This window comes from Corynebacterium efficiens YS-314 (assembly GCF_000011305.1).
Lineage (GTDB): Bacteria > Actinomycetota > Actinomycetes > Mycobacteriales > Mycobacteriaceae > Corynebacterium > Corynebacterium efficiens.
This window is the reverse complement of the sequence record NC_004369.1, coordinates 861,461-915,540: the sequence shown is the minus strand read 5'-3', so window position 1 is coordinate 915,540 and position 54,080 is coordinate 861,461. Positions and strand designations below refer to the sequence as shown.

At 60.5% G+C, this 54,080-nt stretch carries 71 protein-coding genes, 1 tRNA gene and 1 other RNA gene (2 of these 73 running past the window's edge); 13 read left to right on the top strand and 60 right to left on the bottom strand.

The features are described 5' to 3' along the window. Both CE_RS04470 and CE_RS04465 read left to right on the top strand, forming a co-directional pair. Positions 1–18, top strand: partial view of an ABC transporter permease subunit gene (locus CE_RS04470; protein ID WP_006769442.1) — the 3' end only. 1,563 nt of this gene lie to the left of the window's left edge; only the last 18 of its 1,581 coding nucleotides appear in the window; its start codon lies off the left edge, out of view; its stop codon occupies positions 16–18. Next, the gene (locus tag CE_RS04465; protein WP_006769443.1) at positions 18–908 is read left to right on the top strand and encodes a sugar ABC transporter permease; all 891 of its coding nucleotides are present in this window, start codon (positions 18–20) and stop codon (positions 906–908) included. The genes CE_RS04470 and CE_RS04465 overlap by 1 nt, the downstream gene beginning before the upstream one ends. 176 nt (positions 909–1,084) lie before the next feature. Here the strand turns inward: CE_RS04465 and CE_RS15595 are convergent, their stop codons facing one another. Beyond that, positions 1,085–1,606, bottom strand: a complete 522-nt coding sequence (locus CE_RS15595) for a hypothetical protein (protein ID WP_006769444.1) — start codon at positions 1,604–1,606, stop codon at positions 1,085–1,087. Between CE_RS15595 and CE_RS04455 the strand changes: the two genes are divergently transcribed. Both CE_RS04455 and CE_RS15215 read left to right on the top strand, forming a co-directional pair. Then, positions 1,528–2,058, top strand: a complete 531-nt coding sequence (locus tag CE_RS04455) for a cytidine deaminase (protein WP_231295136.1) — start codon at positions 1,528–1,530, stop codon at positions 2,056–2,058. The two genes, CE_RS15595 and CE_RS04455, sit on opposite strands and share 79 nt — an antisense overlap. A 195-nt stretch (positions 2,059–2,253) precedes the next feature. After that, positions 2,254–2,697 (top strand): hypothetical protein, encoded by a 444-nt coding sequence (locus CE_RS15215; protein ID WP_143758418.1) that lies wholly within the window; start codon positions 2,254–2,256, stop codon positions 2,695–2,697. Positions 2,698–3,212: 515 nt separating this feature from the next. Here the strand turns inward: CE_RS15215 and CE_RS04445 are convergent. The 45 genes from CE_RS04445 to CE_RS04230 all read right to left on the bottom strand — a co-directional run bounded on the left by CE_RS04445 (position 3,213) and on the right by CE_RS04230 (position 36,941). Further along, positions 3,213–3,749 (bottom strand): hypothetical protein, encoded by a 537-nt coding sequence (locus tag CE_RS04445; RefSeq protein WP_006769447.1) that lies wholly within the window; start codon positions 3,747–3,749, stop codon positions 3,213–3,215. A 346-nt stretch (positions 3,750–4,095) separates the two neighbouring features. Then, positions 4,096–4,440 (bottom strand): hypothetical protein, encoded by a 345-nt coding sequence (locus CE_RS04440; protein WP_006769448.1) that lies wholly within the window; start codon positions 4,438–4,440, stop codon positions 4,096–4,098. Further along, a complete protein-coding gene (locus CE_RS04435) occupies positions 4,418–4,876 on the bottom strand; it encodes a hypothetical protein (RefSeq protein ID WP_011075175.1) in 459 nt (152 codons plus the stop codon). Before CE_RS04435 ends, CE_RS04440 begins: the two co-directional genes overlap by 23 nt. 3 nt (positions 4,877–4,879) lie before the next feature. Then, positions 4,880–5,143, bottom strand: a complete 264-nt coding sequence (locus CE_RS04430; RefSeq protein ID WP_006769450.1) for a holin — start codon at positions 5,141–5,143, stop codon at positions 4,880–4,882. Beyond that, positions 5,136–6,635, bottom strand: a complete 1,500-nt coding sequence (locus CE_RS04425) for a glycoside hydrolase domain-containing protein (protein ID WP_006769451.1) — start codon at positions 6,633–6,635, stop codon at positions 5,136–5,138. Before CE_RS04425 ends, CE_RS04430 begins: the two co-directional genes overlap by 8 nt. Positions 6,636–6,709: 74 nt before the next feature. After that, positions 6,710–6,904 (bottom strand): hypothetical protein, encoded by a 195-nt coding sequence (locus tag CE_RS04420; protein ID WP_143758417.1) that lies wholly within the window; start codon positions 6,902–6,904, stop codon positions 6,710–6,712. A gap of 14 nt (positions 6,905–6,918) precedes the next feature. Continuing rightward, a complete protein-coding gene (locus CE_RS04415; protein ID WP_006769453.1) occupies positions 6,919–9,195 on the bottom strand; it encodes a right-handed parallel beta-helix repeat-containing protein in 2,277 nt (758 codons plus the stop codon). Between the two features lie 44 nt (positions 9,196–9,239). Then, positions 9,240–10,058 (bottom strand): hypothetical protein, encoded by an 819-nt coding sequence (locus tag CE_RS04410; protein ID WP_011075172.1) that lies wholly within the window; start codon positions 10,056–10,058, stop codon positions 9,240–9,242. After that, positions 10,048–10,629, bottom strand: coding sequence for a hypothetical protein (locus tag CE_RS04405; protein ID WP_006769455.1), 582 nt, complete (start codon positions 10,627–10,629; stop codon positions 10,048–10,050). The genes CE_RS04410 and CE_RS04405 overlap by 11 nt, the downstream gene beginning before the upstream one ends. Then, the gene (locus CE_RS04400; protein WP_006769456.1) at positions 10,626–12,245 is read right to left on the bottom strand and encodes a hypothetical protein; all 1,620 of its coding nucleotides are present in this window, start codon (positions 12,243–12,245) and stop codon (positions 10,626–10,628) included. Before CE_RS04400 ends, CE_RS04405 begins: the two co-directional genes overlap by 4 nt. 9 nt (positions 12,246–12,254) lie before the next feature. Further along, a complete protein-coding gene (locus tag CE_RS04395) occupies positions 12,255–13,055 on the bottom strand; it encodes a hypothetical protein (protein ID WP_011075171.1) in 801 nt (266 codons plus the stop codon). 15 nt (positions 13,056–13,070) lie between these two features. Beyond that, positions 13,071–17,702: a hypothetical protein gene (locus CE_RS14515; RefSeq protein WP_006769458.1), complete on the bottom strand. Its 4,632-nt coding sequence runs from the start codon at positions 17,700–17,702 to the stop codon at positions 13,071–13,073. A 13-nt stretch (positions 17,703–17,715) separates the two neighbouring features. Continuing rightward, on the bottom strand, positions 17,716–17,946 hold the full coding sequence (locus CE_RS04385; protein ID WP_006769459.1) for a hypothetical protein: 231 nt from the start codon (positions 17,944–17,946) through the stop codon (positions 17,716–17,718). Between the two features lie 122 nt (positions 17,947–18,068). Beyond that, complete coding sequence (locus CE_RS04380) at positions 18,069–18,395, bottom strand: hypothetical protein (protein ID WP_006769460.1); 327 nt, start codon at positions 18,393–18,395, stop codon at positions 18,069–18,071. Positions 18,396–18,409: 14 nt separating this feature from the next. Further along, the gene (locus CE_RS04375; protein ID WP_006769461.1) at positions 18,410–18,697 is read right to left on the bottom strand and encodes a hypothetical protein; all 288 of its coding nucleotides are present in this window, start codon (positions 18,695–18,697) and stop codon (positions 18,410–18,412) included. After that, a complete protein-coding gene (locus tag CE_RS04370) occupies positions 18,697–19,419 on the bottom strand; it encodes a hypothetical protein (protein WP_006769462.1) in 723 nt (240 codons plus the stop codon). The genes CE_RS04375 and CE_RS04370 overlap by 1 nt, the downstream gene beginning before the upstream one ends. Beyond that, positions 19,419–19,829, bottom strand: coding sequence for a hypothetical protein (locus CE_RS04365; RefSeq protein ID WP_231295137.1), 411 nt, complete (start codon positions 19,827–19,829; stop codon positions 19,419–19,421). Before CE_RS04365 ends, CE_RS04370 begins: the two co-directional genes overlap by 1 nt. After that, positions 19,810–20,106, bottom strand: a complete 297-nt coding sequence (locus tag CE_RS04360; RefSeq protein ID WP_231295138.1) for a hypothetical protein — start codon at positions 20,104–20,106, stop codon at positions 19,810–19,812. The genes CE_RS04365 and CE_RS04360 overlap by 20 nt, the downstream gene beginning before the upstream one ends. Beyond that, positions 20,106–20,423: a hypothetical protein gene (locus tag CE_RS04355; RefSeq protein ID WP_006769465.1), complete on the bottom strand. Its 318-nt coding sequence runs from the start codon at positions 20,421–20,423 to the stop codon at positions 20,106–20,108. The genes CE_RS04360 and CE_RS04355 overlap by 1 nt, the downstream gene beginning before the upstream one ends. Continuing rightward, positions 20,423–20,854: a Gp19/Gp15/Gp42 family protein gene (locus tag CE_RS04350; RefSeq protein ID WP_231295139.1), complete on the bottom strand. Its 432-nt coding sequence runs from the start codon at positions 20,852–20,854 to the stop codon at positions 20,423–20,425. The genes CE_RS04355 and CE_RS04350 overlap by 1 nt, the downstream gene beginning before the upstream one ends. A gap of 14 nt (positions 20,855–20,868) precedes the next feature. Beyond that, entirely contained in the window at positions 20,869–21,255 is a 387-nt protein-coding gene (locus tag CE_RS04345) for a hypothetical protein (RefSeq protein ID WP_006769467.1), read from the bottom strand. Beyond that, complete coding sequence (locus tag CE_RS04340; protein ID WP_006769468.1) at positions 21,255–22,184, bottom strand: hypothetical protein; 930 nt, start codon at positions 22,182–22,184, stop codon at positions 21,255–21,257. Before CE_RS04340 ends, CE_RS04345 begins: the two co-directional genes overlap by 1 nt. Before the next feature lie 11 nt (positions 22,185–22,195). Next, the gene (locus tag CE_RS04335) at positions 22,196–22,588 is read right to left on the bottom strand and encodes a hypothetical protein (protein WP_006769469.1); all 393 of its coding nucleotides are present in this window, start codon (positions 22,586–22,588) and stop codon (positions 22,196–22,198) included. Between the two features lie 4 nt (positions 22,589–22,592). After that, positions 22,593–23,882 carry a hypothetical protein gene (locus CE_RS14510; protein ID WP_006769470.1) on the bottom strand — a complete coding sequence of 430 codons (1,290 nt, stop codon included), beginning with the start codon at positions 23,880–23,882 and terminating at the stop codon, positions 22,593–22,595. Next, positions 23,879–25,180, bottom strand: coding sequence for a phage portal protein family protein (locus CE_RS04325; RefSeq protein ID WP_006769471.1), 1,302 nt, complete (start codon positions 25,178–25,180; stop codon positions 23,879–23,881). Before CE_RS04325 ends, CE_RS14510 begins: the two co-directional genes overlap by 4 nt. A 14-nt stretch (positions 25,181–25,194) precedes the next feature. Next, complete coding sequence (locus CE_RS04320) at positions 25,195–26,820, bottom strand: hypothetical protein (RefSeq protein ID WP_231295140.1); 1,626 nt, start codon at positions 26,818–26,820, stop codon at positions 25,195–25,197. After that, a complete protein-coding gene (locus tag CE_RS04315) occupies positions 26,741–27,160 on the bottom strand; it encodes a hypothetical protein (RefSeq protein ID WP_231295141.1) in 420 nt (139 codons plus the stop codon). The genes CE_RS04320 and CE_RS04315 overlap by 80 nt, the downstream gene beginning before the upstream one ends. A gap of 106 nt (positions 27,161–27,266) precedes the next feature. After that, the gene (locus tag CE_RS04310; RefSeq protein WP_231295142.1) at positions 27,267–28,511 is read right to left on the bottom strand and encodes an AAA family ATPase; all 1,245 of its coding nucleotides are present in this window, start codon (positions 28,509–28,511) and stop codon (positions 27,267–27,269) included. 82 nt (positions 28,512–28,593) lie between these two features. Further along, a complete protein-coding gene (locus CE_RS04305; RefSeq protein ID WP_006769475.1) occupies positions 28,594–29,214 on the bottom strand; it encodes a hypothetical protein in 621 nt (206 codons plus the stop codon). Further along, positions 29,214–30,479, bottom strand: a complete 1,266-nt coding sequence (locus tag CE_RS14815; protein ID WP_006769476.1) for a hypothetical protein — start codon at positions 30,477–30,479, stop codon at positions 29,214–29,216. Before CE_RS14815 ends, CE_RS04305 begins: the two co-directional genes overlap by 1 nt. A 55-nt stretch (positions 30,480–30,534) precedes the next feature. Then, positions 30,535–30,717, bottom strand: coding sequence for a hypothetical protein (locus CE_RS04295; protein WP_006769477.1), 183 nt, complete (start codon positions 30,715–30,717; stop codon positions 30,535–30,537). After that, complete coding sequence (locus CE_RS15210) at positions 30,714–30,989, bottom strand: WXG100 family type VII secretion target (RefSeq protein ID WP_143758416.1); 276 nt, start codon at positions 30,987–30,989, stop codon at positions 30,714–30,716. The genes CE_RS04295 and CE_RS15210 overlap by 4 nt, the downstream gene beginning before the upstream one ends. 466 nt (positions 30,990–31,455) lie before the next feature. Next, positions 31,456–32,265, bottom strand: a complete 810-nt coding sequence (locus CE_RS04285) for a hypothetical protein (RefSeq protein ID WP_006769480.1) — start codon at positions 32,263–32,265, stop codon at positions 31,456–31,458. Continuing rightward, the gene (locus CE_RS15590) at positions 32,265–32,429 is read right to left on the bottom strand and encodes a hypothetical protein (protein WP_006769481.1); all 165 of its coding nucleotides are present in this window, start codon (positions 32,427–32,429) and stop codon (positions 32,265–32,267) included. Before CE_RS15590 ends, CE_RS04285 begins: the two co-directional genes overlap by 1 nt. Then, a complete protein-coding gene (locus CE_RS04280) occupies positions 32,426–32,752 on the bottom strand; it encodes a hypothetical protein (RefSeq protein ID WP_006769482.1) in 327 nt (108 codons plus the stop codon). The genes CE_RS15590 and CE_RS04280 overlap by 4 nt, the downstream gene beginning before the upstream one ends. 12 nt (positions 32,753–32,764) lie before the next feature. Beyond that, on the bottom strand, positions 32,765–33,064 hold the full coding sequence (locus CE_RS04275; protein ID WP_006769483.1) for a hypothetical protein: 300 nt from the start codon (positions 33,062–33,064) through the stop codon (positions 32,765–32,767). Further along, on the bottom strand, positions 33,064–33,291 hold the full coding sequence (locus CE_RS04270) for a hypothetical protein (RefSeq protein WP_143758415.1): 228 nt from the start codon (positions 33,289–33,291) through the stop codon (positions 33,064–33,066). The genes CE_RS04275 and CE_RS04270 overlap by 1 nt, the downstream gene beginning before the upstream one ends. Continuing rightward, positions 33,269–33,565 carry a hypothetical protein gene (locus tag CE_RS04265; protein WP_006769485.1) on the bottom strand — a complete coding sequence of 99 codons (297 nt, stop codon included), beginning with the start codon at positions 33,563–33,565 and terminating at the stop codon, positions 33,269–33,271. The genes CE_RS04270 and CE_RS04265 overlap by 23 nt, the downstream gene beginning before the upstream one ends. Continuing rightward, positions 33,562–34,395 (bottom strand): hypothetical protein, encoded by an 834-nt coding sequence (locus CE_RS04260; RefSeq protein WP_006769486.1) that lies wholly within the window; start codon positions 34,393–34,395, stop codon positions 33,562–33,564. The genes CE_RS04265 and CE_RS04260 overlap by 4 nt, the downstream gene beginning before the upstream one ends. Before the next feature lie 127 nt (positions 34,396–34,522). Further along, positions 34,523–35,311, bottom strand: a complete 789-nt coding sequence (locus CE_RS04255) for a phage antirepressor (protein WP_006769487.1) — start codon at positions 35,309–35,311, stop codon at positions 34,523–34,525. Further along, positions 35,308–35,526 (bottom strand): helix-turn-helix transcriptional regulator, encoded by a 219-nt coding sequence (locus tag CE_RS04250; protein WP_006769488.1) that lies wholly within the window; start codon positions 35,524–35,526, stop codon positions 35,308–35,310. The genes CE_RS04255 and CE_RS04250 overlap by 4 nt, the downstream gene beginning before the upstream one ends. Further along, a complete protein-coding gene (locus CE_RS15205) occupies positions 35,523–36,059 on the bottom strand; it encodes a hypothetical protein (protein WP_143758414.1) in 537 nt (178 codons plus the stop codon). The genes CE_RS04250 and CE_RS15205 overlap by 4 nt, the downstream gene beginning before the upstream one ends. Next, positions 36,059–36,298 (bottom strand): hypothetical protein, encoded by a 240-nt coding sequence (locus CE_RS04240; RefSeq protein ID WP_006769490.1) that lies wholly within the window; start codon positions 36,296–36,298, stop codon positions 36,059–36,061. The genes CE_RS15205 and CE_RS04240 overlap by 1 nt, the downstream gene beginning before the upstream one ends. 92 nt (positions 36,299–36,390) lie before the next feature. After that, positions 36,391–36,702: a hypothetical protein gene (locus CE_RS04235; protein ID WP_035109608.1), complete on the bottom strand. Its 312-nt coding sequence runs from the start codon at positions 36,700–36,702 to the stop codon at positions 36,391–36,393. 17 nt (positions 36,703–36,719) lie between these two features. Further along, the gene (locus tag CE_RS04230) at positions 36,720–36,941 is read right to left on the bottom strand and encodes a hypothetical protein (protein WP_006769492.1); all 222 of its coding nucleotides are present in this window, start codon (positions 36,939–36,941) and stop codon (positions 36,720–36,722) included. Between the two features lie 120 nt (positions 36,942–37,061). Between CE_RS04230 and CE_RS14810 the strand changes: the two genes are divergently transcribed. The 3 genes from CE_RS14810 to CE_RS04220 all read left to right on the top strand — a co-directional run bounded on the left by CE_RS14810 (position 37,062) and on the right by CE_RS04220 (position 38,702). Beyond that, positions 37,062–37,577, top strand: a complete 516-nt coding sequence (locus tag CE_RS14810) for a hypothetical protein (protein ID WP_011075159.1) — start codon at positions 37,062–37,064, stop codon at positions 37,575–37,577. A gap of 8 nt (positions 37,578–37,585) precedes the next feature. Continuing rightward, positions 37,586–37,999, top strand: coding sequence for an ImmA/IrrE family metallo-endopeptidase (locus CE_RS14805; RefSeq protein ID WP_011075158.1), 414 nt, complete (start codon positions 37,586–37,588; stop codon positions 37,997–37,999). Between the two features lie 91 nt (positions 38,000–38,090). Further along, a complete protein-coding gene (locus CE_RS04220) occupies positions 38,091–38,702 on the top strand; it encodes a hypothetical protein (protein WP_006769495.1) in 612 nt (203 codons plus the stop codon). Positions 38,703–39,253: 551 nt separating this feature from the next. Here the strand turns inward: CE_RS04220 and CE_RS04210 are convergent. After that, on the bottom strand, positions 39,254–39,478 hold the full coding sequence (locus CE_RS04210; protein ID WP_035109613.1) for a hypothetical protein: 225 nt from the start codon (positions 39,476–39,478) through the stop codon (positions 39,254–39,256). Positions 39,479–39,587: 109 nt separating this feature from the next. On the opposite strand from CE_RS04210, the gene CE_RS15200 reads away from it, so the two are divergent. From CE_RS15200 to CE_RS04200, 3 genes are all read left to right on the top strand, one after another. Continuing rightward, the gene (locus CE_RS15200; RefSeq protein ID WP_143758413.1) at positions 39,588–39,767 is read left to right on the top strand and encodes a hypothetical protein; all 180 of its coding nucleotides are present in this window, start codon (positions 39,588–39,590) and stop codon (positions 39,765–39,767) included. Between the two features lie 151 nt (positions 39,768–39,918). Continuing rightward, a complete protein-coding gene (locus tag CE_RS04205; RefSeq protein ID WP_006769499.1) occupies positions 39,919–40,554 on the top strand; it encodes a DUF433 domain-containing protein in 636 nt (211 codons plus the stop codon). Next, positions 40,542–40,994: a hypothetical protein gene (locus CE_RS04200; protein WP_006769500.1), complete on the top strand. Its 453-nt coding sequence runs from the start codon at positions 40,542–40,544 to the stop codon at positions 40,992–40,994. The genes CE_RS04205 and CE_RS04200 overlap by 13 nt, the downstream gene beginning before the upstream one ends. A 9-nt stretch (positions 40,995–41,003) precedes the next feature. Here CE_RS04200 and CE_RS04195 read toward each other — a convergent pair whose 3' ends face one another. From CE_RS04195 to prfB, 7 genes are all read right to left on the bottom strand, one after another. After that, positions 41,004–42,269: a tyrosine-type recombinase/integrase gene (locus tag CE_RS04195; RefSeq protein WP_006769501.1), complete on the bottom strand. Its 1,266-nt coding sequence runs from the start codon at positions 42,267–42,269 to the stop codon at positions 41,004–41,006. Positions 42,270–42,456: 187 nt separating this feature from the next. Further along, positions 42,457–42,832: a transfer-messenger RNA gene (gene ssrA / locus CE_RS14800) on the bottom strand. 63 nt (positions 42,833–42,895) lie between these two features. Then, positions 42,896–43,255, bottom strand: coding sequence for a DUF488 domain-containing protein (locus CE_RS04190; protein WP_006769502.1), 360 nt, complete (start codon positions 43,253–43,255; stop codon positions 42,896–42,898). Then, on the bottom strand, positions 43,255–43,749 hold the full coding sequence (gene smpB / locus CE_RS04185) for an SsrA-binding protein SmpB (protein WP_006769503.1): 495 nt from the start codon (positions 43,747–43,749) through the stop codon (positions 43,255–43,257). Before smpB ends, CE_RS04190 begins: the two co-directional genes overlap by 1 nt. 36 nt (positions 43,750–43,785) lie before the next feature. Beyond that, entirely contained in the window at positions 43,786–44,688 is a 903-nt protein-coding gene (gene ftsX, locus CE_RS04180; protein ID WP_006769504.1) for a permease-like cell division protein FtsX, read from the bottom strand. 15 nt (positions 44,689–44,703) lie between these two features. Next, on the bottom strand, positions 44,704–45,393 hold the full coding sequence (gene ftsE / locus CE_RS04175; RefSeq protein WP_006769505.1) for a cell division ATP-binding protein FtsE: 690 nt from the start codon (positions 45,391–45,393) through the stop codon (positions 44,704–44,706). A gap of 88 nt (positions 45,394–45,481) precedes the next feature. Then, positions 45,482–46,585 (bottom strand): peptide chain release factor 2, encoded by a 1,104-nt coding sequence (gene prfB / locus CE_RS04170; RefSeq protein WP_035109616.1) that lies wholly within the window; start codon positions 46,583–46,585, stop codon positions 45,482–45,484. Between the two features lie 74 nt (positions 46,586–46,659). Here prfB and CE_RS04165 point away from each other — a divergent pair, with 74 nt between their 5' ends. Then, positions 46,660–47,526 (top strand): inositol monophosphatase family protein, encoded by an 867-nt coding sequence (locus tag CE_RS04165; RefSeq protein ID WP_035109618.1) that lies wholly within the window; start codon positions 46,660–46,662, stop codon positions 47,524–47,526. A 6-nt stretch (positions 47,527–47,532) separates the two neighbouring features. After that, positions 47,533–48,318, top strand: coding sequence for a histidinol-phosphatase (gene hisN, locus CE_RS04160; RefSeq protein WP_006769508.1), 786 nt, complete (start codon positions 47,533–47,535; stop codon positions 48,316–48,318). Positions 48,319–48,425: 107 nt separating this feature from the next. On the opposite strand, the gene CE_RS04155 is transcribed toward hisN, so the two are convergent. The 6 genes from CE_RS04155 to CE_RS04130 all read right to left on the bottom strand — a co-directional run bounded on the left by CE_RS04155 (position 48,426) and on the right by CE_RS04130 (position 53,732). Next, complete coding sequence (locus CE_RS04155; protein ID WP_006769509.1) at positions 48,426–49,601, bottom strand: trypsin-like serine protease; 1,176 nt, start codon at positions 49,599–49,601, stop codon at positions 48,426–48,428. A 120-nt stretch (positions 49,602–49,721) separates the two neighbouring features. Further along, positions 49,722–50,084: a biotin/lipoyl-containing protein gene (locus tag CE_RS04150; RefSeq protein ID WP_006769510.1), complete on the bottom strand. Its 363-nt coding sequence runs from the start codon at positions 50,082–50,084 to the stop codon at positions 49,722–49,724. A gap of 17 nt (positions 50,085–50,101) precedes the next feature. Further along, positions 50,102–50,353 carry a hypothetical protein gene (locus tag CE_RS04145; RefSeq protein WP_006769511.1) on the bottom strand — a complete coding sequence of 84 codons (252 nt, stop codon included), beginning with the start codon at positions 50,351–50,353 and terminating at the stop codon, positions 50,102–50,104. A 12-nt stretch (positions 50,354–50,365) separates the two neighbouring features. Beyond that, positions 50,366–51,925, bottom strand: coding sequence for an acyl-CoA carboxylase subunit beta (locus tag CE_RS04140; RefSeq protein ID WP_006769512.1), 1,560 nt, complete (start codon positions 51,923–51,925; stop codon positions 50,366–50,368). A 6-nt stretch (positions 51,926–51,931) separates the two neighbouring features. Then, positions 51,932–53,431, bottom strand: coding sequence for a methylmalonyl-CoA carboxytransferase subunit 5S (locus CE_RS04135; protein ID WP_006769513.1), 1,500 nt, complete (start codon positions 53,429–53,431; stop codon positions 51,932–51,934). A gap of 227 nt (positions 53,432–53,658) precedes the next feature. Next, a tRNA-Met gene (locus CE_RS04130) sits at positions 53,659–53,732 on the bottom strand. Between the two features lie 226 nt (positions 53,733–53,958). Between CE_RS04130 and CE_RS15350 the strand changes: the two genes are divergently transcribed. Then, a protein-coding gene (locus CE_RS15350) for a hypothetical protein (protein WP_006769514.1) crosses the window boundary here: on the top strand, positions 53,959–54,080 show its 5' portion. Its footprint extends 25 nt past the window's final position; the window shows 122 of its 147 coding nt (coding positions 1–122); the start codon lies at positions 53,959–53,961; its stop codon lies beyond the right edge, outside the window.

Below are 54,080 nucleotides of genomic sequence, written 5' to 3'. Positions count from 1 at the left end.
CTGAAGGAGATCGACTGATGTCCCAACAAGTCACCGACTTCGAGGTCAACCGCCGCTCTCCCTGGCTGCAGTTCAAACGGGGCGGCTGGCGCCACATCGTGGCGTGGCTCATCATCGTCTACGCCCTGTTCCCCATCCTCTACGTGGTCTCCGCGTCCCTGTCCTCCGAGGGCACCCTGACCGGATCCAACCAGCTCTTCCAGTCCATCGGGCCGGAGAACTACCAGAACCTGCTCACCGACGAACAGCACCCCTACATGCGCTGGTTCATCAACTCGATGATCGTCTCCTCCGTGACGGCCGTCGGCACCGTCCTCATGGGTGCCGCGGCGGCGTTCGCCTTCTCGCGCTACCGCTTCAAGGCCCGCCGCCCGGGCCTCATCGCCCTGCTCATCGTGCAGATGTTCCCGCAGCTGCTCGCCTTCGTGGCGATCTTCCTGCTCATGTTCTCCATCAAGTCCGTCTACCCGGGGCTGGGCCTGAACTCACTGCCCGGCCTCATCCTCATCTACCTCGGCGGCTCCCTCGGCTCGAACACGTTCCTCATGTTCGGCTTCTTCAACACCGTGCCCACCGAGATCGACAAGGCCGCCGTCATCGACGGCGCCTCCCACGCCCAGGTCTACTGGCGCATCGTCCTGCCCCTGATCACCCCGTCCCTCGTGGTCGTCGGCATGCTCGCCTTCGTGGCCAGCTTCTCCGACTTCCTCATGGCGCAGATCGTCCTGCAGGATCCCCAGAAGTGGACCCTGGCCGTCGGCCTCTACCAGTTCGTCTCCGTCCAGTTCGGCGAGAACTGGGGCGTGTTCACCGCCGGCGCCGTCATCGCCGCCGCCCCCGTCGTGCTGCTGTTCATCATCCTGCAGCGCTACATCGTCTCCGGCATCACCGGTGCGGTGAAGGGATAGCCCGTCCGCTCCCGGTGCCGCACCCCTTGGGCACCGGGAGTAATGGCACCACCCGCCGCGTCCCTGAGTGATCAGGGGCGCGGACTGCGCAAGAGTAGTGAAGATGGTCCGAATTCGGGCCCCGTAAACCCTGATCTTTACTACTCTTGCGCAGTCCGTGTGCCCGGTGCCGGTAATTAGACGCCCGTCAGGCGCTCGAGCGCCCGGTAATCCGGATCCGCCTGGCGACCGGGGTTGAGCACGGGCAGCGATTCCCCATCCACCACACCTTCACCCGCCAGGAACAGGTACAGGAACGAGTCCCACCCGTTGCGAGTGAGTGCCTCCCGCACCGCCGGGGCACCGAGGGCCTCCACCAGAGCCTGGCGGAGCAGCGGGCCGAAGCTGGCCCAGCCCTCCTCCGGCCAGGCCGACGCGAGATCATTGGTGCTGTTGCTGGCAGCATCCAGGCGCTCGTTGCTGATCTCCTCCCCGGATTCCTCCGGGCTCCACTGGCCATAGACCTCTTCGATCGGGGCGTCCGGGTCATCCGTGTCCCCGGCGAACACCACACCCAGGTACGGCACCAGGTGGTCATCGGCGGGGCACAGCGCCAGTCCCGTGACCTTTTGCCCGTCGAATGTCCCGGCGTGGGCGTCCACCACCTCGGCGATGGACGCGGCAAACTCCCGGGACAGATCCTCGAAAGGCTTCTGCATGTCCAGAACTTAACACCGCAACCGACGTTGCGCCGGGGAAGCCCGAGCCCTCTGGGCCCGGGCTTTTTGATGAATGCCAGGCCTCCATCGAATCGGGTTTCCCCGCCGCTGGGGGCTTTCCGGGCGCCGCGGCGATGCTGCTTGCCGACGACACCGTGCTGGTCGGCACCGCCCCCGAGGTCCTCAACGCCGGTGTGGAGTTGTGCCATGAGACCGAGCCTTTCTGCGCCGCCTACCGCATGGGCCAGCGCCTCGTGGCGTCAATCTGCCTGGCTCGGCACCCTGACGGCCGGTACCTGGTTCTCAACCCCTGCGGGGTCTGCCGGGAGCGTCTCGCGATCCACGGTCCGGGCCTCATGGTCGCCGTGGCACACCCGGACGATCCCACGACCCCGACGTGGAAGAGGCTCAAGGACGTTCACCTCGACTACTGGGTGACACCGGCAGTGTAAAAGAGGAAAACCCCAGACCAGTGATGGTCTGGGGTCTCCCTCTTCGGTGGAGCTGCCGGGAATTGAACCTAATAGTGCATTCAAATGGTCATAAACATCCTGTTGTAAGGTTCATGACTAATTTATGACTTAAGCGATCATTAATAATATGGACTTTGAATCGCTGAACCTGTCCGGGGCAGTAGAGTATCCACTATGCAATTTGAAGACAGTCTCAAGCTTGAACAAGCCCACAAGGAAAACGGGTCTCCAGAACATAAGCATCACTATGTTCGAGAGCACCATCTAGGATCTGGGACAGGCGACGAAGCCTGCACAATCTGCGGAGATCAGCGTCCGCGCAGATTGAAATCTCAAACACCTGATCCCCTTAAGATGCGCGCCCAGAGCATCCTAGAAGAAGCAGAGTTCAACGGTGATCCTACTCATCTTGCAAACTGGGCAGCTCAAATTTCGGCACAAGGCGAGGACCCTCATAGCATCGCAGCTCTCGTTCTCGAAGATGGAAGTATATGGGCTGAAGTGGGCGCATCTAGAACACAAGGTCGGCGCGACCAATTCACATTTAGAAACAGTCCGCGAGATGCAGCTTTCAAGTACATCTTCGTGAATGCATACGAAATGCTCACCGACCATTAGCTGTGTCCTTATTTGAAGCGAGCTCTCCCCTCATATTATTTCGTTAAAGCGGGTGTCGGAGGTTCGATTCCTCTCCAGGGCACAACGCAGAAAACCCTGCCCACCAGCACGGATAGTGCCTGATGGGTGGGATTTTCTTCATCTATACATCCTGCCTTATCCTGCGGTTTCATGGGGCATGCTGCAAGTAGCTGAGCCAAAAATGAGCCAAAAAGGCCGGCCCGAAACCCCATAATCGCTACCCTGCCCTAAGAAGTCAAAGGACTTAGAGCTGCCGGGAATTGAACTCATTTGGGACTTCACCCGGAGCCGAAAGGTTCCCTGGGAACGGAAAATGCCCCCACCCGGCGCGATGGCCAGGTGGGGGCTTAGATTTCCTCTGTAACAGAAGGGGCATCATGTCGGGAAACAGGCTTGAAAACGAACTTATTACTAATCGACAAGTGTTACTTTATGGTCGGGATGTCACAAGGCTGCGTTTGGGTTACTGACAGCTGTGGGACGGACGTAAGCTGTCAGGTTTCCCAGTGCGGCTTATTCATTTCAGCTTCGGCACGCGGTAGCAATTCACTCACGGCTGTGGCGATCGCCTGTACGTTAAATCGTTCACTCCAGAACACGATATCGTGGGTAGTTGGGTCATAGACACGAAAACGATCGATGTCATTAAATCCGCTTACGCTATCGGGAGGCCCTAATAATCGGTCCAAGTAAAGGCGCTGAGGCGATTCTTGCCACCACTTGTCGAGTCGTTCATCGTAGTGCTCGAAGTTGTTCCGCATCCTCACGTCGCTAAGGGGGGAAGAATCCTCCACCTGCAACGAGCGCCGCAACGGCTCACGCTCCGCCGAAATTTTATCCCTTTCCCGTCCCCCTCCCCACAAGGCCTTGGAAGTATTCGCAGCCCCGGTAAGGAGCACCTGCACCCCGATCCAGACCGTATCGTCGTTATCGTTCTGAAGGCCATGGTTCAGGAGACTAACTCCGTGCAACGTGACCTTGCACTGATCAGCGACTTGTCGCTGGAACATGCGCATCAGCATTAATTCCATCGGTGAAATGACCTCCTGAGAACAATTGGGGCTGGTTGGTTCAACGATCCTCCTAGTAGTGCTTTGTTAGCTCTCGCCGGGCGGTGGGCTGCGTCCAACAACGTAGAAGTCACTTATGTGCCCTTCTGCAGCTCCTGACTGAATCGGGATCCAGACGCAGTTCACTGTTCTACGGCACTTCACCCTGAATGGTAGCAACTTTGCCAGCCACCGGGAGCAGATGAGGATGATCCACCCTAGCCTGCGAGACCATCCCCGGTTCTGCCAGCGCCGTGATCAACCACAAGCACCCCACATAAGGAAAGCAAAAAAGCCCCCACCTGGCACATGGCCAGGTGGGGGCGGTTTAGAGATCTTCTTGGATCTGGTGAGGAATGAACACCGTCGAGGACGGGTGAGCCTGTCGGAAACTTGCGATGGTGTTGAGCGCGAGCGGGTATTTGAACTTGGCGATTGGTCGATATTCAGCGAGCTCAGCCTCACATGCAACCACTCGCGCTGACAACGCATCCACCGCCGGTTGCAGATTGACGGCTTGTTCAACTTTCTCCAGGACAGGTTTGACGTCCTCGTCTTTTTTGTCCGATGAGGATTTCACCTTGACAGCCAGATACCCGAAGTAACTGGTGATCAGAAGCGCCCCCAGGGCGCCAGCAAGCGACCACCCATCACTGGCCTGCAGGGGGTCCATAGACTGCCTCCGTCCTCACCCTGACCTCACCGCGCCTACCACGCCACACTGACCACACGATCACGGTGGCCAGCGCGAGATAGACAATGCCTCGCTGTGCGAACGCCGCCGGCGGGGCGAAAAGAAACAAGCTGCCCCAGGCGGCGAGGGTGCCGATGCCGAGCATGAGGATCACCCTGGCGGGTGCGGTGGCCTGCCACTTTGATGCCACCACCAGGGCCACACCCACGCTGATCCACCACCCGCTCGTCATTGCACTGGGCAGGCTGGTGTCCAGCGGGTTAACTAGAACATGCGCACCGAGCGACCAATACGAGATGCCACGGATGATCATGGTGACACCGAGAATGAGCATCACCCCCGCATCCGTCATCATCACATTGCGGACCCTTTCAGCTGGGGACCGTAACCTCACGGGGAGGTGATCAATCGGCATGGCTTACTCTCCCGGTTCGGGGGCCCGGTGCTCACCCACATAATCCGGGCGTGGTGCCACCAACGACGCGGACTCCGGGTTCCGGACACCAGCGGACGCGATCGAGGTGAGCACCGAGACCAGAGCAGCGGTCGCACCGATGGCCAGGGTGTCGACCCAGTCGACGGACATGATGGTCACCCCGGCTACGAAGACCGCGAGGATGGCCTGCGCGGCGGTCTTGGTGGCGCGTTCGGCGGCATCCTTGATGAACTGGCTGCTAAACATCGGTGGCCTCCTTGCGAATCTGGGCGAAATTTTTACCCTCACGCAGCTTCTCCACGACCTGCTCTGGTGTCAGGCCGGTGTCCTTCGCCGCGCTGATCACGGCCTCCTCATGCTGGCGGCCATCGACGTTGAGGACGAAACCCGCGAACGTGTCGACCAGATCATCAGAGGTGCGGTAGGCGGAGCGGGACGGGAACTTCTTGGTCAGCTCAGCGTGGATTTCGTTGAGCTTCCTACGGTCTTCGTCGGTGAATGACATGGTTTCTCCTTCATTGATGAGTTCCTGGGCGCGGTTGAGTACCCAGTCGTGGGGGTAGTGATCGCCCGGGTCGGACCGGTATGCCGGGCCGCCCCTGCCGTGGAACCAGTTGCCGTGGGAGGTGAACCCTCGGCGTCCGGCGGCAACGTCGTGGGGTTCGAGCCACACGAGAGGGCGGCCGTACCGCAGGTGCTGGTCAGCGGCCCAGCGGGCGTTCTGCTCCAGCTGCTTTGGGTTGTTGAACCAGCCTTGGCGGGAGCGGGCGGCCCGCCCTACGTTGGAGAGGTGGATCGCGTCGGTGTTGCCGGGTTCACCGGCAGACCAGGATCGGCGGTCATCCGGGTTGGCGCGGATGGTTTTCGCACCGGTGGCATCCGCCCCGACCAGGACGTTGTAGGAGGACTGGTTCGCTGGGTTCTTCTGCCAGTTGGCGACATTCTCAGGCGGGGTGGTGTCACTGTTCTCGGTGGTGTGGATGACCGAGGCCTGCGTCTTGTGCGGGTCACGCCATCCGGAGTCCGGGGTGTCGATCGTAATGTCACAGGGGAACTCCACGCCGGTGATCTGCACAGGCGTGGTACCGGGGCGGGTGCGTTGGTCGGGTACACCGCGCCAGCCCCAGTGATCGTGGAACACCTCATTAATGTCGACCTGCACACCACCAGGCCCGGGTACGTCGTGAGTGTGCTGGTGCAGCGTGGCGTAGTCCCGGGCGATGACACCCTTGGACCAGGAGCGGGTCTGCCACCCGAGGACTCGCCCGAGGGCGACCTCGGCGACGACCTTGTCTTCCATCGCCCAGTGGATCACGCGGGAGTGACCGTAGATACCGACGCGGTTCAGGCCAAGCTTGGCAACCGCACCCTTGAAGTAGTTGACCACGCGGGTGTTCCACTCGGGCAGGGTGATGTCCCAGTCCACGGCGAAGTACACCGGGAATGCGGAGCACCGCAGCTCGTTGAGCTTGGCCAGGGCCTCGGCGGCGTCAGCGTATCCACCGTCGTAACCACGGCCGGCGTCACCAGCGTTGATGGATCCGCCCTTACGGAACTGCCAGACGAAGCCGTACTTGATGCCGGCATCGTCGAGGGAGTCGAGGTAGGCGCGTGATGGAGACTTGCCGGTCATCCACGGCTCACGCGGTGGTGAGACATAAAGCATGACACCGTCCACACCGTCAGCCTTGAGGGCTTGCGCGGTGGGTGGGCCTGCAGAGAAATCGAGGATCTTCACGGTTTCCTCCTTTCTGGAGGTATGAGAAAACCCCGCGACCAGGACGGCTGCGGGGTGATGTCAGTTAAGGATGCTTACTCGGGGTCAGGGGTGTCGGTGAGTACTTGGATCAGGTCAGCACGGTTACCACCGGATTCGGTATACGCATCAGCAAGCGCCCGCATATCGTGCGGAATCCGCTGTAAATCATCCCGCCTTTTCCGTTCAACCTCCACACCAACGCGGTAGTCTTCAAACTCTTCATCACTAAGCTCACTCAGATTGATCACAATAACCTCCCTTGTCACGACACAGCCCACATCACGTCAAGCTGGCCACCAGTGCTCTCCCTACTGATTCGCATTCGATTCGGCTCGCTTGATACCACCCACACTCGCGCATTACCCAGCGGTGTCAACGCGATCTCTGCCGGTGCCCGCCCACGATTGTGAGTGACCCACAGCAGCTGTGCACCCTCAGTGAATGTGGCAGTACCCCGAATCCTCGAAGAAGGGGAATTAGCCTCAAAGACTGTCTTCTCCGCCGGGTACTGATACGCATTAGCTAATGAATACCCCGGGGCGTTATTACCAGACATCACCACTCGATTAGCTGCGGTATCTACCTGGATTCCCACATCCTGGGTCTTTGTCTCCTGGTCATCAAAAACGGTGTTCCCTGTCAGCGTGACAATGTCATGCCCGCCGTTCAGGAAAAGCCCACGACGGTGTGCTGAAATTGTTGCTTTATGGCCATTGGAAAAAGCCCGGCAGTTCGCCACCGTCAGGTTGGAAATCGGACCGCCAGTTGCGATCCCAGACCACCCATTACGTGCTGTTTCACACCCGGTCACCGCAACATTTTTCATCCGATTAGTAGAACCACCCAGGTTAATGAGCATGCCGTAATTACCGTTCTCGTTCGCTTCAGTCGCATCAATCATGATGTCTCCTGTGTACGGAGCAGAAACAGCAATTCCGGTGTACCCATTCCTGCTGGCCACACACCCCAGCACCTTGTCTCCATAGGCACCCTGAAGCAGCTCGAACCCGTAGGTGGTGTTCTCGACCGCGGTGCATCCAATCCACTGCGTCGGACCCGAGCCTTTATTCCCAAACCCCCTATAGTTTCGCTCTGCATGACAATTGACAATCTTGGCGTACGCGGAGCGATACGGGTTATCCGGGTTGTTCTGTGTCTCCACGAAGATCCCGTAATTTCCGCAGTCATAGACAAAACAGTTCGAGACGACCAACGGCTCCTTTGACCGGGCCGCGGTGCCAATACCAATACCGGAGTTACCTCCGTAGCCGGTACGGGTATTGCGTCCAGCATTACGGACCACTATGGAATCGACCGTGGCGTCGATGAGGAAGTCACAGCCCAACCCGGTTCCAATAGTGTTGACGATCACCAGGTCGCGGAACACTGGTTGCTTCATATACAGCAGGAAAAATGCTTTGCCCGATACACTTGGATCGGGAGACGATAGGCCACGGTTGTCCACGGCGAAATCGGTAAATTTCACATTTTCCAGCCATTGGGTATTGGGATCATCACCACCGGCTCCTGACGATGGCAGTGACGTGTCGTAGGTAAACACGGAGAAAAGGACCCCTTCAGCGCAGACCCTGGTCACAACCTTGCCGGCCCCGCGCATCGACACCCCTGTTTTCCAGAGCACTGCCTTCCGTGTCACGATCTTGCCACGGGGCAGTTCGATGGTCCCACCACCGATATTGTGGGTGTAATCCACCAGGGCCTGCAGCGCTGGGGCGTTATCGGTTGCCGGGATTGTCATCTCCGCGTCCTGGAAATACTTAAACCGAGCGGGGTCGTAATAGTGTCCGTCTGCCACCACCGGGGTAAGCCCCGCCGGCGGGTTCGCTGCATTAATTATTCCCGGCGACGTGACAGAGAGAACTGCGTTGATAGCCTTTCTCGTCAAGCTTCCTACCTGGGACACCAGCGTGGCGGTCTGGCCATCAGCTGGCGTGCCAGGAGATAAGCTTGCCAGGGCTTCGATCGCTTCGACTCGGGTGCGGATCCCTGCATAGGCGCTCTCGGCTGCGGTTGCGCGGACGTTTGCACTCAAGGCAGCCCCGTGGGCAGCGCTCGCAGATGCTGAGGCTTCCTGGGCTGCGTCCTCCGCGGCGCGCACCAACCCACCGAACTGGCTTTCGACAGCCTGAGTAATTGCCTCGTTAACTGAGGAGTTAACCGCGATCAAGGCCGTGTTCATGGCGTCGATGATCATCTTCAGCCCAAAACTCAGCACCGGTGGAGTCCAGGTGTGTTTCAGCTCCAGGACATCGTCGAGGGTGACGACACCGGAATCGGGGACAATGCCACGCTTTTCGGTGGTGTCCGCGATGCCGAGGCACTCAAAGCGTACGATGATCGGCCCGGGTTCGACGTTCTCGACGGTGGCCTGACCGTCGACCAGCTCCACCTCCAGGGGAGCAGTGGAGACCAGTCCACCGCCAATACGGGCGCGGATCTCCGGGGCGTAGAGAATCACCCGATCATCAGGGTGCGCGCTCGCACCCATGTTCCGGATATCAATCTTGAGAGTGGTCACATCTAAAGTCCTTTCATCACAAGACCCCACACGTCTGTGTGGGGTTAAGGGTCCGGGGTCACCGGTGGATCAGGCTCAGGCGGGGCCGGCTCATCAGGTACCTCATCAGTGCCCCTGTGGTCTGTGCCCAGGGCAGACCGGACCACGGCCAGGCCGGAGTAGCGGGTACCGCCGGGCCACCACCGCCACCGTCCAGACCGACACACCACATCCACCCACATGCCAGGCTCGTCAATCACCACCGGTTTCGAGCACGTCAGTGATCCCTCTTCGTCACCCGGCGCGTCGCGGACTCGCCAGCGGGAGTAGAGGGTGCCGTCGGGATTTCGGACGAAGATGTCGATGTGGACGCGGGGGTCGCCGGTGAAGATGGTTCCGTTATAGGAGGTGAGGACGTGGATGGTCCAGGTGCCGGTGATGTCGAAGACGATGCGTTCGCGTTCTTCGTCGACGTGCGCGCCCTGGGCGGGGCCGAGCTGGGCGCGGAACGGCAGGCGTCTTTCCCCGCCGCTCCATTCGAGGTTGACGTTGCGGTCCATGTAGGCCGCGCAGTACCCGATCGGGATGAGATCGGTGCGGTTTTTCAGGTCGAGTTGCTGATCACGGAACGCATCCTGCACCGGGGTCCAAGGGGACCCACCGGGGAGGACACCTCGGATAGCGTCGGCGATGCCGCCGAGGAGGGAGGTGACACCGTCGACGATCCATGACAGCACCCCGACTCCGAGGTCCACCGCGCCGCCGAGGATCCTTCCGATGCCTTCGATCAGTCCGTGGAAGATCCCGCCGACGGCTGCCCCGAGATCCTGGAACCCGTGGGATGGCACGGGTGCGTAGGTTCTTCGTGTGGGATCAACGCTCATCGGGGGCCTCCTTATCGGCTTTAGCTGCGAGCGCCTGGGCGATGATGTCATCGAGCTCGGTGGGATTGAGCTCATCGAGGCGGATGCCGGCGGCCGCGCGGACGGGTGTCGAGATGGGTTCGTCAATGGGTTTCCACTCCCCCGGTTCCAGGGGTGCTCCCCCACTGCCGAGGGCGTCGTAGTGGATGGCCGGACCTACGATGATCTCGACTGGCCAGAACCCGGAGACGTTGCACACCCCGACAATGTGGCCATCCTCGATGGCCAAGCCGGGAGGTAAATCCCCGGCCACCCAGCAGTAGGACGTGTTCCCGTCGGGGATCTCCCACCGCACGGGTTCCCCGGGTTGTGCCAGGATGTGTGCCTCTCTGTCGGGCATCCCGATATTGATCAGTAGTTCTCGGCGGATCTCGGTGTCACCGTTGTGGATGAAGCCCACCTGCTCGATGTGTTCGCAGAGGACGTTGATGGCGTCAGCATCAAAAGTCATGCCACCGGCGTGGACCAGGAGCGGGGCCCACCGGTGTGCGGTGGGTGGTGCCCCGTACCCGTTGATTCTTGAGAAGGTCATGATGTAGCTCCTACATACGATTTCAGTCGGCCGAGGATCCCGGAGATGTTGTCCAGGTTCCGGTTGAGCATGGCGGTGGGGGATTCACGGGCCCGGGGATCCCCGATGCCGACGGTGACACCGAGTTCTCCACGGGCACCGATGCGGTGTGCTTCTGAGACATAGGAGGCCAGGATGATGCCGAGGACCTCCACGCCGACCTGGTCTCCGACGGCGTAGTCCCGGTCCAGCTTGTAGGGAGCATCGTCGACCACGGCGATCTCGAATGAGATGCCACCGCCGGTTTCCTCCATGGCGGCCACCCCTTGCTGTACAGCGGAGATGGAATAGGCCTCACCTGGTTTGGAGATCTCCCGGTAGCGCAGGCGCCCGTGGTGCGCGCGGCGCCGGTGGTGATCGAAGGACTGGAATGCCAGGATCCGGTCCTTGATCATCTCCGATCCAATGTCCCCCACGATGACGGCCAGCGCAGGACCAATGCCGGGAAAAAGGGAACCAATGCCCGCAGCCAGCGCCCGGATCCCCGTGCCCAGCACCGTGTTGAGTGCGGCCGGGGATTGACCGCCGATGGTGAATTTCGAGTCCGTGGACTTGGAGATCACAAAGCGCGAGATCGCCTGATACTCGGTTGGTTTCCACACCACCCACGGCTGCAACCCAGATTCGGTCGCCGCGGCACCAGGATCGAACTGGACGAGATCCGCCAGCTCGCCTTCCCCCGGGGACAGGAACATCCGTTTCAATGTGCGGAGGGGCTCACGGATATCACCGGTGGCACCACGGTGGATCGACCGATCCACCACATCCAGAACAATGGTTGGCTGGGTAAGCGTCCAGAAATCCGGGGCTGGTTGAGGCTGTCCGGGGAACCAATACTCAGCCTTCAAGATCAGACCGGCAGCGGTGGCTGTGGCATGCAGTGCATCCCAGGCATTGTCATACCTGGCCTCAATCACGGCCCACTCCGTGGCCTCCGGAGGGATCCGGGGATTCATAATCACCGGCCAACGGGAGGTATCCACACCCGACCAGGCTGATGGTTGCGATACATCCCACTGTCCCAACAGCACCAGGGGCTGCATCTCACGCTCAAGATTGCGGTGGATGTACTCCTTGATGATCTTCATCGACTGCCCCTGGCGGATATCCGACCACAGCAGCTGAAACTCATTGGGGGAATTCGGATTGCTTTTCAGCACCATATGCTTCCAATGTTCCAGCGGACGCAACCCGATAATCTCCACCGTGCCACCATGAGAACCACCGATCTCGATGGAGAGCTCATGGACCCGGTAACCCCACTGCGTGCCATCAGGCTCCTGGACCACCATGTGCACAGCCTCATGCAGCACAGCATCCATATCCGGGGCATCCCCACCAATGAGCCCCTGATCCCGACGGGCCAACAGCCACGTAACCACCTCATTGTCAGCGAAAATCGTCACCGACCCGGTAGCCACATCGAGCGCGGACTCACCGAAATCATGGGTAATCCACCCACGGACCTCAGAGTATGGAACCCCATCACGGTCAATCAGCCAGATCGCGCGACCAAACGCCAACGCCGACAGGCCAATATCGGACTGCCACTTCTGCCAATCAGCTTCACTCCACATCGCTACCTCCTACCACGGGGTCTCATACCTCGGAATGATCTCCAGCACCCCACCATCCGGCACCGTGGCCACCACCGACTCACCCGGCGCGACCTGCAGCGGGTTCCAGTGGTTGCGCCACGTGGACCAGAATTCAGGGGTGGCCACGCCGTCGACGTAGGTTTTCATCCGTTGGTCGGGGTCCAGGTCGACAGTGGTGCCTGGTGGCATGGCTGGGTGGGTGGCTGACCATGAGTGCGTGTCGACGCTCAGGCCGACGGTGCCCGGGGTGGTGCCGGGTTTGTAGGTGATCAGTGGGTAGAGATCACCGTCGTTGGTCCACTGGTCATTGTTGCCGAGGGTGATGGGTTCGCCGATCCATACCCCTCCCCAGGCGTCCAGGGAGAGGGTCTGTTCGACACCGCCGACCACCCCGGGGTCACCGGTGGGGCTGGCACGTCCGGCAGCGCGTAGGACCTCCAGGCGCTTGGGGTGGCGCCTGCGTGGGGATTGGCAGTACAGGGTGTTCTCGTACCCCAGGTGTTGGGACCATGCCTTCGTCCATTTCTCGAATGCCCCCGGTCGGTCCTCCTCCTGGATGTAGACGGAGAGCACGGGGCTGAGCTTGCCGTAGGTGCCACCACCGGGGCGTTGGCCCACCTGTGTGGCTGTGGCGGACGCAGCACGTTCCACGGTGGCTTCCACCTGATCGATCATGGTCATGTGCACGCCCTCCTGGCCCTGGACGTCGCCGTAGATATTCCACCTTTTCCCGGTGTGGTCGATGACCCACCAGTCATAGGTTGGGCGCCCATCAAGCATCCGTCCCATGCGGGTACCTCCTTTCTAAAGATTGCCGCCGCGTGAGGTTGCTCCCGGGCCGCGGCGTTCGCGGTTGATATCGGAGAGTTCCTCATTGTGGCGTTCGACCTTCTGTCCGATCTCTTCCAGAGCGGACTGAAGATCATCGTTGTTGGTGGCAGTGCCATACAGGTGGAAGGTGTTGCCACCGGTGGATGATTCCGTGGCTTGGGTGGCCACCGACTCAGGTTCCTTCGTGGCCACCGCTGTGGAGGTTCCACCTGTGTCCTTCTCGAACGGGGTCCGGAGGTCCTCACCCAGGAACCGAGGTAGGGACAACGACCCGCCCAGACCGATGAAGCCTAGGGCCTCGTTGCCGAGATCCTCCAGCATCATCGTTCCGGCATCACGGGCGATCTCCTCGGGAGTGCCGATTCGACCACGGGTCTGGACACGTTCACCCTGCTCGTTGATCTCAAACCCGGACACGTGATCCGCCAACCGGATCGTGGCCGCGTTTGCAGCCAAGGCCGCAACCGTGAGCGGGGAATCCTCGGAGAACCACTCATTAGCCAGGTAGTCGCCCGTCTGGGAAATGTGCGCCAGGTGCGCTGCGGTTTCCCGCCACGCCCTGGGGCCACCCCGGGCGATCTCCTGCAGAGACGCCCCAAGGTTCCACACATCACCAAACCGTGCGTGGGTGTACTCATCGAACTCACCGCGCTGGACAAACCCAGCAGCGGCCACGGAGTCCACAATCAGGTGAGCCAGATCTTCACTACCCACCCGGCTAGCCAGCTCACCGTAACCCCAGTCACCACCGCGGAAAGCCTCCGTGATTTCCTTGGCGATGACCGACGCGGATTCCGCCTGCGGGACACCCGACATCCAATCAATGAATGCCGCGGTGGCCGGCGGCGAGAGAACCATTTCTGGTTCAATCGCCGTCTTGTTGATGATCCCCTGGCCACGGCCAGCAAGGCCACCCTTGTGGTAGCCCTCCCCCGCGGCCCGGGCCACATCATCGCCGCCCTCAAGCGATTCACGGATCAGATCCGGGATGTTGCGCACCGCATTCCACACAGTTGCCAGACCATCAGTCAGACCAGCCACGCCATCAGCGATGCCCTCCACCATCTTGTCCCGACCGGTGTCGTAGACACCACGCGGGATGCCCATCCATTGTGGGGGTGGAGACGGCAGCAGAGACACCAATGGGTCCATGATCGTATCGACCACGCCACCCAATTTGTCCGAGATCCAGTTACGCATCGCCGAGGGATCGACGGACCCACCCGACTCGAAAGCGCCATCGGCACCAATCGCCAGATGGAACTGTCCAGGGTGCACGCCAACCCACTGAGGGGAATCAGCTCCGACAGCGGGGCCACCATAAGCGACGTATCCATGTGCACCACCGGATTCCACATTGGTGGTCATGTATGGCCCCACCCCGGTCAAGGTGCCGGAAGTGTGGCCACCGCCCGGGCCGCCGGGATTATCGTGAACGCCCACTGAGAAACCAGGCCCCAGGCCCGGCACCCACGGCTGCCCACCGGGGAACGAGCTCGTCGCCCAGCGTCTGACGCCGTCGCCGCCATTGATGATGGCGTCGGCAATCATCGACATATACCCTGAGCAGTCCTCGTGCGCCCACGTGTAGGCATTACCATCACGCATCTTTGCCGCTCTGTGCCCATTTTCCAGCTGGATTTCCCACATCGGGCGGATCTCGCCGCCATCCTTGTATCCCGGAATCATTAGTCCCGGTGCGGCACCAGCGAGATCTCCGGCGCGCTCGTCCGTCTGGGGCAGGATGGCCACGCCGCCCTTACCGTCAAATACGAACGGGCGGCCAGTAGTGACCGCATCACGCATGGAATACATGGCACCATGGCCACCCACCAGCTGCGTTTCGCGGGCGGTCCACATGTGCTCGCCATTGGAACCCCACATCAGGACATCATCTGAGGTGCCGGTGCCAGGGCCGGAGATCCGGCCACCGGTAGCATGCTCAGGGATACCAGAAAGTGGAGAACCCGTATTGAGGCCGGGGAGGATACCTGCGATCACATTCCAAGCTCGAAGGATGCCCTCGTTATAGACCGTGTTGATCATGAAATTTACCGGTTTTGCCAGCAGTGACTTCAGCCCAGACCATTTATCGCCCAGGGAGTCGACGAAACCGAAGAACCGGTCCTTCGCTGATCCGATGGTGTCCGTGAATTTCGAGAAGACGTTATCCCGGATCCAATCCCAACCAGCACCTAGGGTGTCTTTAAGCCAGGTCCAGGAGTTGGATAGGGCTGTGGTGACCTGGGAAAACTTATCCTGTGCGAATTGGATAGCCGAATTGAAAGCGTCAAATACAGATGAACGTATATTTTCGTAGATTGAAACGAAAGTATCTCGTGTCCACGACCACGCGGAAGATAAAGCGCCGGTGACCAGAGCCCAGTTTTCCTGTACCCGAGCAACGTAAGAGTTCCAGGCGTCAAATACCGCAGAGCGGATATTTTCATAGATTCCGGCCAGATGATCTTTGAAGCTTTGCCAAGCTGCCCCCATGGATGAGGTCGTGTCAGACCACCAGGAGCTTAACTCCCCGATCTTGGAACCGAAAGAATCAAAAATTCCGGTGATGGATGACCAGATCTCGGAGAATTTCGCAGATACCGATTCCCACGCAGATTTCAGGAAATCAGTGAATTTGCCCCAGATTTCCTGACCTGTCTCGGTCTCTGTGAAGAACCAGGTCAGAGCGGTGACCACACCGATGATCGCGGTGGCCACCAACCCCCAGATCGATGCCTTCGAGGCCTTATTGAAAGCATCGGTAGCCGTCTTTGCCAGGGTCGTGGCAGCGGTATAGCCTTTCGTCGCCAAGGTCCACAGCGTGATTGCTGTGGTCAATCCACCGATACCCACAGCCAGGGGCAGCAACCACGTCTTGTTTTCCTTGGCCCATTCAGATAGCTTCAGCGCGGCATCCCAGGCAGACATGAACCCCTCGGCGGCCAGGCTTGACACCGTGCCCTTAAGTGAGTTCATCCGCCCCTCAAGTGAATTAGCCATCTCGTCGGCAAGTGACTGAGAGGCCCCCTCGGTCTCACCGAGGGTATTACTCAGATCAGTCAGGCCCTCCAAGAATCCGGGAATCTCATGGATGCCCAGGTCCTCCATCGGGGTGCCGAAAAGCTCGATGGCCTTTGCCGCCCGCGCCCCGGGATCCTCCATCGCCAGGAGTCGCTGCGCGACCTCCTCGAGGCTTTCCCGTGCCTCGTCTCCACCAGATGCCACGGAGGCGGCCATCTGCTGGGCGTTGAAGCCTAGTTCCTCGAATGCTTCCGCTTTGCCTGGGTCAACGGCAATGTTGGCGAATTCTTTTAGACTGTCGCCAGTCTTATCCAGCGCAAACTTTCCTTTGTCTGCCTGGTTAACCAGAAGGGAGAAGGCTTCTTCCCCATCCAGGCCAAGGTTGGCAAAGTTGACGGAATACTCCTGGAGGATTTCAGGAAGTTCATCCTGCATGGCCACCGGGACCCGCTGGTATGCCGCGGTCATCAGGTCAACCGCAGACTCCATATCGCCAACCAGCCCGGTATGCAGCAGCTGGCCAGCGGTCTGGGTCACCTCCGACATATCAGCGTCGAAGGTCTTGGTGAACCCGAGGAAGTTATCGGCAAGCTCCGAGGCCGTCTGCTCCCCTTCAGAACCCAACCAGTCGATCTGGGAATTGAGGGCACGAACAGCCTCGATAGCCTCCTCTGCACCAGAGGCAACACCACCCGCCATCGTGGTGGCCACCTCGTCGGCATACTGCTCAGCCACAGGTCCGGTGGCACCGAGCTGACGATTCATCTTCGCCACAGCACCGGAGACATCCATGCCCTCCTCGATGAGAGAGCCAATCGATGCGGCACCACCCATCGCCAGAGCAAAGGCACCCAGCTTGCCGGGCATCCCATCCAGGACAGAACCCAGCCCCTGGGCGGAATCCTCCATCACACCCAGCTCAGATGCCAGGTCAGCAGCGCCCTTCTGGGACTTCTTGAACTCCTTCGTTGTCATCCCCTGCTGAGCTTCCAGACGGGACTGAGCAGCGGTCACATTATCGGTGGCATCCTTCGCCCGATCCTGTGCCCGGTCATACGCCTGAGAGGCATCAGTGAGCTTCTCCGTGGACTTGCGAAGCTTGATCTTCCCGGCATCCAGAGAGTTCTGGGCAGACTGCTCTTTCGCCGCGGCACCAGCACGGACTGACTCAAGGCGCTTTTCCAGCGTCTCGATTTCAGCCACGGTCTTCGTGCCATCCTGCCTGGCCTTCTCCACATCAGCTTCCGCCTTGGCCACCGCGGCCGCGGCGTCCAGACGGGCCTTCTTCAGCTTTTCCTCAAGAGGACCAATCGCCTGAGCTTTCAACCGCTGATCATCACGAGCATCCGTCAACCGCTTCTCAGCGGCAGTCGCATCCTCAATCGCGGCCTGCTCAGTCTTCTTCGCCTTCGACACCGCGGTTGCGGCACGCTCAGCGGCATTCGCCATTGCCGACTCAATAGCATCCCCGGCGCGCTTTGAGGCGGCCGCGGTGGGCTTTTCGAGTTGATCGGAGAGTTCCTTGGTGACGCCCCGGAGGCTGGGGACGATGGGGAGTGTGGCGTATCCGACGAGCGACATGAGTGCCTCCTATTTATTTGTTGCCGTAGCGTTTCGCGCGGGCGGCCATGCGTTGGCGGACCCGGTCAGCAGCCGGGGCGCGTTGCTTGGCGCGTTGCGCGTCGTGAGCCTGCTTGCGGATGGGATGGGGTTTGCCGGTCAGGGCCTCGGGGATGTCCATCAGGCGTTCTTCGACATCGGTGATGCGGTTTTCCTGGCGGACGGCGGCGCGGAAGGCCGATCCTTTGGGCAGCCACTGGACCATGCACAGCAGTTCCCAGGTGGAGATTTCCCGGGCCCACCACTGAGTGAGTGAGGTGCCCGGGAAGTAGTGGCGGAGGTCAGCTGCCAGCTCGTCCTCGTAGAGCAGGACGGCGGGCAGCCACTCTATTTCCCCTCGAGTTTGGTTGCCTTCGACCAGTCGTCGAGGATCTGGAGGAATTCGTACCCGCTGGGTTCGAGTGCCTCGAGCTTTGCGGACTGTTCTTCACCGAGCAGGAGGGTGATGAACACCATCTTGTCGTTGTTGGCTTTCGCGCCGATGAAGCGCACCAGCTGCCATGGCCCGTCGAGGGGGTCTCGGACGGCAGTTAGTTCGAGCTCCTCACCGGAGATGGTGGAGGTCCAGGTGACGTACTTTTCTTCGTCGGCCACTGCTTTCGCTGCGATCTCGACGTTGGACTTGCGGACGGCGGCTTTCTCGCTCACACCCATAGCTGTTACGTTCCTTACTTCTCGTTGATGTATTCCACGCCGGCTTGCGTGAGGTTGTGGACCAGGGCGCCGACGGCGGCGGCGCGGACGAATTTGTCCACCTTGCCGTCGTAGAGTTTCTGGTCGAATCGGATGACGACGTCGTGGAGATCTTCCACAGGCTCAGCCGGGGCCTCTGCCTGGCTCATGAGGGTTTTGGCGATGGCACTGCGGTGGGATTGCAGTGCCTTACCGTTCTTATCAGCCAGGCCGAGGGTGACTGCCTGTGCGTTGATCTCAGCGTCGGTGGGGACCCTGGCCATCAGTAGATGTCGTCATCGGGGGTGGACTCCACACCGTAGGAGGCGGGTGCCTCACCTGAATCCTCGGAGGAGATACTCATGGACTGGCCAGCGGCAGCACCTTCCACCGGGTCAGTGGTCATAGGGGTGCCATCTGGCCCCAGCGGGGTCTCAGGGGTGGAGAGATCCTTGATGCTGATCGGCGTGAGCTGCTGGAGGGTGCCATCGGACTGCGCCTCGTAGACGTCGTAAATAGCGCCACGGGCATCCGCGAAGACGGTGACCTGGAATTCCACGCCAGCGACTTCCTGGCTCTTGGGATCACCAGCAGCAAACACACGGGCTTTACGACGGGTGATCCAGATTTCCAGGTTGCCGTCCTGGTTGATGGTGGCCTGCGCCAGCTTCACCCGGACCGGCTTCGGTGCGACGATGACATGCTTGGTGGATCCTGGCCACTTCAGGTAGCGGGTGGCGGAGTTGTTTTCCAGGGAGGTGAAGCTGGTGGAGACCGCGACATCGCGGTCGGTCTGATCCACGATGCCCTTACCCCACGCGGAGACAGTCGCGGACTGCACCTCACGGTTGTTGCCGAAACCGGCAGCGCCATCGAGCAGGCCCACCAGGTTCCATTCAGGGCCGAAGATCTCGTCCAGGGTGGTGGCCTGGTTGATCTGTGCACTTTCGTTCAGGGAGTAGTAGCACTCAGCATCAACCCAGATATCGACTTGGGTGTTATCCATTAGATAAGTCCTTTCTTTTCTGCGGTGACGGAATACCCGGCACCAGCGACATAACCGCCGGCCTTAGAGTCGCGTTCGACAAGTAGGTTCTGGCCTTCGGAAATACGAAAGCCCACCCCGGAACGGGAATGGGCTAAGAGGAGAGCATCCAGGCGATCCATCAGCTCATACGCTGTGGGACGATCCAGTGCATGTACCCTCACTCGAATTATCTGCACCGTGTGTGACCTGGTGTTTATCGGGGTGCCGTCCGACTCCACCACGATGACGGGACCATCATCAACGGTCCACCTATCCGGCAGGGAGTCCGCAGCGTCGACGTCAGCCACGATCCGGCGGATGAGATCGACGATGTCATTGACCCGGTCCCCGGCAACCCGGGGGCCACGTCTAGACACGGAATCGGGCACGACGCACCTCCAATCCAGCCTTGGCAGCACCCTTGGTCATCACCCCGGACTTCAACTGCCGGGCAATACCGGACGGGTGGGTAAGCGTGAGCAGTGCCACCGCGCGTCCCTGCTGGTTGTTGAGGATGGTGATCTTCACCGGCAGCTGATCACCGATATGGCCACGGGTGACCACCGCTGCTTTCTCGAGCTGAGGTTTGACCCCCTCGGCCAGGAACTGACCGAAGGCTTTGTTCGGAGCGCCGATAGTGAGACTGGCCGGGATTGGCTTGGCCATCATCCCTCCGATCTCACCGCGGTGAACATCGTCCCGCAGTTGGAACGACGACGGCGGGCCGGTTGCCAGTCAAAGGAGTTCTTCTCCACCACGAACTTCTCGCCACGGATAATGACCGTGTCGCCTCGTTTGATGGGGAAAAACTGCCGGGAAATATGCACATCCCAGGAGGTGATCTGGCCGTCGCGGGACACCGAGGTGAGGTTCTCCACGGCAGTTTCAGAGACCAGGCACCCATCAATCAATTGATCAGGGAACACTTCCTTCTTCAGCCGACCGTGCGGGTCCTTGAATTCACGGGGGCGAGGTTTCCACACTATTGATTCCATGGCCGCTCCGGATACCTCAAGGGTGGTGGGAAAGACCACCTCGGGCCACCCCGGACAAGCCCGAGGTAATCCAGGTGAGACTCAGTCAGGTCGACTTCTCCCCACAGCTCCGGCAACGGGATATCACCGCGGTAACTTGCGCTATCGCTATACGGGCCCGTCCCGGTGCTCCAGGAGGACTTGCCGATGTCCTCGCCGATCAGGATGGCTTGGGCTACCATCGCCCGGGCCACCTTCACCGCCCGGCGGCGGTTTCGCCCAATCGCGATCCATACCGCGGGAACCCTCCCGGTGTCGGTGATGGCATCTTCAATCTCCGCCACCGCATCACCCAGGAGGGCGATTGCGCGATCCTTCTCGTCGGCATCCAACTGGCGTGGAAGGCGGACCTCCAGATCCTTGATATCAATCATCATCATGGCGGAGCCTCCCATCAGGCGAAGGCAGCGATCAGCTCAGCGCGATCCTTGGACTGAGCTTCTTCTTCCGACATGCCCTGTGTCACTGCATAGGCACGCCACTGGTCTTCCGTGGCGGTCTTCCGGGGCTTGTCCACCACCGGAGGAGTAACCACAGGGTCCTCATCGTCAGCGGTGATCACCACCGGCGGGTCGGCCGGTGGATCAGTTGGAGGAGCATCGTTGCCCTTCTGGTCTGCGACGTTGATTTTCTTGCGCACCGCTTTCGCGGCATTCACAGAGATCAGTCGCTTGGCGTCCGCATCGGAGGCGTCGAGGACGTCACCGGTGTAGCGGAGGATCCGCGATCCATCCTGCTGACGCTGCGCCCACATCTTGGCGGTGATTTCGATGATCGGCATTAGGAGATCACCCCTGTCAGCCAGCACGCGGAGTAGGGCTCATCGATGCCGATGAATCGGATCTGGGAGATGCGGGAGCTGTAGGACTCGTTGTCGCCACCCAGTGGATCGCCACCGTTCCCGCGCATCGGAGTGGCTTCGAGGCGACGAGGATCCTTGAAGAATCCCGGTGCGCCCTTCTGCAGGATCAGCACGCGGTTGCGGTTGAGGTAGCGAACGCCGAGAGCATCCAGGCCCATGGGCTTGGTGGGAAGCAGCCCGGTGTAGCGGATGGATTCGCTGGAGTTGTTACCGGTGTAAACATCGTTCCACTTCTCGGAGCCAACCAGCACGGGGGCCAGGGCCTTGTGCATGACGATCATGTTCGGATCCCACGGTTCGTTGAGATCCTCAATGCTCGTGGCGTTACCGGAGGCGACGGTCTCCATTGCCAGGGAGATGTCGTAGCGGGGGTCAGAGCCCTGCTGGTTCCAGGCCACAGAGACGGGAATCTCTGGGATGCCGGCATCCAGCAGAGCGTCCCACAGCTGGCGTTCGTTGTAGCGACGGAAGGTGTTGACTGCCTTATCCAGGCGCTTGTCAACTTCCTGTCGCTGGTTGTAGTCCTTCATCTCACGGGAGACTTCGATCTTATAGCCGGTCTTCTGCGCGCGGCCGATGACCTGCTCTCCGGAGGTGGGGGAGGCGGTGGGGAAGAAACCGAACTCAGCGATTACTTCGGGGTCGGAGTCCATGTAGGACTGAGTATTGCGCTCGAACTGGAATTCCAGGGAGTTTGAGGTTCCGCCATCGGTGAGGATGTCCTCGGCCGGGAACTCGTTCTTGAGGCGTTCGATTGCGCGGGTGGGGATAATCTCGGGGTTACCGAGAAGGTCCGAGACGGTGACTTCCCGGCGGTTGTCATCAATGGAAATGACTGTACGTGCCATGTGATGTCTCCTTAGACGTAAAGACGGATGCTGACGATGTTGTTGGACAGGACTTCAATGACCCGACCGACAATCTGGGATGCTGGCTCGGTGCCAGTGGCCGCGGTGACGGTGCCGCCAGCGGCTGCAATGACGAGATCACCCACACCGGCCGTGCCATCACCGGTGACCGGCACCTGGGCGGGGGCACACGCCACCGACGCATGGTTGGGCTTACCGGTGTACGGCTGTCCCTTGGGCACCGCATCGATGACGGCGACACCGAGAATGGTCTCCGAGGCGGCGCCTGCAGGTTTGATGCTGCGCGGGGTGGTACCAGCCTCGACGACCTGGCCGCCGACGACGGGGGCTTCGGCCTCAAAGGTGATGGGGCCCTGTGCGAACTTGATTGCGATAGCAGACATGTTCCTACTTCCAGTTCTTGTAGATCTCGGACTCACGGACATCGTCCGAGGTTCGGGTATCGGGGTTGTGGTTGTGGCCAACCTCAGCGCCGGCCATGGTGACCAGAGGCTTCATCGCATCCAGATCAGTGGCGGTCAGCAGGCCGCGCTCCATCTGCTCAAGCGCGCGACTGCGAGAGGCCGGCATCAGCTTCCCGGCGCGCACTGCATCATCGACCAAACGAGTATTCTCGCGGGTGGCCATCTCGCCGAGGCGCTTCTGGGTGGATTCCCAGGCGGCGGCGTCGATGAGCTTCATGCCGAGGTGCTCCGCGCGGGCTGCGATGGTGGCGGCGGGTTCGTCGTCCTGGGAGGTGGTGTCCTTGGACAGCTTCTCGACGGCGGTGACAATCGCTGCGGCGTCGGCATCAGCGGCCAGACCGAGGGCGGTGGTCAGTGCTGTGACCTGTTCGGTGGTCAGTTCCATATCGGTGTCCTCTTCTTCCGCTTCCGCGGCCTTGATGTTCTTGCGGGATTCGTTCTTGGTCCAGGACGCTGCTGCTACCTTCTTGGATGCCGCGACGTATTCCCGTTTGACGGCCTGGGGTTCCCCCCAGGTGATCGAGTCTTCGGAGATGGTCAGCGGGATTCGGTAGAGCTGGCCGTTCTCGTCGTCCATGGCAATGGCTTCGGGTGGGTCCAGGAACAACTCCTCGATCCACCAGTAGGTGTCCTTGCCTGGTCCCTGCTCGTAGAAGTTCATGCGCACGTCTTCGACAGAGGTGGATGCGTTAATGGTTTTCGGCATGATCCAAAATCCTTCCTGTTGGTTTCCCGACGCTGTGACCTCGTAGAGGGCGGCGACGTCGCGGAGTGATTCGAGCGGCCCAATCGCCGGGGGACTCACGCCGAGCAGGGCCACAGCAGTGAGGGCGAAATCGTGGCGGGCTCCAGATTGATCGGTGTAGTTGTATGCACCTTCGATGGAGCGATTGGGATACGCCGAGGGCATGATGTCGGCCAACCAGGCCGGCAGACCTTTAAGGTCACCGACCAGGGTGGACCCATCATCGGAGAGTCGGATGGCATCTACCCAGCCGACGGCGGGTTCCCCATCAAACCGGGGGTCTGTGTGCCCCAGCTTGATCACCGGTCGGGACAGCGACGGGGATTGAGCTGCACGCACTGCGGCAGCGAGATCCTCTGCGGTCACGTCCCAGGTGCCGGTCGATGCTGGCCACTGCCCCACCTTGATCAGCTCCACACCGGGGATGGTCCGGAGCTGTGGTCGCTCCGGTGCGATGATCTCGGTCATTGTTCGGCGCCTCCTTCCGTTTCGGTCTCGGGGGTCCACGGTTGCTCCGGTGGGGCGGTGTCCTTGGCAGGTGCACCGAGATCACGACGCAACCACTCCTCAATCGAGCGGTCGGGACGGATCAGACCAGCATCAGCCAGGGTGCGCAAAGAGTTCGCGATGGAGAGCGAATCAGACCGAAGATCGTCAAAGACGATACGAGGTGCTGGCTCGTCGGGGCCCCAGTTCCAATCCACGAGATCTTCCACGATGTGATGGTTCGCGGTTCCAGCGATCTCGGTGCCCAGCGAGTTCTCGGCGATGGTGTAGAGATCCTGGTGAGTAGTGGCCAGTGCATAACTGCCGCCCTTCCCGTCCAAGTTGAGGAAGTGCGCGAGCGCCACCCGGGCGATCTGAGAATCGTGGTATTCAATCACCGGGCGTGCCGACATGATCTGACCGGTTGTGCCCAGCAGCTGGAATTTAGATCCGCTTGGCCTGGACATTCCAGCAGAGGACCCGGCGCGGTAGGACTCGGCCATCTTCCGGCCCTTTTCGATCTGCTCAGGGGTTGCGCCTGGTGGGTTCTCGTAATCCGGAACGCCCACTCCGTTGCGCTCCACAGCCAAGGCCTCGATCTTGAGCAGGGGCTGTTTCAGTGCCCAGTGCGGGTAGGCGGGCCTGAGAATTGACCGACCTGCCCAGTTTCCTCCCTCGCGGCGGTAGGAGTACGCCACCAGGCGGTCAATGGGGATGGTGGTCTTCGTGGCATCCGATGCGCGGATCACTCCGATATCACCCGGTGGTTTCTGATCAATGCTGATCAGGCCACCGTCGCGGGCAACGTTGATGGCTTGGAGGGTGTCAGGCATACGCGGTGCGATCTTGCGGATTCCCCACATGCCTTCCGGGGTAGTCTCCACGACCTGCTCGAAGAACATCGCCCCGAAGGGGACCATCAGGAGTGCGTGGCGGAGGTGTTCTGCCCAGGAGAACCGGCGACGCCGCCGTTTCTTCTTGTGCTCGCCTTCCTTACCGATGATGGGGAGGTCAAGCTGCTGGGCGATGAACTCAGTGACCTCATCGGATGCACCGTTGGGGTCCAGACGCCAGGTGGTGGCCTCGATGGGCAGAGCGATTGCGGAGAGCACGGCAGAGATCTGACTGTCATTGCGCATCCGGTCGTAGACGCTCAGACACTGTGGCCACTGGAGCTCGGGGATGTTCTCGAGTTCGCGGCCATGCGTGTAAAAATTTTCCTGGCCACCATTGACGTACCCGACCTCTTGAGGTGTCGGTATTGCAATCTGGGTATCCACAGTGGAATCTCCTTTCACCAGGTGATCGACCTGAGGTCATCAGCGGGGGTAAGCATGGTGTCGGCCGGCATATTGCTGTCGATGAAACCGACATCAGCCGGAGGTGGCGCAGGCAGATCGAGATTGTCCAGCGCCCACACCGCATTGGTCAGCGAGACCAGCGTGGTGATGTCGCCGTCGGACTTCCTGCGTGTCCAGGCGATGCCACCGTCACCGATCTCACGCAGACGTGCCACCGCAATGGCGTCCGCCACCCGGGGATCGTTGTCATGGGAGAACGTTCCATCATCGATGTGCTGCAACAGGCCATTGGTTCCGGACACCACGCGGGAGGCGGTCATGAGTTCCGGCTCGATGCCCTTCTTCTGCAGCGGTCTGATCAACGCTTGCGCCGCCGACTTCGGGTCAATGACCACGGCGAGTGGGTCATTGTGTTCCACCGCCTGGACGATGAAGTCAACGAGTGTCGGGATGTGGGCTGGCCCGTGGTATCCCACCTGCCCATGGATCCGGTTCCCGGCGCGGACCGCGACGGCTACCGCGGCGGTGCGGTCAACCCGGTCGTTGGAGAAGTCCACCGCCAGGCAGGATTCACCAGTGGCCACGGCTTGGGGGTCACGTAGTTCTGCGAAGCGGTCAAGATCGATGACCAGGAGATCATCGTCAGTGAGCTGATTGAACTCGAAGTAGTCTCCGATGCCCAGGGCCTCGACGTCGAAAGACTTCTGGCCACGCGGTGAGTTCATATTGCGCATCAGGTTCTTGATCTTGCGTTCATTCTTGAGCACACCGAAGGATGGGTTCGACAGCTTCCACGTCTTCACGTTGTCCCGGCCGGGGTGGTTCTCCGGCGCCCGGTACTCCGCCAGGTAGATACCCGGGTCCTCTCCGGACAACGCTAAGTTGCGCAGGGAGGACAGCTGCACACCGTTTTGGTGCGCTGCCGATTCCTTATCCACAGCAGAGGATGCGTAGATCACCTGCGGGTCCTTGGCCACGTCTTGGGTTGGTCCGATGGAGGCGACCTCGTCGTCGGTGGTGTCAAAGGCCTCGTCATAGATGAGGGTGTCCACCTCGTCCAGGCCACGGCCTGCCTTCGGTGAGCGTGTACGGAAAACAACCTGGCCGGCCTTCGGGTTGCCCTTGGAATCCAGCTTGGGACGTTTCGGATCTCGTGGTCCCTTGAGAATGATCTTGGCTTCACCCTGGGAGTTGAGGATCTTTTTCACCCGCTTGGCCAGCGAGGGACGCATCTCGATCATCTTGATCAGACGCTCCGCAATGGGTTGCGCGGACTTCCACTCATGGGCGGTGTACAAGATCGTCTCGTCCTGGACAAACACCCGGTGCAAGATGATGTCGACCAGAATCTCTGACTTACCGTTCTGACGCGGCACAATCAGGATGCAGGTCTGATGCACCCACGTGCCGGCCGGAGTCTTCAACGAGATCCCGATGACATTGCCGCACTGCCACGGCAGCAATGATGACCCGGCGCGACGGCCCAGCTCTACAACCTCACGGCCCTCACGGTCATCGCCGTCGGCCATGACAAGGATCTCAGGTTCCTGGCGGCCCGTCAGCGTAGGCCACTTCTCCAAACCCATCGAGAACATCTGCATCCGCTGTGATGTAGGCATCCGTCCACCTCGCTTTGATCGATCCAATGAGCTGGCGAAACACGGTGAGGCTCTGGCGGGCTTCCGCGACTGCGCTGTCGATACGCAGCGTGAGTGTCCCGCCGGAGCTTTCGACGATGGTTGCCCAGGTTGCTTCATCACCTGAGATGATCTTCTGCAGTTGATCGAGCCGATCACGCTGACGGCCGGCTTCCTCACACAGGGCGATGTCCGCTAAGTCCATGCCCGGTTGGACAAGGGCTTCATAGACCGCGCGCCCAGGAGCTCGGAGCCCCTGCCCCATCCCGACATCGGCACCAGCGCCAAGGGATTCATGGGCAATTGGGGGTTGTTCAGTCATCATGGCTCCTATCTGGCAGTGGGCACGCTCTCAGTTTCAGGACTCACAAAAATGGGCTGACTGGCGGCCGAGGAAGGGTCAGCACGTATACCGCCAGATATTTGACCTAGGGCCCGGCGCGAGACGGCTCAAGGTCTGGCCAGGCGAACACCGACGCCGCCGGCGTGGCCTGTGGTGGCGCTGTGGGCTCCGTAGGCGGTTCAGAGTGGTTCAGGGCTGGTCGTTGGTCGTCGCGGGCCCCTGCTTGCCGTGAGGAGTTGCAGGAGAAGTGTAAGAGGCGGTTAGCGCGGTCCCCGCCGTTTGCTCGGGCATCCTCATGGTCAGCAGCCAGCGGCAGACCATCGAAGTTGCGGGTCTTGTCGTAGAACATCGGCCGGCCACACCACCAACACGGTGTGCCATCAACATGGACCGCGACGAGGTTCGCGCGTTGCTTCTGATGATCCCACCCAAGGCCACGCTCGGTCGTGGTCTTCGGCGTGGCCACCGCCGGCTGCTTGTCGTACCAGGCAGCCGCCACCGGCAGCATCACCCGTGGCCGCATCTGCTTGACCCGCTTCATCACCACGTCCTTACCCGGGTCGACCACATGGACCGTGGCGCCCATCGACTCGTAGCGAGACAAGGTCGAGGCGGCCGGGGTTGAGTGAATCAGCCAGACGGTGATGTCCTGCTTCATCGCTGCCTCCAGGGCTGCGAGCCTGGCCGCCTTGGTCACCGCCTTGATCTGCCTGGTGTGCTCATGGTTGTCAGCAGGTTCCCCCGCCAGCGCGTTGGCCAGCAGGTCGTAGTCTAGGACCACATCCCCTAGCCGGGCATGCTCACGGACGAAGGTGGACTTCCCAGCAGCAGGTGGGCCCGTGACCACATGTAACGTGGCCCGGCCTCCCGATACCTCAATATCATCCTCGTCGACGCCCGCGGTGGCCGGATCAAAGCTGGTGATGATCTCCGCATCATGTGGCCACGAATGCCGACGCGCGTACCAGGAGGCCACCTGATTCTTCCGATACCCAGGGCGACCAGCAGCACACCGTTCCAAGGCCACAGCCTCACCGGGGTCAATCACCACAAACCGAGCACCATATGCCCGGTACTTCCGCTCGAGTTCAGCCGAGAGATTCGAGTGAATGATCCACACATCGCGCGTGGCCACCAACTTCAATGCTTCTTCAATACCCGCCTCACGAGCGGACTTCGACACCTTCTTCACCGCAGCCGCATGCGAATGCTTCGCCGGAGGCTTACCCGTCAGGGTGTTGGTCAGCGCATCAGAATCAAACCGTAGATCACCCGGCTTCGCGACGGTGGCCACCCACGTGGACTTCCCCGCCGCTGGAGCACCTGTCACGACCGTGAGGATGATGACCACCTCCAGACACGACAAAACCCCGAGAGTTGCCAGGCAACTTCGGGGTTGGATCTATCGAGCGTCAGCTTACAGCACGGGGTGGCCCACTCTCAAGAAGTCCTGCTCGCGCGTGGTCCAGCACATTGGCCAGCGATATAAGGACACGACCATCCGGCGCAATCTCGGAAGGTATCTCTCCTCGGTCAATCCACCGCTGCACTGTTGACCTAGACACCTGCGCCCCCAGGTGCCGAGCCCAACTCACGATCTCTCTACACGAACCAATCTCAATTGGCTTCGGGTCATCCCATTCCCGCGGGTCCACCACGACATCCCGAACTAACCTCGAAGACGCAATGACCTCCTCCGCGCACATCTCACCCCACGGCATCTCATCAATGACGAATAGCTGCTGCTGCAACCACGCCGCCCGGACATGAATAGCACGATCACCCGGAGGTTGCCCCACATCAGCAAACTGCGACACCGTGGAACACCACCGCGCCAACAACACCTCACACTCAATCTTCAGATCAAGAATCGACGTCGACAACGGCACCTTCGACCCCTTCACCGCCACAGCCTTACCCGCATTCTCACCTGCAGCAGGCTGACGAGGAAAGAGCAGCTCATCCAATAAAGGGGAATAACTCTCCAGGTCAAACAAAGAATGACTAAACATAGTCAACAACTGATCATCCATTACGACTTCCGCTTTCCTCCACGACGGCCTCTCCTACGGCGAGAACCAGAAACCGACACCTGTCCTGCCCTATCCGACCCGACCCGTCCCGACCCGGACAATCCAGGTCTGTCACCCACCTGATCTAGATCCGGTCTAGGTTTTACCGAATCGTTACCTTTGGGTAGGGCGCCCGGCGGCGCCGCTGCCGTGGGGTGATCAGCTGTCGGCGCTCCACGTCCCTCAGGCGTTGCTGCCACATGGGCGCTGCTCTCCTGAGGACTGTCTGCTGCCATACCTACTGATCCACCTCCTGGCGCGGTTGCCCTGCCGAGAACCTTCTCTGCCGGTTGCGTCACCCAGTCCGGGGCGTCCTCCCATGGGTCTTGTCCCGCTGCTGCCTGGTTGCGATAGCGGTCTGGCGCTGCTCCATATGCTGCTGCCGTGGAGTGATCAGCTGTCGGCGCTCCACATCGTTCAGGCGCTGCTGCCACATGGGCGCTGCTCTCCTGAGGACTGTCTGCTGCCATACCTGCTGATCCACCTCCCGGCGCTGCGCTATGTGCTGCTGCCTTGACCGTGGTTGCTGCCGGCGCTGCTGGGATGTCCAGGCGAGTCTGCCGATCGGTTAGGTGAATACCGTTTTCTTGCGCGTAGTCGGTGTTGTTGATCCACGCGATTGTCTTTGGTGAGTAGTAGACCTCCTGGGGTGTGGGTGCTGGGCGGGGTGTGCGTTCCTTGCCTTCATGGCCGGCTGAGTTGCAACCATTGCAGGCCACGACGAGGGTCTCGACGGTACTCTCGCGGTGACTGGTGAGGCTGTCAATGGTGGCCGCGCGAGCAGATTTCCGGTCCTCCCAGGACACCGTCTTGCCGCACCAGCGGCACTGGTCGCCGTCGCGGACCCTGACGGGAATGATTAGGTCGTGGCGTCGGCTGTCGCGCTTGCGAGCCCGGTCGATTTCCACTTCCGCTTTGGTGCGCATGTGGATGAACTCTTCATCGTTATACAGCTTGTACATCCACCGCTCGTCCACTTTGACGCGCTCCAGGAGCCCGGCGGAGACGAGGATATCGATCAGCACCTTCTCTCTGCCCGGCGCGAACTGTGCGACGAGGCCGGGGCCGACCATGAAGTCGGTGAGGTGGGCTGCTGAGACCGCGGCGAGGGAGACCATGAGTCCAAAGGATTCATTTTTCAGGGAGTGGTCGAATTCGCATGCCTCGAGGAGGAGAGACATCTTCGGGTGCGTGGCGACGTTGTCGCCGATGCGCAGCCATGCCATGTGGGTACTCCTTCCTCTGGTTTGGGTTACTTACTAGTGGTGGGTTGTCATGTGGTTAGTCATCGTCGGTGTCCTCTTCATCCTCTTGGGTGATGGTGAAGGGACGGGTTATGTCCAGCCCGGCGAACTCTGCAGCTGGTATCGCGATGAGGGCAGCAACTGCATGAGGATTGCTGTAGCGGGCAGGCGCTTCCCAGTCGATCTTCTCGACTCTGCCCGTGCCTTGATACTTGGTCATGGTGTTCGTCTCCTGTAGGTGCGGTGCGGGCGGGGTGGCTTGGATCTGGTGTGGGTGACCTGTGCAAGAGTGTGGTCAAGAGGTGGGGTAATCATGTGTTCATATGCACGTTTTTTCTCCCGTTCCTGATAGGTGGTCAGGGCCTCTTCGATCTCATCGAGTCCCTCCCGGAACTTTTCTATCGCTTCTTTCCATGCCTCGACCACTGGCTGGAACCGTTGAAGTAGGTCTCTCCAGAACTCCCGAAGGTCCTTGATAGGGGCGTGTGTCATGCTGCTGTCCTCCGATCTGGGGAGTGGGTAGCGAACTGCGGATAGCACTCGCTGCAGAGACCTTCCCCGACGTGGCGTCGGTGGCTGTCCGGTACCGTGCGGGTTGAACCCTGGCGATGCAGCCTGACCTGGCACCCGGCGCAGTGCGTCTGCCGCTCTCGAGCATTGCTGGAATAGCTGACATCGCTATATCTGGCTGCCATCACTCCATCGACACCCTCGCTGTGCTTCTCGTAATCAGACAGGGCCTGTTCACATGCGGCCAGCAGAGGGCACTTCCGGCAAAGGATGCGCGCCTCACGGTGGCGCTTTTGCACGTCTTCCCAGGCCTCCCGCCCATGCATGGAGTCCCACAAGCCCGGGGCGCCCGGCTTACGTCGGTACTCTGCCTGCTGGCAAATACCAATGCCCTCCAGGAGTGCCTCGTGGGCTGCACGTCGCTCCGGAGACATCTCCACGATCAAGCTCATGACGCACCGCCCATAGGTCGGGCACCCACAATCCGTAGCCCTGGAGCTGGTGCTGGGGTGGTGTCGGTGTCCTCCTCCTCGTCGACGTCGAACATGGGCACGTCGTAGTCCTGGGGCTCGGCGTCATCAAACGACAGAGGCTTATCATCTGGAGCACTGTCCTCGGAGGTCTGCTCCTGCCCCTCTGTGACCGTCAGCCCGTACATCGTGCCCGTCAGCAGCACCCGCGACAGCACACCGTCAGGGGATGCCACACACCGGATACGGTGCTTTTGCCCCATGATCTCCGCTACCTTGCCGACCAACGCGGTCTGGGCGGGATACAGCATCGCGCCCGTGTCCTCCTGCGCATCCAGTGCCGACTCAATGGTGCGGGCCGGAGTGCCCGGGAGCTCCACCTCACTATTGCGCCTAATCCGGGTATGGCGAATACCGACACCCAGACCAGTCTCATCAGTAATCTGGATCCACGATTCCGCGATAATCAGCCCAGCCTTCGGAACTTCCCCATCAGACCCTTTAGGCATCTTGACCGGGAACCGAGCCATCACGCTGGCCTCGGACAAGAGACACTCAAAGATCTCATCGCGCCCCTCGACCACATCGCACATCTCTGTAGGCACCGTGGCCATAAAAGTCGAGGTGGGATTAAGTGCCGAAATCTGAATGACCTCATCTTCTGGAATTGGTCGAAACTGGATCGAACCGAAGTTCTTCTTATCCGCGACCTTCAACGCCGCGCTCAACGCCGCCTGGAGCTCATCGTGATAACAAATAATCTTCGACTGCCTCATCATCGTTGCCATTAAGGTTCTCCTTCTAAAAGTTCAAGCTGTCCAGGTATCTCCGGATGGAGAAACCCTTTCTCTCCACACATCCACTTATGCAAGGTGACCTTGCGCTGATCCTTCTGCTCATCCCACCACCGGTTAGCTGCATCAATATCGGATGAAGTTGGGGAAATTTTCATCGCGAACTCCTTTGATATCGAGCAATCACGAGGTTCGCTTTCTCGCGGATCTCAGGTGGAATGGCCGTCCCAGTGCGTTCCTCCCCACAGGTCGCCCGGTGTGCCTGAAACAACAGTTCCCCGTCGGCATCGGCCTCAATACGTTCATGGCGGGTCAATCCCACAGCCATACGCTTGGCGGTACCATCTGGGAGATCCACCACCCGGAGCGCGAACGTCCCCTTGGCCTGATCGGAAGAATCCTCAAGGGGAATCATGCGCCCGGCCGGGGTGCGGGCCCACCGGATCGGTGCGCCGCAGAACTTGCAGAAATGCTCCGCCATTTTCTTCCCTCCTTATAGGTCGACGGTGACAATCCAGTCGATGAACCGTTCGAGCTCACCAGCTGATTTCTTGTGATCCCGGCCGGCTAACTGCCGCACCCACTCCCGGAGAGTGACAACGTGAATGAACCTCTGCCGGTGGATCAACGGGGTGTTGGCCACGTGGATCCGCATGACGGTGGTCCACACCGGGATCTTGATCAGGTCATTGAGGTCCCCCAGGGCAATCAACCGGCCACTGTCAAGGGGTGCCACAGCGAGGCGGATGAGGCGTTTCCCGCTGGGGTCCAGGAGTTGACGCACCGAGGCCATCAGCGTCCCGATCCCCGCTTGAGCCGATCAATCGCCACACCCCGGCGGAATAACAGACGCTCGAATGCATCTGACACCGCGGTGTGAAGCTCTTGTGTGAGGATCTCGGCCTCTGATTCCGCATTCAGGCCGGCAGCCTCCCACACCCCGCTGATCTTCTCCACACACTCAAAGATCGCGTCATCAACAACAGAGCTTGGATACTCACCCGCTGACATAGACGACATCGTCTTCACCTCCCTCCGCAGCCACGACCCGGTTACGGGCCTCCAAGGCCGTGATCCTGGCGGGCACCGATTCGAGCTTGCGACGCATGATCTCCAGATCGCGAAGAATCCCCACATGCTCATGGAGCTGCTCCTCCGCATCACAGAGGTCGGCATCCATCTCCTCATTCGCTTTCCGGAGCCGAATCACCCACTCCGTCAGCCAGAAAATGATCACGCAGAAACAGGCCGTGAGCACCAGCAACAGCACATACAAGACCATAACGTCACTCATGATGCCTTCCCAGCGAGCTTTAAGGCTGAGTCGATAGCCCGGATCGTCATGTTCGGATCGTCCTCAAATTTCCTGAGAGCTCGCGTTAAGTGCACATGGATCTTGCGTTGCTTATCCTGCAACTGCTCCACCTCACGGAAGAGACGGCCTTCCATAGCGGAGAGCTGATTATCCCGCTCCACGAAGTCGCTTTGATAAGAGGACAGCTGACGCGTCAGCTCCTCCACCTTCTGCGCGGACTCGTCAGCCTCCCGGCGCGCGGTGACGAGTGCGGCGCGGGTCTGCTCGAGGTCGGTGGTGGCCTCGGCCTGGAGGTCCCTGCTGAGCTTGAGGGCTGCTTCGAGCTCCTCGACTCGCGAGGACGATGAAGTGGCCTGAGTCTTAGAGTCCTTCTTGGCATCAGCCAGATCCTTACGGAGATTGTCGATCTCGTTGGTCTGCATCTTGATCAGATCAAGGTTGGTCGAAGCACCTTCCTGCCGAAGACGCTCAAGCTCCTTTTCCAGCCAGGCGATCTTCTCCTCGGCGACCTGCTCCTGTTTGGCGTGGTCTTTCACGGCTTTCTGAAGGGTGGCTACGTTCCGCTCGGCGGCTTCACACTTGGCCTCTGACTGCCTTAACCGCTCTTCGGATACCTTCAAGCCTTCGGAGAGGAACTGTTCTGTCAACGACAGTTCCACAGTTGAGGGATCATCATCGATCAGCGGGTAGCGGGGTATCCCGATGGTGGACTTCATCTCGATGCGTTCGGCAGCGAAGAAGGAAAGTAGAAGGGTGGAGGCGTCGACAACTTCTTCGAGCAGTTCGACGCGATCATGTGAATTGGTCACAGCAGACCTCCCAAGGTCAGTACAAGCAGGATGATAAGAATGGTGATGAGGTGCCACCGGAGTGGGGCGATACCCGCCCAGGTCGGTGGTTGAGGCCGACGGTGCCGGCCGGGTCTCGATGATGTAGTCACTGGGCCTCCTGGGGCACGTTGAATAAAGCGATCTGATCCGCGCCACCAAGAAGCCGGTGGAGATCCAGCAGACCCTTCGGGGTCACCCGGATCGTCGGGGCGGGTTGCTCCCACTCCTCGGTGCGTTCGTTGAAGAACGGGCGCCCGAGTTTGTGCACCAGCCGGCCGGTGTCCACCGCTTTCTTCTGGGATGCCTCCCACGGCCCACGACGAGCCTTGGAACGAAACACCCACCCAGCAGAGGCCATCTCGGCGAACAGCCGGTCGCGCCCGATCTTGATGGAGGGGTCCCTGGACAACACTTTCGCCGCGGTGGCCACGGAGTAATCACCAGCAGCATCCGCCAGCTGCTCCCACGACCTGGCCGGCTGTTCCAGCTCCAGTCGACGGGCTCGTTCCTGCTTCAGGTCGGTGGCCAGCTTGATGATGGTGTCCGGGTCGGTGAGGATCTCCTCGATCTTCGGATCCGTGAGATACCCACCGTGACGCCTAATCGACGGCAACACCTCCCGGGTCACCCACCGCTTGAACTCCTTCGCCTCCGGCTTCCTAGACCTGAGGATGCAAGAATAAAGACCAGACTCAGTAATGACAGTCATCTCTTGCTCCCCGGAAGGGGTGCGGATAGTAACCGCACCCCTTTCGTCCTCATCAAGAGAGCGAACCATGTCATGCGTCCTACCCAGCCCCAGGACGGCAGCAATATCAGCAGCCACCCACTGTGGCTCGCCAGCGACCTGGACCACACGAACCTGGTGATCATGGAAATTGAGCAGAGTGATCATCGACCGGCCCTCCGCTTCCCCGCCAGGGGCTGCGCATGGATGGTGCGGGCATCGATGTACGCCTCGATCTCATCCCGGATGTAGAGCACCTTCCGAGGGCTAAGCCGGATCCGGGAGAACTTCCCCTCACGGGCGTACCGCCTCAAGGTGGAGGCATCAACACGCAGGAGGTCACAGGCCTCTTCGGTTGTCAGGTGACGTGATGGGGTGGTCATGGCATATCCTTCATCTGGCCCGGCTCGTGGACTGCATTCCTCTTATTTGCTCGGTCTTTTCGTATTAGCCTGCGCTTGAGAAGCCTGCGTCGTATCCTCTGGACATGCATGAATCGTGGATTCTTGAAGTCAACGGACACCAGCGCGAGATGTACAACTGGGCTTACACCTTCATCTACGGATGCTGGAACCAGCTCCAGGAGGACGGAGTACCGTTTATTCTTGTCGTTGAGGGAGCGCCTCGAATCTGGGTTGAGCTTGACTCTGACGTGAGGTTCATAGTCCCCACCCCTCGACACCCCGAGATCTCGAAGCACATGACGGACGATGAGTACGACGAGTTCGTTAATTTCTTCCACAGCGGAAACCGGAAGGGTTACCGGTTTGTAGAGGTCTATAGCAATGACATCTACTTCCCCGAGGAAAAGGAACTTGACTGAAGCCTTATACCGCCTATGACCAACGATCACCCTTGCGGTTGTCTCCTCGACGACCGCCCATTTTAAGAGCGCGTCTTTCCGGACCCATCCCATTACGCTGCCTCCTCGTCATCATCGAGCTCTGGCTTATGAACCGCGGTAATCGTGTCGATACGCACCGGAGTTGCATAAGCGGTCTCCGGGAACTGGACATCAACCGTGGAACCCCGCACAACGACGATCTCCGAGATCGCCTGGTTGAACCGAGTCGTGACGAAGGTGAACCCCTCATCGATGAGTGCTTGCAGCTTGTCCGCATCAAGAGCGCGGACAGCCTTCGTGGTAACATGCATGTCAGATCCTTTCTTTTCTTGGATTCCCCGTCCCGAGATTTGCCGTCCTGGACGGGTTTTTTCTTCCCCTAACCTGCTTTCCAGATTCGGCATCACTCGCACCTCTCCCACTGGCCGAGATCCTCACCGGCTGCGAGCAGTCCCTCGAGGACGGCCGTCGCCCGGGTAGCCAACGGGCCTTGGGCCGGGCGGTCGTGGAGGAGGTTCTCGGTGACAAGCACCTCGCCATCGACGACACGTCCGATCAGGTACGACCTCATCAGGCCGACACCTGGCAAGCTGCACTCCCATGCGCAGATGCCGGCATCCCACTTAATTTCGACATCCCCGACGGTGATCACACGGCCACGGCCGAGAAAGTCAGTGGTCTTCTCTGGAAACTTCTTCAATCGAATGTTCATCATTTCCTCTCCCGGCGCGATCACGCGGCAGGCCTGTTTAACAGCTCGGCTGCTCTGATGTGGGCTTCTCGACGCTTAACAATTTCCGCCGCCTGGAGGATGTCGAGCCCAGCGCCATACCGGAGACTCTCCAGTTGTTTCTCGGTAATGCCGAGGAATCCTGCGAGATCCGCATCAGACTTCGCATCGATCATGTTGGCGATCTCATCAAGGGCCCCCGGTTTGATTTGAACTTCTTTCATTTCGAACCTCCAAGTACATTACGTAGCGGTAGATTCATTATGTACTTGAGGCTTCATCCTGTCAATGCCTGCGGAACATTTTGTATTGACTGGAGTTGAAATGAACTACATAATGTAGTTATGAACTTCATTGAATGGCTTAATTCGTTGCCTGGTTCTCCCACGCCCACATTGGCCGCAAATCACTCGGGACTGGCTGGTCCCACCTTGATCAGACATGCCCAGCGTGGAAAAACGACAGCGGATAATGTCATCAAAATTGCGAAGGCCTACGGGGTGTCTCCCATAGATGCACTTGTGGAGCTCGGATTTTTGTCCCCTGAAGACGTTTCAGATACCCGCATCCCCCTAAAAAGCGCTCTGGAGGAAGCCGGAGTCTCTGAATTACTAGAAAGTTTGGTTAAGCGAGTTAATGCATCTGGATTATTTGAAGGAACATTCGATGCTCGATTCTTCGCAGGCCGGGCTGGCGCAGAGATCCATGAACTACCGAGCCGTATTGAACAAAAAGATGTCCCCGATGCCCAAGGCAATGCATACGATGATGACGATGCAATTCTTGATGGAATCAACGCCGGCACCGAAAAATTTGCAGCGCAGGAATCTACAGAGCCCCTTGATGAGACCTGGACATAGGAACTGACGTGAGCAATATTGATCGACGGTTAACCGAACTTATCGATGCCGCCGACGTGGAACTCGTCGAAACGGGCAAACTTGGGCGTCATCTCAACGCCGTCTACCACCCCTCAGGGAAAATTTTTGTGAGATGGGGCCTTGATGCCGTTACACGCCGATGCGCCATCGCCCATGAACTCGGTCATGAGCACTATGGACATGACTGCTCCACACCTGGTGCCGAACGCCTGGCTGATGAATGGGCGGCGATGAAGCTGGTTACAGTAGACGATGTTGAAACTGCAGCAGAGAGTTGCGAGGGTCAACCGTCCGCAATTGCCGCTGAAATTGGGATTACTCCGCACCTTTTATCCACATGGATGCGCCTTCATGAGGCTGGTCGAACTAGTCAACAGTGGAGTTGTCTACTTTCCGAGTGATTTCTAACCCGCCACTAAACATCAGCGCGTAATCACCTTCGCCAGTAATATCTCAGGAACCACACTGAATTTACTGAACTAAGGTTGAGAAATGAAAAAAGGCTCCAAGATTGCCCTAGCCGTTGTCGGGACGCTGATTGTTATCGGTGGCATCAGCTCCATTGCAACCGAGGACGATGAAAGTGTCACAACTGCCGGGGACACCCCCACTTCACCTTCTTCCGCAGCAGAAGTTCCTCCAGCCGAAGAGCTAGATCCATCCCCTGAAGAAGCTTTGGATGAGGCAGAGACCCTCGCTTGGATGGAAACGGACAACTACCAAGAGTTCTGCACAGGAGAACCTGATATCGACCCGGAGCTTCAACAGGCTGTTGACGCTGTAGACATTCCCGAGCAGGGGCATGTCCAATTCACAAACATTGGGACCGATAGAGACAACGAAGAAATGGTTACAGTGTTCTTCGCGGTCTGCTCCCCAGCGGAGGGTGACGATCTCCGCGCAATTGCAGAGGACCTAGCGGTCGAGGTTCAATCCAGCCCTATCGGTACAACCGTGTCCGAGATGGGAGTCAACGCCTCCTCTGCCAACCCGGATGGTGTGGAGAACATCCTGCGTGACAGCAACTTCCAGATGCATCTTCATGACAATGGCCCGGCGCGTGAAAACGGGGCGTATCGGGCAGCGTGGGAAGCCCAGAACTAAGTAAAACCTTCTCCCGTCTCACCCCCACTCCCCCGTAACTGCCCGCCAAAGTCGCTCATCTGCTGTACGATCACACGAAAAACCAACCCGCATCACAGGGAAAACACATCGTGGAAGTGCAGGGGAAATGAACCGTCGACCATCAGTCATCAAGACTGTCCTCGCCTGGGCAGGCATCGCCATCGGCATCATCTTCTTACTAGGTTCCTTGATGGCGGGAGATGTACTCGCGGGAATCCTCATTGCCCTGGCCTTCATCGCACCCGGTGCGTGGTGGTTGTGGTGCACTGCTCAGGATAAGAAGGGCGCGGGGCCATCTAAACGGCGTTGGGGCACGGTGGCCACCGCGTCGGTAGCCGCGTTCATAGCCGGAAGCGTGGCACTACCAGCTTCGGACACCACCGCTGAGACCACCACCTCGCCGACGACGTCAGTCGCGACTACGACTTCCACCACCTCTTCAGCGACGACTACGTCCAGGGCGTCGACTACACGCTCGACTGAACCAACGACGTCAACGACGTCAACGAACTCCAGTGTGCCTTCCAGCACTACAGTGTCTGAGCAGCCAGCCGTTCAACAGGGCCTCGTCGATCTGCCGCAGGATCCACCACCAGCCCCTGCGCCCGTCGTCGAGGAGCCACCTGCACCGGTCCCAGCTCCGGCCCCGGTAGTGGAGCAACCTCCTGCACCAGCTCCTGCACCAGCACCAGCTCCTGCACCAGCTCCTGCACCAGCTCCTGCACCGGTTGGGCGCACAGTAACCGCTGGCGCATTCTGCAAAAATATAGAGCAGGGAGCAATCGGTTACACCACCACGGGGCTCCAAATGACCTGCACCTACGATGCAGGCGAAAACCGCGCACGTTGGAGGTAGAGACATCCGTGATGATCTTGAGGACCCCTGATCACGCTTTCATCGGCGACGAGGTTGACATCGCCACCCAGATCCTGGGAGAGCTACAGATGCCTCTGACACCCGAGCGTCTCAAGCACCTGGCCGTGGCCATCCTCGGCTGCGAACTCAGTGAGATCAGGTTAGAGACCATGTCGCCCAACCAATAGTCGGCCCCCGCAACTACCCGAAAGTGCCCGCAACCGCCCATCATTGCGGTAAAGTACTAGCAACGTAATTACATCAACACGCCCAGGGTCTGGACGTGTGGACGGCCGACCCTGAATAATGGTGGTAGGCCACCATTAGGAGGTGAACCACATGGCTTTTCCAATTGAACTCACCGTCGCGCTCTCCGGTGCCACAAAACATCAGCTCTACAGTTGGAACAAAAAGGGATTGCTTAGCCCCGAAATCAGTACCGACCGGATTGAAGGCTTCCTCTGGTCGTTCAGAGACATCGTCGCGCTCCGAACCTTCATCAAGCTGAGGTCTGATCACTCCCTGCAGGCCATCAGGAAAGCGCTGACCAACCTCCGTGAACTCAGTCTCACCGAACACCCTTCGACCTACACGCTGACCAGCGACGGCACCTCGGTGTTCCTCGTCGAAGATGATGGGAAAAACGCGACCGACCTGCTGCGCGAACGCGGCCAGAAAATCATCACCAACCTCGACGATGTTCTCAAGGGTTTCCGCCATCCCTCCAACAAGGGAGACGTCGTAGACCTTCTCCATCCCCGCAAGCGGCTCGAAGTCAATGAAGGGAAACTCGGCGGTTTCCCTACCATCCGAGGAACGCGCGTAGCCTACGACACCATCGCGAATCTCATTTACGACGGTGAAGTCAGGCCCAAAGACGTCGAACTCTACTTCCCCGACGTCACTGCTGCTGATGCCAAAGACGCCCTGGATTTCTACCACCAGGTTGAACGCGGCGAGGGGTGGGTCGCTTGAAGTTCGCCATCGACGCTAACGAATCCCCCGCCCTTAGCAACTCCTGGGATCTGCTCTTCCCCACCCATGAATTTGTTCATGTCCGTTCACTAGGATTACGCAACGATAGTGACATTGAGCTCTTTGCTAAACTTCCCGGCGAAGGTTTCGATGCCTTTATCACCCGAGACCGAGCGCAACTAAAACGAGACGACGAACTGCAAGCCCTCAAGGAATCGGGCCTATCGTGGATCGGGCATAAAGAACCCGCCGCGCGTGGTCCCCGATCACTTGCCGTCGTGGTTGCCTCCTATAGCATCGCCATCCCCCACATCGTCGATCTAATCGAGAACGCCTCAGACCCCCTACGCTTTCACGTCAAGCTGACTCCTCATGGGGCCGGACAAACAATCTCTGCTCATCGCCTCTCCGATAACCAAAAGGTCGCTCTCCCCAAATAAATCCTGAACTTATCCGGCAGCCTCCCCGCTGCTGGTTTTTCTCTTCTCGGCACGCTTCTTATCCAGGTCCCCCACCTCTACCGGCGATGATGTGAGCGCAGCATTCACCTGGCCAAGAATCTCATTGCGCTTGGCTTCCGTCGATCGCATGTAGATCTCCGTGATGGTCTTCAAATCAACCTGGCCAAGGATCTCACCGATAGCCGGCGGAACCATCCCAAGCTCTGCGAGTGTCGTAATCAACCACACCCGTCCGTAATGCGGGGTGATCTCGACATCCTCCATCCCGGCGCGGATCTTGGCGCGGTGGAGGATGCTGCGGTAGCTGGTGTCGAGGATGAGTTGGCCGTGGGCGGAGAGGAAGAGTTGGGCGGTGGGGTGTGGTGGGGTGAAGTGATCGAGGTGGTAGCGGAGATCGTTGTGGAAGTGTGGGAACACGGGGACGGTGCGGGTGCCGGCGTCGGTTTTGGCGGTGTCTTTGAGGGCCATGCCTTTGCCTGGGCGACGGTAGGCGTTGCCGGTAACACGGATGGAGATGGTGTCACCGGTGTCGATGATGTGCTCTCTGCGTAGGCCGAGGGCTTCGCCGATGCGCATGCCGTGGAAGAAGGTGAGGATGGCGATGAGTTTGTGGCGGCCGTCGACGCGGGGAACAGTGTGGTCGAGCTGGTCGACAATGGCTTGCATGATCTCGCCGTCCGGGAGTTGCTTGCGCTTGGGCTTCGGGCGGCTCTTGGCGTCGGGGACGGAGACGACGTTGCCGGGGATGATGTCGCGGTCAACGGCGGCCTGGATGGCTGTGCGGAGGCGGGCGTAGGCGTTGCGGTTGTAAGGCGGACTGTCGAACTGCCGGTTGATGTCATCCCACCATGTGGCCACATCTCGGCGCGTGACCTTGAGCAGGGGGATGTCACGGAGGCGGGCGGCTCTGCCGGTGACTTTGAGGACACGGGCGTCGAGGGTGCGCCGGTAGTCATCGAGGGTGGATTGTGCGAGTGGGTTGGTGCCGCGGGAGCGGAGGTCGAGCCATTCGAGGATCCAGGAGCCGACGGTGCGTGCAAGGTCTTCTCGGCGGGTCATGCGGGTAGCGGGTGGGCTCCACTCGTCGAACTCGATGAGCTTTTGCTCATCACGGATCCAGGACAGTGCGTCGCCCTCATCGAACCAGGTCTGGGGGCCCTTATGCTGTTGGCCATCGGGGCCGGTGTAGCGGGCGCGCCATTTGCCAGAGGGCAGCTGGTCGACGGTGCCGAATCCGCGTTTCTTCCGTGCCATCCCGAGGCCTTCTTTCCGTGACTGTTCATGACTAATACGTGACTAATCGGGACGGTATGACTAATTCGTGACTAACGAACTCGGCCACTTTCCCGCAAGTGCCCGCAACTGCACACTAGCACTTAGCGCAGGTCAGGACCCAAAAACGAAGAAGCCCCACGTCAAGTGACGTGGGGCTTCATTCGCTTCGTGGAGCTGCCGGGAATTGAACCCGGGTCCTACGCTACTTTGCCAGGGCTTCTCCGTGCGCAGTTCGTGCAGCGATCTCTGCTTGGCCCTCCGGCTAGGACGAACACATCCGGATGATGGGCCCAGTCAGCGGTAGAAGTCCCATCCAACCCCGCTGACGCGGTTGGATAGCAAGTCCCTTAGTCGATGCCAGCATCCGGGGCAGGGACATCCCCGGGCTGACAGACACGCGGTCGCTACTTAGGCAGCGAGGGCGTAGTCGCGCTGAGTCTTCTCGGCGCTTATTGGTTTGCTGCGACGCTCACGGTGGTCTCCAGCCTTCACCGGCACGCTTCCCCTGGCTCAATCAACGTAGTCGAAACCATGTCAGCCCCGTTGGTTGCCTGCGGTGGGCTCGTGCGAGTCCCGCAGGAAGGTCCACTCTACTGCACACTCCCCTATTTTGGCAAGCATGTTTCAATAAGCCAGTCACGTAGAACCACGGCGTGGTTGTGTTGCCGGTCTTTGGCGGCGTAGAGGAGGGTGATGGGGCCGGGGGTTGCTGCGTCGATAAGCTTATCGACGCGCGCCCCGCCCAGCTCAGCCCGGTAGCGGCGCGCGAACTCGTCAAAACGCGCTGGGTCGTGGCCGAACCACCGCCGCAGCTCGGTCGACGGAGCCACCTCCTTCAGCCAGAGATCGGGCTGGAGGTCGTCTTTGCTCACACCACGGGGCCACAACCGGTCCACCAGGATCGTTGTGCCGTGGGTCTGCTCCCCTGCCAGCACGTCGTGGACCTTCGCGATGTGGATGTCCATCAGGCGTTGATGCCCTTGATGCGGCGGCCGAGTTCGCGGGTGACCTCGCGTTCCTCGGTGCGACGCTTGATGTCCTGGCGCTTGTCGTAGTCCTGTTTACCCTGCGCCAGCCCCAGTTCCAGCTTGACCCGGCCGTTGACCAGGTACAGCTTCAGCGGCACGAGGGTGCGGTTGCCGTCGCGGACCTTGCCCATCAGGGAGTCGATCTCCCGGCGGTGCAGGAGGAGTTTGCGGGTGCGCTTGGGACTGTGGTTGGTCCAACTGCCCATCGAATAGGTCGGGATGTGCAGGTTGTGGAGCCAGACTTCACCGTTGTCGATGACGGCGAAGGCATCCACGAGGGATGCCTTGCCCTCGCGCAGGGATTTGATCTCGGTGCCCAGCAGCACCACGCCCGCCTCCCAGGTATCGAGGATCTGGTAGTCATGGCGGGCCTTGCGGTTAGTCGCGAGAACCTGGTTGTTCTCATCAACTTTCTTCTTTTTCTTGGCCATAGCCTTATCAGTGTACGGCAGGGCCGGGTGGCGGGGTTATTTACGTACGTAGAACCGCAACGTCAGCTGCGCGATCAGGCCGGCCACCACCACACCGATGACAGAGACAACCGGCGCCACCGTCCAGATATCGGCGTTGGTGATCGGGGCGATCAGCTGGGATTCATAGAGTCCACGCAGCGCCTTGTCGATGACCAGTTCCTTGCCCAGGAACAGCCCGACAACCGCCAGCACCGCACCGATCAACGTGGACAGCACCGCCTCCAGGACAAAGGGAGCCTCGGAGTACCAGCGGGAGGCACCGACGATACGCATGATCTCCGTTTCCTCCCGGCGGGAATAGGCGGCGATCTGCACCATGTTCGCGATGAGGAAGGTGGAGGCGAGGATCTGCACCGCGGCGACGAGGAAGGTGGCATTGCGGATGGAGTCAAGGTTGTCGGTGGCACCGCGGAGATCATCGACCTGGTCGATCACGGCTGCAACCTGGGGGAGCTCGCGGACGGGGTCGAGGATGTCCACCGCCAGGGGATCCGCCAGTCGCACATGGAAGGCCGCCGGCAGGGCATCCGGTGAGGTTTCGGCCACCAGCACCGGATCGGTGTATTCGAAGACCTCCACGAAACGCTCATAGGACTGCTCCCGGGAGCGGTAGGTGATGGAGTCGATCCCGTCGAGCGCCTCGAGTTCGGAGCGGACCTCAGCGCAGGCCTCCTCCACGCAGTCGGGATCATTGGCGGAGGTGTCCTCATCCAACTGGATCATCACCTCCACGCGGTCGAGGTAGATGTCCTTGGTGCGCTCGGTCATGTTGGCCACCAGGAAACCGGTGGCCAGCAGCGCCAGGGAGATGGAGGTGGTGATCACCAGGGCGAGCGTCATGGTGAGATTGCGGGCCATCCCGCGCAGGGATTCACGGAGAACATAGGTAACAGACATGGTGTGCTTACTCCCCTAGCGCATCTCGCCGTAGACGCCGTGGGCGTCATCGCGGACCAGTTTGCCCAGCCGCAGCTCCACCACGCGGCGACGCATGTCATCGACGGTGCGGGCGTTGTGGGTGGACATGACCACGGTGGTGCCCAGACGGTTGATCCGGTTGAGCAGGATCATCACCTCATCTGAGGTGTCGGGGTCGAGGTTGCCGGTGGGTTCGTCGGCAAGCAGCACCAGCGGCCGGTTGACGAACGCGCGCGCGATGGCCACCCGCTGCTGCTCACCACCGGAGAGTTCATTGGGCATGCGGTTGGCCTTGCCAGCCAGTCCAACCATCTCCAGGGTCTCCGGCACCAGTTCGGAGATCTTGTCCTTCTTCTTACCGATCACCTCGAGCGCGAAGGCCACATTGTCATAGACATTCTTGTTCTTCAGCAGGCGGAAATCCTGGAAGACGTAGCCGATGCGCTGGCGTAGTTTATTCACCTGCGCACCTTTGAGTTTGTTCACGTGGAAATCAGAGAGGTGGATATCACCCGAGGTCACGTTCTCCTCCCGGGTCAGCAGCCGCAGGAAGGTGGACTTGCCGGAGCCCGAAGGGCCGATGAGGAAGACGAACTCACCCTTGTCGATGGTCAGGGACACATCATCCAGCGCCGGGCGCGTCGATGTCTTGTAACTCTTGGTGACATTCTCAAACGTGATCACCCGTCACACTCTAGCCAACCCCGCATGCCGGGTGAAACGACTTCGGCGGTTCCGACCATATTGTCCGGGTATTGGTAGGAACCTGCAGCTAGCTCTCCTGCTGCTGAGCCATCCGCCAGCGGATGCCGGCCTCCAGCAGACCGTCGATGTCACCGTCGAGCACCTTGGAGGGATCATTGACCTCGTAGTTGGTGCGCAGATCCTTCACCATCTGGTACGGGTGCAGGACATAGGAGCGCATCTGGTTACCCCAGGAGGCGTTGCCGCCGGCACCCAGGGCGTCCATCTCGGCGCGTTCCTCCTGGCGCTTCTTCTCCAGCAGTTTCGCCTGGAGCACCCGCATGGCAGAGGCCTTGTTCTGGATCTGGGATTTCTCATTCTGACAGGTCACGACGATGCCGGTCGGGATGTGGGTCAGGCGGACCGCGGAGTCGGTGGTGTTGACGGACTGGCCACCGGGACCGGAGGAGCGGTAGACATCCACGCGGACCTCCGAATCGGGGATGTCGATGGAGTCGACCTGCTCCACCACGGGCAGCACCTCCACCTCGGCGAACGAGGTCTGGCGGCGGCCCTGGTTGTCGAAGGGACTGATGCGCACCAGGCGGTGGGCCCCCTGCTCCACGGAGAGCTGGCCATACATATAGTCACCGTGGACCACGAAGGTCGCCGACTTGATGCCGGCCTCCTCTGCGTAGGAGATGTCATAGACATCCACCTTGTGGCCGTGCTTCTCCGCCCAGCGGATGTACATGCGCATGAGCATCTCGGCCCAGTCGGCGGCGTCCACACCACCGGCGCCGGAGCGGATGTTGATCACGGCCTCGCGGGCATCGTATTCACCGGACAGCATGGTCTTGACCTCAAGGGCCTCGACGCCGGTGCGCAGGTCCGCCAGTTCCTCATCCACCAGGGAGGTGTCATCGCCCTCCTCCTCGGCCAGTTCATACATGATCGGCAGATCATCCAGACGCTGGCGCAGTTCGGTGACCTTGCGCAGTTCCGCCTGCACGTGGGAAAGCTCGGAGGTGACCTGCTGGGCGTGGTCGGGGTTGTCCCACAGCCCCGGATCGGCGGCCTGGGCCTCCAGCTCGCGAACACGGTCGGACAGCTCCTCGGGATTGAGGATCTTCTCAATGGTGGTGAGGGTGCTGTCGAGCTCGGAAAGTTCTGCAGAGATTTCGGGACGCATGGTCAACCATGTTACCTGGTGCTGCACCCACCCAAAGACAGCAACCCGTGCAGCCACCATGCACAATGGAGCACATGAGTAATACTGAGCAGTCGCATCCCGCCGCCACCCTCGATGACATGATCGCCACGATCACCAAGACCTTCGTCATCGCGCACGACCAGGACTCCGATGAGCACCTGGCGCAGGCCCTCGTCTACAACGCCGGCCGTCTGGCCTGGCGCATGCGGGAAAATGGTCTGAGCACCGATTACAAGACCTCGGTCTCCGATGTGGTCACCGACGCCGACCATGCCGCCGAGGCGTTTGTCGCTGGCGCGTTGGAGGCGCTGCGCCCCGAGGACGGTGTCGTGGGTGAGGAGGGTGCCAACCGGGCGTCGCAAAGCGGTCGTTTCTGGGTGGTCGACCCGGTCGACGGCACCTACAACTTCACCCGCGGCTCGGATTACTGGTGCAGCGCGCTCGCCCTCGTCGAGGGTGATCCGGCCAGCCCGGAGCGGCTGCGGTTCGGCGCGGTGCACCGCCCCGCGATGGGTTACACGTGGTTCGGCGGGCCCGGGATCCGCACCACCCGCGACGGGGTCGAGCTTTCCATGCTTGTCGACGAACCCCTCTCCCGCACCGCCCTGGCCACCTACATCCACCCCACCTGGCTGGCGGACCCGCAGGTCAGCGCCGCCTGGCAGGCGGTGGCCACCCGTGCGGCCGCCCTGCGCATGCTCGGTGCCGGCTCCGTTGATCTCGGTGGCGTGGCCGATGGCACCAGCGGGGTGTGGATGCAGCACACCGTCGCCGACTGGGACTGGCTGCCCGGCCGCGCACTCGTCGAGGGTGTCGGCGGCGCGGCGATCAAGGTGACCGCCGGCGGCGTCGAATGGTGCGTGGCGGGCAACGTTCAGGCGGTATCCGAGGTCGCCGATCTCCTCGGCGAACTAGGATAGGTTCCCATGAGCAACTACGCAGACGATTTAGCCCTCGCCCTCGAACTGGCTGAACTGGCCGATTCCATCACCCTCGACCGTTTCGAGGCCACCGATTTAGATGTCTCCTCCAAGCCGGACATGACCCCGGTCAGCGACGCCGACCTGGCCGTGGAAACCGCGCTGCGCGAGAAACTCGCCACCGCGCGCCCCTCCGACGCCATCCTCGGTGAGGAATTCGGCGGCGAGACGGAATTAACCGGACGCCAGTGGGTCATCGACCCCATCGACGGCACCAAGAACTTCGTCCGCGGTGTTCCCGTGTGGGCCACCCTCATCGCCCTGCTTGACGACGGCCGCCCCGTCGCCGGTGTCATCTCCGCCCCGGCACTCGCCCGCCGCTGGTGGGCCTCCGAAGGATCCGGTGCGTGGCGGACCTTCAACGGCAGCTCCCCCCGCAAACTGTGTGTGTCCTCCGTGACCAAGCTTGCGGATGCGTCGGTCTCCTTCTCCTCCCTGGAGGGTTGGAAGGCCCGTGACCTGCGCAAGAACTTCATCGAACTCTCAGACGACACCTGGCGCCTGCGCGGATACGGTGATTTCTTCTCCTACTGCCTGGTCGCAGAGGGTGCCGTGGACATCGCCGCTGAACCCGAGGTCTCCCTCTGGGATCTTGCTCCCCTGTCCATCCTGGTCACCGAGGCCGGCGGGCGGTTCAGCTCCCTGGCCGGGGAGGACGGCCCCCACGGCGGCGACGCTGTGGCCACCAACGGCGCACTTCACGATGAGGTGCTGAAGCGCCTGCGGGGCTAACCACGCTCCCCCTGCTTAACCCAGAGATCCTGTTCCCAGAAAGCACTCTGCTTAACCCAGAGATCACTGTTGCTTTCTGGAGACAGGATCTCTGGGTTAATTCATTGTTACTGTCCGGCGAGGGTGAACCCGCGGCCCGGACCACCACTGGCGTCCATCTCGGAGATGATGCGGTCCATGTTCACCGACAGGGACGGCATGTGCAGCGGGCCCTGGATCGGGGTGCGGCAGGACAGATCGTGATTCGGGACGACACCACCGGAGATCAACCCCACGACCCGACCGTTCGCGATCACCGGCGCCCCGGAATCACCCTGCATGGCGCACAGCTGCGACATGGTCAGGCGTTCATCCGCGGTCCACACCAGGCCACAGGTGAATCCGGTGGCCACACCCGTTTTGCACACCTCCTGCAGGTTGGAGGTCTGCCCGCCGATGCCGTTGACCGTCACCCCGTTGTAGGAGTTGGAGATCTCGGCGTTGGATCCGAACTCGATGACGGAATAATCGTCATTGGACCCGTCGGCGACAATCGTGCCGGCCTCCCCCACCCAGAAGGAATCGGCGGATCGCACCGCATCACCGACATCACCGCAGTGACCGGCGGTGATACCGATCTTGCGCCCATCCGCATCCACACCGGTGACCGCGAGGGTGCACATGGAGTTCTGACCGAGATAGATCGGTGTCCCCGGTCCGAAGAGTGACCTGCCCTGCTCCTCGGCCACCCGGGATTCCACCGGGACGGCCGGCTGGTTGAACCAGGATCCCGGCACGCGGTGTAGCACCTCACCCGGGGCCAGTGCCATGACCTGCGCGGGGATGTCCGTGCGCACGGTGTAGTTGGGCAGCGGTGGGCGGACCTGTGCTCCCGCGGGTGCCAGCAGGGGTGTCTCGACGATGACGGTCTGGGGGGACGCGGGTGCCTGCACTGTCTGGTCCGCGGCGGTGGTGTACGGGGTGGCGGTCTGTGCGTCGGCAGGCAGGACCCCGGCGGTGATCCCTGCGCTGATACCCGCATCGATGTGCGCGTTGGCGGTGGTGTCGAACTGCTCGGCCACCGTGCGATCCAGCGTGATACCCAGGGGCGAAAGTGCGGCATTGGCCTGATCCACCACACCTGCGGTGTCCACCCACCGCGCAGCCACGGTGCTCTGTTCGATCACCGGCTGGGGGGTCGGTTCGGTGATGGGTGTTGCCTGCGTTGACGGCGCCAACAGGGTCACCCCGGCTGCCAGAATGGAGGTCGTTACAACGGTACGGCGTGAAACCGGGAGGCGCATGTGTATCTTGAGTTCACTTTCACAACGAAAAAACGGGCGGTGGCATATATATTGCCACGCCCGGGGTGTTTTTCGGCGGGTAAACGCGAAGTGTGGCCCAATCGTCGATGAGCAGACCAGCTAATCGATCTCGATGAGCGACTGGCCGCCCTGGACGGCCTCCCCCTCCTTGACGTTGATGGCCCCGACCACACCTGCGGATGGCGCGGTGATCTCGGTTTCCATCTTCATCGCCTCAAGGACGAGAAGCACCTGACCTGCCTCGATGGTGTCGCCCTCTGCCACGAGGATCTTAAACACCGATCCGGCCAGGGGTGCGACCACCGCGTTGGCGGCGACACCCTGGATGGAGGCGGTGGTGGGGGCAGCGGGGGTGTTTGTGCGCGCCGAACCGATGATGATCGGGCCGAGCTGCCTCTGCTCCTCCTCCACCTCGACTTCGACGTTGTAGGTGATTCCGTTGACGGTTACGTTGAGTTTCATTGGTTTTCACGGCCCCTTTAGAGAAGTTTGGAGTGGTCTTGGACGCGCTGTCGGCCCTGTGCCGCCCAGGTGCGGTGGCGGCTGAGGCGAACGGCCTTGACCTTGCCGCGGTTGCCGAGATAAGCAGACACCGCCGCGGAAATCGCCATGAGGATATCCTCCGGGATGTCGGCATCGGAGCGGGCGCGGAGCTCCCGGAGCTCCGCCTCCACGGTGTCGAGTCGCATCGAGAGCTTCTCGACGAGTTCTTCCAACTGATGTTGTTCCATATCGACCAGTCCTTATGTCGGTCCCAGACCGTGTTTCTTGTGTGGCCTGTGGGTTCGTTTATTGGCCAGCACCATGAGTGCGTCGGCGATCTGGAGGCGGGTCTCCGCCGGGTCGATGATGTCATCCACCAGTCCGCGGGAGGCGGCCATGAACGGTGAGGAGAAGGTGTCCTTGTACTCCTGGATCAGTTCCTCACGGCGGGTCTCCTGGTCCTCGGCCTCGGCGATCTCGCGCCGGAAGACCACATTGACGGCTCCGTCGGCACCCATGACAGCGATCTCCGCTGTCGGCCAGGCGAACACACGGTCGGCGCCGAGATCCTTCGAACACATCGCCAGGTGTGCACCACCATAGGATTTGCGCAGCACCACGGTGATCTTCGGGACGGTGGCGGCGGAGTAGGCATAGAGCATCTTCGCGCCGTGACGGATGATGCCGCCATGTTCCTGTGCCACACCCGGCATGAAGCCCGGCACGTCCACGAGGGTGACCAGGGGAATGTTGAAGGCATTACAGAAGCGGATGAAGGCACTGGCCTTGTCGGAGGAGTCGATGTCCAGGACACCGGACATCACCTGCGGCTGGTTGGCCACGATGCCGACGGTGTGACCGACAACGCGGCCGAACCCGATGACGATATTACGGGCGAATCCCTCCTGGACCTCCAGGAAGTCGGCGTTGTCGACGATGCGGGCGATGATCTCGCGCACGTCGTAGCCCTTTTTGCCGTCCACCGGGACGATATCGCGCAGGCCGGGGTCGGGTTCCACGACCGGGTCGGGGTTGACCACCGGTGGTTCCTCGGTGTTGTTCTGGGGCAGGAAGCTCAGGAGCTTCTGTGCGATGAGGATGGCCTGCTCATCGTTGTCTGCCTCGAAGTGGATGTTGCCGGCCTTGGCCATGTGAGCATCCACGCCACCGAGCTGTTCGGAGGTGACATCCTCACCGGTCACGGATTTGATCACACCGGGTCCAGTGATGAACATCTGGGCCCCACGGACCTGGATGATGAAGTCGGTCAGTGCCGGGGAGTAGGCTGCGCCACCGGCGCAGGGGCCGGCGATGATGGAGATCTGCGGCACCAGACCGGAGAGCAGCACATTGTGGTAGAACACCTTGCCGTATCCGGAGAGGGAATCAATACCCTCCTGGACGCGGGCGCCACCGGAATCATTGATGAACACGAACGGGGTGCCGGTGGTGGCGGAGGCCTCCATCATGGCCGCGACCTTCTCGGACTGTTTCTCACCGGCGGAGCCACCCATGACGGTGAAGTCCTGGCTGGCGATGTGCACCGGGCGCGAAAACACGGCACCGGTGCCGGTGACCACGCCGTCTGCCGGGGCATCAACCTTGTCCATGCCGAAGTGGGTGGTGCGGTGGGTGGCGAACATCCCGGTCTCCCGGAAGGTGCCCTCATCCACCAGTTGTGCCACCCGCTCGCGGGCGGTCAGTCGGCCCTTGTCGTGCTGTTTGTCGATCTTGGCCTGTCCCCCGCCGAGGCTGACGCGTTCACGTTCCGCAGCCAGCACCTCAAGGCGCTCCTGCATGGTTTTTTCCTTGCTAGCCATCTGTTCTTATTCTCCCGGCTCTACCTTGACGATCTGGCTGCGGCCACCGACGGTGACCTTGTATGTGATGGGCTCGCGCAGGGCATTTTCCTGTCCCTTCGCCGCGGCTTTTTCCTTCTCCAGCTGTTCGGCGGTCTTGCCCACATTCTTCGGTCCCTCATGTCGGGTGGCGAAGAATCCCGGCGCGACACCGGGGAACAGTGCGTTGGTGAGCACGTCCTCATCGGATCCGTCGAAACCTTCGAGCCCCTCGGCCTGGGTGCGCAGGTCATCCCACTCCGGCTCCAGCAGGTCAGCTGGGCGGACGGTGATGGGTTCTTTCTTCGCCTGCTGTTCGGCCACCTTGATCAGCTCGGGGTTGCGTTCCCCGATGCATTCGCCGTAATAACCGAGCATGAGATCGGCGAATTCCGCGGTCATGACCTTGTAACGGCCCATGAGGACGTTGAACACGGCCTGGGTGCCCACGATCTGGGAGGAGGGGGTGACCAGCGGTGGGTACCCGGCGTCCTTGCGCACCAGGGGCACCTCCTGCATGACCTCCTCCATCCGGTCCTCAGCGCCCTGCGCACGGAGCTGGCCCTCCATGTTGGAGAGCATGCCACCGGGGATCTGGGACTGGAAGATGTTGGTGTTGATGAGGGTCTTGGATTCGAACTCTGCGTACTTCGGGCGTACCGCCTTGAAGTGGTCACGGATGTTGAGCAGGCGGTCCATGTCCAGACCGGTGTCATAGTCGGTACCTTCGAGCATCTCGACGAGCGCCTCGGTCGGGTTGTGTCCCGGCCCCAGTGACATTGAGGAGATCGCGGTGTCGACCACGTCGGCTCCGGCTTCGATGGCTTTCTGCAGGGTGACCATGGTGACGCCGGTGGTGGAGTGCGCGTGGACGTTGATCTGGGTGTCCTCGCCGTAGGTTTCCTTGATGCCACGGATGATATCGAAGGCCGGCTGGGGTTTGAGCAGGGCTGCCATGTCCTTCAGGGCGATGGAATCGGCACCCATGTCCAGCAGGCGTCCGGCCTGCTGGATGTAACCGTCCACATCATGCAGCGGGGAGATGGTGTAGCAGATGGTGCCCTGGGCATGACCATCGACCTTCTTCACGGCCTTCATGGCGTGTTCGAGGTTGCGGGGATCGTTCAGGGCGTCGAAGACGCGGAAGATGTCCATGCCGTTTTCCTTGGATTTCTCCACGAACTTGTCCACCACCATGTCCTCGTAGTGGCGGTAACCGAGGAGGTTCTGTCCGCGCAGCAGCATCTGCAACTGGGAGTTGGGCATCAGCTTCCGGAAGGTGCGCAGGCGCTCCCAGGGATCCTCATTGAGGAAACGGATGCAGGCATCGAAGGTGGCACCACCCCAGCACTCCACACTCCAGAAGCCGGCATTGTCAATATCCTCGCATGCGCCGATCATGTCCTCCATCGCCATGCGGGTTGCCATCAGGCTCTGGTGCGCATCGCGCAGAGCAACTTCGGTTACACCAATTTTTCGTGGGCTCATACACTCAAATGTAGAGGTGTAACTTACTTCCCGCTACATATCTATCAGTGTTATTAGTCATATCTTAAAATGGCGTGGCGTCCCCGCCGTCGGCGGATATGCGGCACCATCACCCGACCATAGGCAGAGCGGTAAGGATGCCTGGTTCGTCGTGACGGGTCCCCAGGTGCTAAACGACGAAAAACTCCCCCCATCATCGTGACGATGATGAGGGGAGTTGTGATTAGTAGCGGGGGCAGGATTCGAACCTACGACCTCTGGGTTATGAGCCCAGCGAGCTACCGAGCTGCTCCACCCCGCGACGCGGTGTCATCTATCAACACCTTCACCGGCATTGTACTTTCCGGCTACGACTCACCACTGTACACCAAATGGCGATATCTTCCAATTATGGGTCCATACCAGACGTTTCCAGCCACCAAAAGCGAGACACCATAGCAATGTTGCTGTTATGATTCTCGCGTTCAGACCCACCGGGGAAGCTTCCCTACACCGCGCCCCCGCCTGCCTCGAAAGGAATCCCCTTCATGGATTTCACCGCCGTCCAGGAGATCGCCGCCACCATCACCGCCAACATCCTCGCATTCCCGATGTGGCTTGAAACAATCATCGGGGTTGTTGCACTCGCCCCCTTTGTCGCCGCGACCTT

Excerpts from the sequence above, each read along its gene's own strand:
- CE_RS04165 (WP_035109618.1), top strand. The coding sequence starts at position 46,660 with ATGAGTAATACTGAGCAGTCGCATCCCGCCGCCACCCTCGATGACATG.
- CE_RS04195 (WP_006769501.1), bottom strand. The coding sequence starts at position 42,269 with ATGGCACGGAAGAAACGCGGATTCGGCACCGTCGACCAGCTGCCCTCT.
- CE_RS04295 (WP_006769477.1), bottom strand. The coding sequence starts at position 30,717 with ATGACCAAGTATCAAGGCACGGGCAGAGTCGAGAAGATCGACTGGGAA.
- CE_RS04275 (WP_006769483.1), bottom strand. The coding sequence starts at position 33,064 with ATGGCCTCGGTGCGTCAACTCCTGGACCCCAGCGGGAAACGCCTCATC.
- CE_RS04360 (WP_231295138.1), bottom strand. The coding sequence starts at position 20,106 with ATGGCCAAGCCAATCCCGGCCAGTCTCACTATCGGCGCTCCGAACAAA.
- CE_RS04345 (WP_006769467.1), bottom strand. The coding sequence starts at position 21,255 with ATGCCGATCATCGAAATCACCGCCAAGATGTGGGCGCAGCGTCAGCAG.
- CE_RS04205 (WP_006769499.1), top strand. The coding sequence starts at position 39,919 with ATGGCTTTTCCAATTGAACTCACCGTCGCGCTCTCCGGTGCCACAAAA.
- hisN (WP_006769508.1), top strand. The coding sequence starts at position 47,533 with ATGAGCAACTACGCAGACGATTTAGCCCTCGCCCTCGAACTGGCTGAA.
- CE_RS04155 (WP_006769509.1), bottom strand. The coding sequence starts at position 49,601 with ATGCGCCTCCCGGTTTCACGCCGTACCGTTGTAACGACCTCCATTCTG.
- CE_RS04445 (WP_006769447.1), bottom strand. The coding sequence starts at position 3,749 with ATGGAATTAATGCTGATGCGCATGTTCCAGCGACAAGTCGCTGATCAG.
- CE_RS15210 (WP_143758416.1), bottom strand. The coding sequence starts at position 30,989 with ATGACACACGCCCCTATCAAGGACCTTCGGGAGTTCTGGAGAGACCTA.
- CE_RS04285 (WP_006769480.1), bottom strand. The coding sequence starts at position 32,265 with ATGGCAACGATGATGAGGCAGTCGAAGATTATTTGTTATCACGATGAG.
- CE_RS04240 (WP_006769490.1), bottom strand. The coding sequence starts at position 36,298 with ATGCATGTTACCACGAAGGCTGTCCGCGCTCTTGATGCGGACAAGCTG.
- CE_RS04350 (WP_231295139.1), bottom strand. The coding sequence starts at position 20,854 with ATGATGATGATTGATATCAAGGATCTGGAGGTCCGCCTTCCACGCCAG.
- CE_RS15205 (WP_143758414.1), bottom strand. The coding sequence starts at position 36,059 with ATGGGATGGGTCCGGAAAGACGCGCTCTTAAAATGGGCGGTCGTCGAG.
- CE_RS04315 (WP_231295141.1), bottom strand. The coding sequence starts at position 27,160 with ATGACTGAACAACCCCCAATTGCCCATGAATCCCTTGGCGCTGGTGCC.
- CE_RS04400 (WP_006769456.1), bottom strand. The coding sequence starts at position 12,245 with ATGTGGAGTGAAGCTGATTGGCAGAAGTGGCAGTCCGATATTGGCCTG.
- CE_RS14815 (WP_006769476.1), bottom strand. The coding sequence starts at position 30,479 with ATGGCATGGCTGCGCATCGGCGACAACGTCGCCACGCACCCGAAGATG.
- CE_RS04145 (WP_006769511.1), bottom strand. The coding sequence starts at position 50,353 with ATGGAACAACATCAGTTGGAAGAACTCGTCGAGAAGCTCTCGATGCGA.
- CE_RS04430 (WP_006769450.1), bottom strand. The coding sequence starts at position 5,143 with ATGTTTAGCAGCCAGTTCATCAAGGATGCCGCCGAACGCGCCACCAAG.
- CE_RS14515 (WP_006769458.1), bottom strand. The coding sequence starts at position 17,702 with ATGTCGCTCGTCGGATACGCCACACTCCCCATCGTCCCCAGCCTCCGG.
- prfB (WP_035109616.1), bottom strand. The coding sequence starts at position 46,585 with ATGCGTCCCGAAATCTCTGCAGAACTTTCCGAGCTCGACAGCACCCTC.
- CE_RS04255 (WP_006769487.1), bottom strand. The coding sequence starts at position 35,311 with ATGATCACTCTGCTCAATTTCCATGATCACCAGGTTCGTGTGGTCCAG.
- CE_RS14810 (WP_011075159.1), top strand. The coding sequence starts at position 37,062 with ATGAACTTCATTGAATGGCTTAATTCGTTGCCTGGTTCTCCCACGCCC.
- CE_RS04320 (WP_231295140.1), bottom strand. The coding sequence starts at position 26,820 with ATGCCTACATCACAGCGGATGCAGATGTTCTCGATGGGTTTGGAGAAG.
- CE_RS14510 (WP_006769470.1), bottom strand. The coding sequence starts at position 23,882 with ATGACCGAGATCATCGCACCGGAGCGACCACAGCTCCGGACCATCCCC.
- CE_RS04405 (WP_006769455.1), bottom strand. The coding sequence starts at position 10,629 with ATGACCTTCTCAAGAATCAACGGGTACGGGGCACCACCCACCGCACAC.
- ftsX (WP_006769504.1), bottom strand. The coding sequence starts at position 44,688 with ATGTCTGTTACCTATGTTCTCCGTGAATCCCTGCGCGGGATGGCCCGC.
- CE_RS04265 (WP_006769485.1), bottom strand. The coding sequence starts at position 33,565 with ATGAGTGACGTTATGGTCTTGTATGTGCTGTTGCTGGTGCTCACGGCC.
- CE_RS15215 (WP_143758418.1), top strand. The coding sequence starts at position 2,254 with ATGCAATTTGAAGACAGTCTCAAGCTTGAACAAGCCCACAAGGAAAAC.
- CE_RS04385 (WP_006769459.1), bottom strand. The coding sequence starts at position 17,946 with ATGGTCCAGTGGCTGCCCAAAGGATCGGCCTTCCGCGCCGCCGTCCGC.
- CE_RS04465 (WP_006769443.1), top strand. The coding sequence starts at position 18 with ATGTCCCAACAAGTCACCGACTTCGAGGTCAACCGCCGCTCTCCCTGG.
- CE_RS04340 (WP_006769468.1), bottom strand. The coding sequence starts at position 22,184 with ATGGCACGTACAGTCATTTCCATTGATGACAACCGCCGGGAAGTCACC.
- CE_RS15590 (WP_006769481.1), bottom strand. The coding sequence starts at position 32,429 with ATGAAAATTTCCCCAACTTCATCCGATATTGATGCAGCTAACCGGTGG.
- CE_RS04235 (WP_035109608.1), bottom strand. The coding sequence starts at position 36,702 with ATGATGAACATTCGATTGAAGAAGTTTCCAGAGAAGACCACTGACTTT.
- CE_RS04135 (WP_006769513.1), bottom strand. The coding sequence starts at position 53,431 with ATGAGCCCACGAAAAATTGGTGTAACCGAAGTTGCTCTGCGCGATGCG.
- CE_RS04305 (WP_006769475.1), bottom strand. The coding sequence starts at position 29,214 with ATGGATGATCAGTTGTTGACTATGTTTAGTCATTCTTTGTTTGACCTG.
- CE_RS04410 (WP_011075172.1), bottom strand. The coding sequence starts at position 10,058 with ATGAGCGTTGATCCCACACGAAGAACCTACGCACCCGTGCCATCCCAC.
- CE_RS04435 (WP_011075175.1), bottom strand. The coding sequence starts at position 4,876 with ATGCCGATTGATCACCTCCCCGTGAGGTTACGGTCCCCAGCTGAAAGG.
- CE_RS04335 (WP_006769469.1), bottom strand. The coding sequence starts at position 22,588 with ATGTCTGCTATCGCAATCAAGTTCGCACAGGGCCCCATCACCTTTGAG.
- CE_RS04440 (WP_006769448.1), bottom strand. The coding sequence starts at position 4,440 with ATGGACCCCCTGCAGGCCAGTGATGGGTGGTCGCTTGCTGGCGCCCTG.
- CE_RS04190 (WP_006769502.1), bottom strand. The coding sequence starts at position 43,255 with ATGGACATCCACATCGCGAAGGTCCACGACGTGCTGGCAGGGGAGCAG.
- CE_RS04140 (WP_006769512.1), bottom strand. The coding sequence starts at position 51,925 with ATGGCTAGCAAGGAAAAAACCATGCAGGAGCGCCTTGAGGTGCTGGCT.
- CE_RS04220 (WP_006769495.1), top strand. The coding sequence starts at position 38,091 with ATGAAAAAAGGCTCCAAGATTGCCCTAGCCGTTGTCGGGACGCTGATT.
- CE_RS04395 (WP_011075171.1), bottom strand. The coding sequence starts at position 13,055 with ATGGGACGGATGCTTGATGGGCGCCCAACCTATGACTGGTGGGTCATC.
- CE_RS04150 (WP_006769510.1), bottom strand. The coding sequence starts at position 50,084 with ATGAAACTCAACGTAACCGTCAACGGAATCACCTACAACGTCGAAGTC.
- CE_RS04270 (WP_143758415.1), bottom strand. The coding sequence starts at position 33,291 with ATGTCGTCTATGTCAGCGGGTGAGTATCCAAGCTCTGTTGTTGATGAC.
- CE_RS04370 (WP_006769462.1), bottom strand. The coding sequence starts at position 19,419 with ATGGATAACACCCAAGTCGATATCTGGGTTGATGCTGAGTGCTACTAC.
- CE_RS04375 (WP_006769461.1), bottom strand. The coding sequence starts at position 18,697 with ATGGCCAGGGTCCCCACCGACGCTGAGATCAACGCACAGGCAGTCACC.
- CE_RS04210 (WP_035109613.1), bottom strand. The coding sequence starts at position 39,478 with ATGCGCCAGCGGTTACTGTGCGCCCAACCGGTGCAGGAGCTGGTGCAG.
- CE_RS04380 (WP_006769460.1), bottom strand. The coding sequence starts at position 18,395 with ATGGGTGTGAGCGAGAAAGCCGCCGTCCGCAAGTCCAACGTCGAGATC.
- CE_RS15595 (WP_006769444.1), bottom strand. The coding sequence starts at position 1,606 with ATGCAGAAGCCTTTCGAGGATCTGTCCCGGGAGTTTGCCGCGTCCATC.
- CE_RS04455 (WP_231295136.1), top strand. The coding sequence starts at position 1,528 with ATGTCCCGGCGTGGGCGTCCACCACCTCGGCGATGGACGCGGCAAACT.
- CE_RS04250 (WP_006769488.1), bottom strand. The coding sequence starts at position 35,526 with ATGACCACCCCATCACGTCACCTGACAACCGAAGAGGCCTGTGACCTC.
- CE_RS04280 (WP_006769482.1), bottom strand. The coding sequence starts at position 32,752 with ATGGCGGAGCATTTCTGCAAGTTCTGCGGCGCACCGATCCGGTGGGCC.
- CE_RS04230 (WP_006769492.1), bottom strand. The coding sequence starts at position 36,941 with ATGAAAGAAGTTCAAATCAAACCGGGGGCCCTTGATGAGATCGCCAAC.
- smpB (WP_006769503.1), bottom strand. The coding sequence starts at position 43,749 with ATGGCCAAGAAAAAGAAGAAAGTTGATGAGAACAACCAGGTTCTCGCG.